Source organism: Bacteroides sp. 3_1_13, from assembly GCF_001185845.1.
GTDB lineage: Bacteria > Bacteroidota > Bacteroidia > Bacteroidales > Bacteroidaceae > Bacteroides > Bacteroides xylanisolvens.
Genome location: NZ_KQ236955.1, coordinates 2,149,413 through 2,207,083 on the forward strand (window position 1 = coordinate 2,149,413; position 57,671 = coordinate 2,207,083).

General features: G+C 42.6%; 44 protein-coding genes (1 of these 44 only partly in view). 16 read left to right on the top strand and 28 right to left on the bottom strand.

Features of this window, described 5'->3' with window-relative positions; genetic code table 11:
- Window positions 1-177 precede the first annotated feature (177 nt).
- Genes HMPREF9009_RS07715 through recJ form a run of 3 tightly spaced genes read right to left on the bottom strand, consistent with a single transcriptional unit; the run spans window position 178 to window position 4,795 of the window.
- Window positions 178-1,140, bottom strand: coding sequence for a tetratricopeptide repeat protein (locus HMPREF9009_RS07715; RefSeq protein WP_044133046.1), 963 nt, complete (start codon window positions 1,138-1,140; stop codon window positions 178-180).
- A 39-nt stretch (window positions 1,141-1,179) separates the two neighbouring features.
- Window positions 1,180-3,084 (bottom strand): RecQ family ATP-dependent DNA helicase, encoded by a 1,905-nt coding sequence (locus tag HMPREF9009_RS07720; RefSeq protein ID WP_049701825.1) that lies wholly within the window; start codon window positions 3,082-3,084, stop codon window positions 1,180-1,182.
- The gene (recJ, locus tag HMPREF9009_RS07725) at window positions 3,077-4,795 is read right to left on the bottom strand and encodes a single-stranded-DNA-specific exonuclease RecJ (RefSeq protein WP_009038996.1); all 1,719 of its coding nucleotides are present in this window, start codon (window positions 4,793-4,795) and stop codon (window positions 3,077-3,079) included. Before recJ ends, HMPREF9009_RS07720 begins: the two co-directional genes overlap by 8 nt.
- A gap of 200 nt (window positions 4,796-4,995) precedes the next feature.
- Between recJ and HMPREF9009_RS07730 the strand changes: the two genes are divergently transcribed.
- Complete coding sequence (locus HMPREF9009_RS07730; protein ID WP_049701826.1) at window positions 4,996-5,850, top strand: phosphodiester glycosidase family protein; 855 nt, start codon at window positions 4,996-4,998, stop codon at window positions 5,848-5,850.
- A gap of 637 nt (window positions 5,851-6,487) precedes the next feature.
- On the opposite strand, the gene HMPREF9009_RS07735 is transcribed toward HMPREF9009_RS07730, so the two are convergent.
- The 25 genes from HMPREF9009_RS07735 to HMPREF9009_RS07855 all read right to left on the bottom strand — a co-directional run bounded on the left by HMPREF9009_RS07735 (window position 6,488) and on the right by HMPREF9009_RS07855 (window position 32,095).
- Window positions 6,488-7,102, bottom strand: a complete 615-nt coding sequence (locus HMPREF9009_RS07735; RefSeq protein WP_049701827.1) for a hypothetical protein — start codon at window positions 7,100-7,102, stop codon at window positions 6,488-6,490.
- 57 nt (window positions 7,103-7,159) lie between these two features.
- Window positions 7,160-7,900, bottom strand: coding sequence for a hypothetical protein (locus tag HMPREF9009_RS07740; RefSeq protein WP_049701828.1), 741 nt, complete (start codon window positions 7,898-7,900; stop codon window positions 7,160-7,162).
- Between the two features lie 19 nt (window positions 7,901-7,919).
- Window positions 7,920-8,489 (bottom strand): hypothetical protein, encoded by a 570-nt coding sequence (locus HMPREF9009_RS07745; RefSeq protein WP_008020512.1) that lies wholly within the window; start codon window positions 8,487-8,489, stop codon window positions 7,920-7,922.
- Between the two features lie 57 nt (window positions 8,490-8,546).
- Window positions 8,547-9,842, bottom strand: coding sequence for a flexirubin biosynthesis putative acyl-CoA ligase FlxY (locus tag HMPREF9009_RS07750; RefSeq protein WP_008020513.1), 1,296 nt, complete (start codon window positions 9,840-9,842; stop codon window positions 8,547-8,549).
- The gene (locus HMPREF9009_RS07755) at window positions 9,826-11,562 is read right to left on the bottom strand and encodes a C45 family autoproteolytic acyltransferase/hydolase (protein ID WP_049701829.1); all 1,737 of its coding nucleotides are present in this window, start codon (window positions 11,560-11,562) and stop codon (window positions 9,826-9,828) included. Before HMPREF9009_RS07755 ends, HMPREF9009_RS07750 begins: the two co-directional genes overlap by 17 nt.
- Window positions 11,555-13,045 (bottom strand): phytoene desaturase family protein, encoded by a 1,491-nt coding sequence (locus tag HMPREF9009_RS07760; RefSeq protein WP_008641937.1) that lies wholly within the window; start codon window positions 13,043-13,045, stop codon window positions 11,555-11,557. The genes HMPREF9009_RS07755 and HMPREF9009_RS07760 overlap by 8 nt, the downstream gene beginning before the upstream one ends.
- Window positions 13,038-16,904 (bottom strand): 1-acyl-sn-glycerol-3-phosphate acyltransferase, encoded by a 3,867-nt coding sequence (locus HMPREF9009_RS07765; RefSeq protein ID WP_049701830.1) that lies wholly within the window; start codon window positions 16,902-16,904, stop codon window positions 13,038-13,040. The genes HMPREF9009_RS07760 and HMPREF9009_RS07765 overlap by 8 nt, the downstream gene beginning before the upstream one ends.
- Window positions 16,901-18,091, bottom strand: a complete 1,191-nt coding sequence (locus HMPREF9009_RS07770; protein WP_049701831.1) for a DUF2062 domain-containing protein — start codon at window positions 18,089-18,091, stop codon at window positions 16,901-16,903. The genes HMPREF9009_RS07765 and HMPREF9009_RS07770 overlap by 4 nt, the downstream gene beginning before the upstream one ends.
- Complete coding sequence (locus tag HMPREF9009_RS07775; RefSeq protein ID WP_008020518.1) at window positions 18,088-18,567, bottom strand: hotdog family protein; 480 nt, start codon at window positions 18,565-18,567, stop codon at window positions 18,088-18,090. Before HMPREF9009_RS07775 ends, HMPREF9009_RS07770 begins: the two co-directional genes overlap by 4 nt.
- A gap of 3 nt (window positions 18,568-18,570) precedes the next feature.
- On the bottom strand, window positions 18,571-19,131 hold the full coding sequence (locus tag HMPREF9009_RS07780; protein ID WP_008020519.1) for a flexirubin biosynthesis protein LolB2: 561 nt from the start codon (window positions 19,129-19,131) through the stop codon (window positions 18,571-18,573).
- Window positions 19,106-19,741, bottom strand: a complete 636-nt coding sequence (locus HMPREF9009_RS07785) for a flexirubin biosynthesis/transport protein LolA2 (RefSeq protein ID WP_008020520.1) — start codon at window positions 19,739-19,741, stop codon at window positions 19,106-19,108. The genes HMPREF9009_RS07780 and HMPREF9009_RS07785 overlap by 26 nt, the downstream gene beginning before the upstream one ends.
- An 11-nt stretch (window positions 19,742-19,752) precedes the next feature.
- Entirely contained in the window at window positions 19,753-20,433 is a 681-nt protein-coding gene (locus HMPREF9009_RS07790) for a polysaccharide deacetylase family protein (protein ID WP_008020521.1), read from the bottom strand.
- Window positions 20,430-21,455 carry a beta-ketoacyl synthase chain length factor gene (locus HMPREF9009_RS07795; RefSeq protein WP_049701832.1) on the bottom strand — a complete coding sequence of 342 codons (1,026 nt, stop codon included), beginning with the start codon at window positions 21,453-21,455 and terminating at the stop codon, window positions 20,430-20,432. Before HMPREF9009_RS07795 ends, HMPREF9009_RS07790 begins: the two co-directional genes overlap by 4 nt.
- A gap of 11 nt (window positions 21,456-21,466) precedes the next feature.
- On the bottom strand, window positions 21,467-22,774 hold the full coding sequence (locus HMPREF9009_RS07800; RefSeq protein WP_049701833.1) for a beta-ketoacyl-[acyl-carrier-protein] synthase family protein: 1,308 nt from the start codon (window positions 22,772-22,774) through the stop codon (window positions 21,467-21,469).
- A 3-nt stretch (window positions 22,775-22,777) separates the two neighbouring features.
- Entirely contained in the window at window positions 22,778-23,059 is a 282-nt protein-coding gene (locus HMPREF9009_RS07805) for a phosphopantetheine-binding protein (protein ID WP_008020527.1), read from the bottom strand.
- Window positions 23,052-24,878, bottom strand: a complete 1,827-nt coding sequence (locus HMPREF9009_RS07810) for a beta-ketoacyl-[acyl-carrier-protein] synthase family protein (RefSeq protein WP_049701834.1) — start codon at window positions 24,876-24,878, stop codon at window positions 23,052-23,054. The genes HMPREF9009_RS07805 and HMPREF9009_RS07810 overlap by 8 nt, the downstream gene beginning before the upstream one ends.
- Window positions 24,863-25,306: an acyl-CoA thioesterase gene (locus HMPREF9009_RS07815; RefSeq protein WP_008020530.1), complete on the bottom strand. Its 444-nt coding sequence runs from the start codon at window positions 25,304-25,306 to the stop codon at window positions 24,863-24,865. The genes HMPREF9009_RS07810 and HMPREF9009_RS07815 overlap by 16 nt, the downstream gene beginning before the upstream one ends.
- Window positions 25,303-25,737: a hotdog family protein gene (locus HMPREF9009_RS07820; protein WP_008641965.1), complete on the bottom strand. Its 435-nt coding sequence runs from the start codon at window positions 25,735-25,737 to the stop codon at window positions 25,303-25,305. Before HMPREF9009_RS07820 ends, HMPREF9009_RS07815 begins: the two co-directional genes overlap by 4 nt.
- Window positions 25,734-26,804, bottom strand: a complete 1,071-nt coding sequence (locus tag HMPREF9009_RS07825) for a FlxJ family methyltransferase (RefSeq protein WP_049701835.1) — start codon at window positions 26,802-26,804, stop codon at window positions 25,734-25,736. The genes HMPREF9009_RS07820 and HMPREF9009_RS07825 overlap by 4 nt, the downstream gene beginning before the upstream one ends.
- Complete coding sequence (locus HMPREF9009_RS07830) at window positions 26,791-27,726, bottom strand: LpxL/LpxP family acyltransferase (protein ID WP_049701836.1); 936 nt, start codon at window positions 27,724-27,726, stop codon at window positions 26,791-26,793. Before HMPREF9009_RS07830 ends, HMPREF9009_RS07825 begins: the two co-directional genes overlap by 14 nt.
- A gap of 2 nt (window positions 27,727-27,728) precedes the next feature.
- Window positions 27,729-27,980, bottom strand: coding sequence for an acyl carrier protein (locus tag HMPREF9009_RS07835; protein WP_004305450.1), 252 nt, complete (start codon window positions 27,978-27,980; stop codon window positions 27,729-27,731).
- 21 nt (window positions 27,981-28,001) lie between these two features.
- A complete protein-coding gene (locus tag HMPREF9009_RS07840) occupies window positions 28,002-29,225 on the bottom strand; it encodes a beta-ketoacyl-[acyl-carrier-protein] synthase family protein (protein WP_008020539.1) in 1,224 nt (407 codons plus the stop codon).
- Window positions 29,226-29,251: 26 nt separating this feature from the next.
- Window positions 29,252-29,980 carry a flexirubin biosynthesis SDR family reductase FlxB gene (gene fabG, locus HMPREF9009_RS07845; protein ID WP_008020540.1) on the bottom strand — a complete coding sequence of 243 codons (729 nt, stop codon included), beginning with the start codon at window positions 29,978-29,980 and terminating at the stop codon, window positions 29,252-29,254.
- A 1-nt stretch (window position 29,981) separates the two neighbouring features.
- On the bottom strand, window positions 29,982-31,505 hold the full coding sequence (gene hutH, locus HMPREF9009_RS07850; protein ID WP_008641972.1) for a flexirubin biosynthesis tyrosine ammonia-lyase FlxA: 1,524 nt from the start codon (window positions 31,503-31,505) through the stop codon (window positions 29,982-29,984).
- A 158-nt stretch (window positions 31,506-31,663) separates the two neighbouring features.
- Entirely contained in the window at window positions 31,664-32,095 is a 432-nt protein-coding gene (locus HMPREF9009_RS07855) for an acyl-CoA thioesterase (protein WP_004313074.1), read from the bottom strand.
- A gap of 314 nt (window positions 32,096-32,409) precedes the next feature.
- Here HMPREF9009_RS07855 and HMPREF9009_RS07860 point away from each other — a divergent pair, with 314 nt between their 5' ends.
- The 15 genes from HMPREF9009_RS07860 to HMPREF9009_RS07930 all read left to right on the top strand — a co-directional run.
- A complete protein-coding gene (locus tag HMPREF9009_RS07860; protein WP_004313073.1) occupies window positions 32,410-32,973 on the top strand; it encodes an L-threonylcarbamoyladenylate synthase in 564 nt (187 codons plus the stop codon).
- Window positions 32,974-34,767, top strand: a complete 1,794-nt coding sequence (locus HMPREF9009_RS07865) for a chloride channel protein (protein WP_004313072.1) — start codon at window positions 32,974-32,976, stop codon at window positions 34,765-34,767.
- 66 nt (window positions 34,768-34,833) lie between these two features.
- The gene (gene fmt / locus HMPREF9009_RS07870) at window positions 34,834-35,805 is read left to right on the top strand and encodes a methionyl-tRNA formyltransferase (RefSeq protein ID WP_049702297.1); all 972 of its coding nucleotides are present in this window, start codon (window positions 34,834-34,836) and stop codon (window positions 35,803-35,805) included.
- 67 nt (window positions 35,806-35,872) lie between these two features.
- On the top strand, window positions 35,873-36,523 hold the full coding sequence (gene rpe / locus HMPREF9009_RS07875) for a ribulose-phosphate 3-epimerase (protein ID WP_049701837.1): 651 nt from the start codon (window positions 35,873-35,875) through the stop codon (window positions 36,521-36,523).
- A gap of 76 nt (window positions 36,524-36,599) precedes the next feature.
- Window positions 36,600-36,842: a hypothetical protein gene (locus tag HMPREF9009_RS07880; RefSeq protein ID WP_008020549.1), complete on the top strand. Its 243-nt coding sequence runs from the start codon at window positions 36,600-36,602 to the stop codon at window positions 36,840-36,842.
- A gap of 119 nt (window positions 36,843-36,961) precedes the next feature.
- Window positions 36,962-39,109, top strand: coding sequence for a ComEC/Rec2 family competence protein (locus tag HMPREF9009_RS07885; protein WP_049701838.1), 2,148 nt, complete (start codon window positions 36,962-36,964; stop codon window positions 39,107-39,109).
- Between the two features lie 46 nt (window positions 39,110-39,155).
- The gene (locus HMPREF9009_RS07890) at window positions 39,156-40,193 is read left to right on the top strand and encodes a DHH family phosphoesterase (protein WP_049701839.1); all 1,038 of its coding nucleotides are present in this window, start codon (window positions 39,156-39,158) and stop codon (window positions 40,191-40,193) included.
- Between the two features lie 118 nt (window positions 40,194-40,311).
- Window positions 40,312-41,001 carry a DUF4827 domain-containing protein gene (locus tag HMPREF9009_RS07895; RefSeq protein ID WP_049701840.1) on the top strand — a complete coding sequence of 230 codons (690 nt, stop codon included), beginning with the start codon at window positions 40,312-40,314 and terminating at the stop codon, window positions 40,999-41,001.
- Window positions 41,002-41,038: 37 nt separating this feature from the next.
- The gene (glmM, locus tag HMPREF9009_RS07900; RefSeq protein ID WP_049701841.1) at window positions 41,039-42,427 is read left to right on the top strand and encodes a phosphoglucosamine mutase; all 1,389 of its coding nucleotides are present in this window, start codon (window positions 41,039-41,041) and stop codon (window positions 42,425-42,427) included.
- An 822-nt stretch (window positions 42,428-43,249) separates the two neighbouring features.
- A complete protein-coding gene (locus tag HMPREF9009_RS07905) occupies window positions 43,250-47,209 on the top strand; it encodes a helix-turn-helix domain-containing protein (protein ID WP_049702298.1) in 3,960 nt (1,319 codons plus the stop codon).
- Window positions 47,210-47,491: 282 nt separating this feature from the next.
- Window positions 47,492-50,629 carry a SusC/RagA family TonB-linked outer membrane protein gene (locus HMPREF9009_RS07910; protein WP_049701842.1) on the top strand — a complete coding sequence of 1,046 codons (3,138 nt, stop codon included), beginning with the start codon at window positions 47,492-47,494 and terminating at the stop codon, window positions 50,627-50,629.
- Window positions 50,630-50,656: 27 nt separating this feature from the next.
- Window positions 50,657-52,282, top strand: coding sequence for a RagB/SusD family nutrient uptake outer membrane protein (locus tag HMPREF9009_RS07915; protein WP_004305435.1), 1,626 nt, complete (start codon window positions 50,657-50,659; stop codon window positions 52,280-52,282).
- 305 nt (window positions 52,283-52,587) lie between these two features.
- The gene (locus HMPREF9009_RS07920; RefSeq protein WP_049701843.1) at window positions 52,588-54,873 is read left to right on the top strand and encodes a GH92 family glycosyl hydrolase; all 2,286 of its coding nucleotides are present in this window, start codon (window positions 52,588-52,590) and stop codon (window positions 54,871-54,873) included.
- Between the two features lie 6 nt (window positions 54,874-54,879).
- Entirely contained in the window at window positions 54,880-57,222 is a 2,343-nt protein-coding gene (locus HMPREF9009_RS07925) for a GH92 family glycosyl hydrolase (protein ID WP_049701844.1), read from the top strand.
- Window positions 57,223-57,235: 13 nt separating this feature from the next.
- Window positions 57,236-57,671, top strand: the 5' portion of a protein-coding gene (locus tag HMPREF9009_RS07930; RefSeq protein WP_008020566.1) for a basic secretory family protein. 359 nt of this gene lie beyond the right edge of the window; the window shows 436 of its 795 coding nt (coding positions 1-436); the start codon lies at window positions 57,236-57,238; the stop codon falls past the right edge of the window.

The following is a 57,671-nucleotide window of genomic DNA, read 5'->3' on the forward strand; positions in this document are numbered from 1 at the left end:
GTCCTGATAGTTTCTACGCTATATAATGGAAGGCTTTCAGCCTTATCAATGTTGATGTCAATCCGTCCTGATAGTTTCTACACTATATAATGGAAGACTTTCAGCTTATCAAGCTGATATCAATCCGTCGTTTCTGATAGTTCCTACACTATATAATGATAGGCTTTCGGTCTTATTTTAAAAGATTCCCGGCAGTGCCTCCGGTTTCGGTCCCAAGTTTTTGAATTCTCCATTCAGACCAGCTTCCTCCTTCGGATTCAGTTCCAAAGACTTCTTCATGTCCTCTACAGAACCATCCTTATCACCATTCAGCAATTTAGCACGTCCGCGTTCTTTGTAGGCCTCTGCAAAGTTCGGATTCAGTTCGATGGCTTCATCAAACAGTCCGATGGCTTCCGTCAGCTTCTTCTGATTGATATAAAGTTGTCCTAAATAAAGGTAAGCCTGTTCGTTGAACGGGTTTATTTCCGTCACCAGTTTGTAATCCTCTTCCGCTTCCTCGCCCTGACCGTTGGATTCTTTCACTTTTCCACGCAGGAGCATGGCAGTTTCTTCCTCCGGATTTTGAGCAAGTACGGCGTCTATATCCTCCATCATTTCTTTATACTGTTTCAGGTTCAGCAAAGCTTCTGCACGTAACAGGCGGGCTTCGATGAAATCGTCTTTCAAAGTGATCGCTTTGGTGAGATGGGCAATGGTCATTAGGTCGTCGTTTTGTCCCTTACGGGCTTTTCCTAGCAGATAATGAGCTACGGCATTTCCTTCCTCAATGGCAATTGCTTTATTGGCAGCCTCTTCCATGGCCTGATAATCTTCCTGGATAAAGCATACATTTGCCAGTGTCAGGAAAGTACTCGTGAGATGAGGTTCCATGGCAGCCATTTTTTCCAACAGTTCGCGGGCTTTTGCCGTTTCTCCCATCTGAATGTAGAGTTGGCTAAGATAGCCCATTGTTTCAAACTCTTCCTGAATGGCAAGAGCTTCTGTAAAACATTTTACTGCATAATCCGGACGTCCCATGCGTTGCGCACGTAAACCGTCGTATTTAAAAATCTCGAAATTTTTCTGATCGTTTTTCTGTTTTTCACTTTCCGGAGTTTCCGACTTACCGGAGAAGAAAGATTTAAAAAAGTTCGGCATGACTGTGTTATTTTTGAGTTACCTTGCAAAGGTAGTAACTTATTTTGAAATATGTATCATTCCGTCCTGCATCTTCCACTCACCTTCCTCCAATAAATATTGGATGACTTCACTGACTCTCTCTTTCTCCGCTTCTATTTTCTCGGCTATTTCTGCCGGCGTATGCGGTTTTTGGGCAAGTAATTCTGCTATTTTCTTTTTCAGTTCTTCAAGAGACTTCCCGGTCAGCGTATCTGTTGCACGGTGACTAAGGCAAACATCACATTGTCCGCAGTTATGCTCGTTTTTCTCTCCGAAGTAGCGGAGCAGCATCCGGCTTCGGCACACATTCTCCGAAATGACATATTCTTCCATCGCCTTGATGCGAGCTTCATACCGAGCTTTACGCTCTTCGTAGACAGCAGGGGGGATGTGCACAAAACGAAGTTCCTGCCGTTCGCGCGTATATATAATATAAGGAGTCTTTTTGTGCGGAATATAATCTACGATGCGACGTTTGGTAAGCGTGACCAATATGTTATAAATCTGTTCACGGGTCAGTCCGGTACGTACGGACAGGGTGGCTTCGCTGATATAGGCATAATCGGTAAACACTCCGGTGTAAGAACGGAGAATCATCTGTATCAGAGCTTCCGCTTCCGTTCCCATTTCCCGCAGTTTGTACAGTTCGTCCCGGCGAATCGTAAAAAGAATACGGGAAGCGTTGTCCTGTTCGTCCGTATATTCCAGATAACCGGCTTGAGTCAGTATCTTCAGCGCACTGTCTACCGGAACCGGGAAGTATTTGAACTTCCGGCAAAACTCTTCCAGGTTAAATTCACGTACACATTGGAAACCGTCGCCCATTGCCATCTGATAGTAATATTGCAGATGCTCGTACACATTGAGGATATATTCTTTATCGGGAAAAGTATCCACTATACGCCTGTGTAACGTCGTTTTGTCCGTTTTGGTATATAAGATTACGGCATACGCTTTCTCACCGTCTCTTCCTGCACGTCCGGCTTCCTGGAAGTAGGCTTCGAGAGAGTCGGGGAGGTCGAGATGCAATACGATACGCACATCAGGCTTATCGATCCCCATGCCAAAGGCATTGGTAGCTACCATCACGCGAACTTCTCCGCTTTGCCAGCGTTTTTGACGTAGGTCCTTTACGGCATTATCCAGTCCGGCGTGATAAAAGTCGGCGGTGATATCTTCATTTACCAGTAATTCGGTGATTTCTTTGGTCCGTCGTCTGTTGCGGACATAGATAATGGCGCTGCCCGGTACCTTTCGTAAGATATGTAACAGTTCTTGAGTCTTGTTATCTGTTTGCCGTACCATATACGCCAGGTTTTTCCGCTCGAAACTCATGCGGAAAACATTCTCTTCACGGAAATCCAAGCGAGCTTGAATATCTTTCACCACTTCCGGAGTGGCGGTGGCGGTAAGTGCCAGTACCGGAATTCCCGGTAACAGCGCCCGTATCTCGGCAATTTTCAGGTAAGCGGGGCGGAAGTCATATCCCCATTGTGAGATACAGTGACTTTCGTCAACCGTAATCATAGAGACTTTCATCGACCGCAGTTTGGTGCGGAATATGTCCGTGTCCAGACGTTCCGGAGAAATATAAAGGAATTTGTAATCACCGAAGATGCAGTTTTCAAGTGCAGTGAGAATTTCCTGCCGCGTCATGCCGGAATATACGGCAAGAGCTTTGATACCGCGTTTGCGGAGGTTCTGCACCTGGTCCTTCATCAGGGCGATGAGCGGAGTAATGACAATGCAAATCCCTTCCTGGGCGAGAGCAGGCACTTGAAAGGTGATGGACTTACCGCCTCCGGTAGGCATGAGCCCCAGTGTATCTTTGCCTTCGCCGATACTGGTGATGATCTCCTCCTGCAAGTCGCGGAAGGAGTCATATCCCCAATATTGTTTTAATATCTCCTGATACTTATTCAATCGGCTTTATATCCTCGATTTGAAGTTGAACTTCGCCACGCTTGTGCGTGTTTTCTTCAATGGTGTAACAGATGTCGAACGAACGTTTCGTTTTGATATAGCGCACGTGCGAACTCTGTCCGAACGCGATACCGTTCATTACATTATTCGATTTATTATCAACCAGTTCGAGCTTGATATGTTCCTGGTCGCGTCCCACTACTTTACTCGTTCCATAATCATAGACGTGATGAGTGCAGAAAATGGGTTTCGTGTTGTCGGGGCCGAAAGGATTAAACTTTTTCAGGTCGTTGAAGAACTTGGAAGAAATATCCCTGAAGTCGATTTCAGCATCAATTTCGATGACGGCACTGGTTTGTTCCGGCAGGATATGCCGTGAAACGTAGTCTTCGAACCGTTTGGTAAAAGCATCCACATTCTCCACTTTCATTGATAGTCCGGCGGCGTATGTATGTCCTCCGAAGTTCTCCAACAGGTCGCGGCAATGCTCGATTGCTTTATATACGTCGAAGCCGGAAACAGAACGTGCGGAACCTGTCGCCATGTCATCCGTTCGTGTCAATACCACGGCAGGGCGGTAATACACTTCCGTCAGACGGGAAGCTACGATGCCGATCACTCCTTTGTGCCATTCTTCGTTGTAGAGCACAATAGAGCGGCGGTCGGCTAATCCTTCCAGATTGGCAACGATGTTGTTTGCTTCCTCCGTCATACTCTTGTCGAGGTCTTTCCGGGTTTCGTTGTACTGGTTGATTTGTCCGGCTTTCTCAAGTGCCACCGAGAAGTCTTTTTCCGTCAGCAGGTCTACTGCTTCTTTTCCGTTCTGGATACGTCCCGACGCATTGATGCGCGGTCCGATTTTAAACACAATATCGCTGACAGTGATTTCTTTTTCAGAAAGTCCGCATACATCGATAATGGCCTTCATACCGATACTCGGGTTACTGTTCAGTTGTTTCAGACCGTGGTAGGCGAGAATACGGTTTTCACCCATAATCGGAACGATGTCCGATGCGATACTCACGGCTACGATGTCGAGCAACGGAATCAGATGATGGAATTCGATACCGTTACTAATGGCGAACGCCTGCATAAACTTGAAACCGACTCCACAACCGGAAAGGTGGGTGTACGGGTACGTGTTGTCCAGGCGTTTGGCGTTCAATATAGCTACGGCAGGCGGGAGAATATCATCCGGCACGTGATGGTCGCAAATGATAAAGTCAATCCCTTTTTCTTTGGCATACGTGATTTCCTCTACTGCTTTTATTCCGCAATCGAGTACAATAATCAGTCCCACACCGGTTTCAGCGGCGTAGTCCACTCCTTTTTTAGAAATGCCATACCCTTCGTTGTAGCGGTCGGGTATGTAGTAATCAAGGTTCGAATAGAACTGTTGAATAAACTTGTAGACCAATGCCACGGCAGTAGTACCGTCTACGTCATAATCTCCATAAATTAGAATACGTTCTTTCTTTCCCATCGCCCTGTTCAGACGTTCTACTGCAATATCCATATCCTTCATCAGGAACGGATCGTGCAGGTCGGGCAACTGCGGGCGGAAAAACTTCTTGGCATCTGCTGCCTTCGTAATTCCCCGCTGTACCAAAAGTTGTCCAAGAATCGGGCTAATCCCTAATTCCTGGGCCAATGTCTGGCTTGTCTCTGCCTGTTCGGGTGTAATGGGTCGATAATTCCATTTGTGATTCATTTTATATATTGTTTTTTCTTTTTCTGTTCTCAAGGGTTGGAAAGGCACTTCTTCCCAACAAGGGGTAAAAGTACGAAAAAAAGCGGAAGTGTATAGTAGATAAGACGAAAATATTTCAAGGCTGACTTTTTGGAGGCTGATTTCTTTTGCCTATCTTTGTAAAAAGTGCAAAGAATTAAATTTGTGAGATTTCTCTGTTTATGATAAAAAGAAACTTGTTAATCGCTATCCTGATTTTATGCTCTATCGGAATAATAAAAGGGCAAACTGTGTCGGATTCACTGGTGATCATGTCTGCCCGATGGAAAGTGGAAAGTCCTCAAAAAGGAATAATTCATAAGTATGCTTCTATCCCTCGATTATATCAGGGGACCCAGTCTGTTAGTCTGATAGAAATAGACCCCGGCGCAGGTTTGAAAGTCGATATTGCCGTTTCAGGTGAGATGAAAGAGACGAGTCGGATTGCTTCAGAATATCGTGGCATTGCAGCAATTAATGGTTCCTACTTTGATATGAAGCGGGGAAATTCGGTTTGTTTCCTGAAAGTGGGCAATCAGGTTGTTGACACAACCACTTTGAGCGAATGTAAACTGCGTGTCACAGGAGCTATGCATGTACATAAAGGGAAGATAAAGTTAATTCCCTGGAGCAGGCAGATAGAAAAAGAATACAAAGGGGAAACAGGTATAGTACTTGCTTCCGGTCCGCTGATGCTGAAAGACGGACAGATTTGCGATTGGAATTCATGTGGCACGAATTTTATCCGAACCAAGCATCCTCGTAGTGCTGTTGCCACCACTAAGGAGGGGAAAATATTGTTGATAACCGTAGACGGACGTTTCCCGGAGCAAGCCGAAGGAGTGAATATTCCGGAACTGGCACATTTGATTCGTATTTTAGGAGGTGAGGATGCGTTAAATTTGGATGGAGGCGGGTCTACTACCCTTTGGCTGTCCGGTGCATCGGATGATGGAGTCGTCAATTATCCTTGTGATAATGGGCGGTTTGACCATGCTGGGGAGCGTAAGGTGCCTAATATTCTTTATATTCATTAATACTACTCTTTAATGAGAGTATTTATTTAGCTCAATAACGGATGGGAGAGTGCTTCATCCAACTGTTTTACAGTTATGAGCATAATTGTGATATATTCCTTCCTCCATAAAGTTGAAAAAACATTGAAGTATCTGCCACCTGCAACAAAACGCGTATAATATATTAGTTTACAACTAGTTGTAGCGTTGCAGATACCTGTTGCAGATGCGTTGCAGATAGAGTATCTGCCACACTGTATAATCCATACATAAACCTATTTCCTATGAGTACGAAAGTTTATTAAATACATTAAACTCCAGTTTCCAGGCGGGGAACTGGAGTTTCCGGTATTAGAAATTGTAGTTTCCACGGTAGGAAACGAGCGTTTCCAAGGCAGGAAACGACAGTTCCTATGTATGGAAACTGCCGTTTCTCCGTATGGATACCAAAACTATCTTATAGCTTTACATATAGAAACCAAGCGGTTTTCTTTGGTTATATAACGCGTTGCAGATACTTTATCTGCAACGTATCTGCCGCAGGTATCTGCAACGCTACAACTATTTGTCAGCTAGCGTATTACGCGCTTTTTGTTGCAGGTGGCAGATACTTCTATGTTTTTTCAACTTTATAGTAGGCAAATGTGGTTCAAGCCAGTTAGTCTTTTATCTTGCGTAACTTCGCCTTTTTGATAAAGAACTTGGCTAATTCTCTTCCTGCTTTGGCATACGTTTCCTGAACGCGATACCCGGAAGTGAAATCGGTACCCCAAAAGTTGTTGGCAGAAGCATTACGGATTCTGATAGAGGCTACTTGCTCACCCGTTTCAATCTTCTTCACTTTGCAGCTTAGGTCGACAGATGCATTCTGACGCATGACACCCACATTCCAGCCCGGCTCGGTGAAGTCTGTATTGATTTCGATTCGATATTGAGCGCCTTCCGTACCTGCTGTGATACCAACTTCGCTCATATATTTATCGAAAAGTTCCAAGAACTTTGGCTCAAATCGTTCTTTACGGTCGCCATACCAGGCAGCTTTCCATTGATCTCCTTTGCCCTCTTCTTTTGCATTATATTCGGAGCTCTTTTTATCTACATATTCGCTTTCTGTCAGTTTTCCTACCAGCATTTCATCATAAGAGAAAGTGAATTGTATCACTTGTTGGTCCTTGATGAAGTCGATAGTTCCTGAAGTCATAACAATGCTTTGCGCAAATGAAAATGCAGTAATGCAGCTCAATAGTAGAAGTGTTGTGATAGTCTTTTTCATGGTTCGAATTTGATTTATTGTTTGTTTGTTGTTAAAAGGTACAGACAAACAGTAGATTTAGAATTCAAAACCGAATCTGACTCCTACTCCGTGTAACTCCCATGTATCATCCCAGCTGTCATGATAATAATGACCTCCATAACTGTAACTATAATCAGTTGTGGTGTCATAATCTTGGAAGTTGTACATCAAAGCTAAATTCAAGGCCTTTTTCCCTTTTAAAGAAAAACGTACTCCTACTCCTATCGAAGCATACGCTCCTTCTATGTCTCCTACAGCATATCCGGTTTTTACATCGGCAAAAGGCGTCACTCTTTTGTTGATGAAGTTAGCCCTGAAGTTAGCATAGATTGGCGCTGCAATAAGATCAGCATCCGTATAGTAGTTGAGAGCAACACCACCACCAACGAAGAAATAATTATTGAATTGATAACCGTGTGAGGTTGATAATTCAATTTTGGAGGCATTGTAGTCGCTGACATCACCGATGTATGCAAAGTCAACGAAACCTTTATAGCCTTTTAATGTATTTCTTGCAGCTTTGCGGTTGTTGGCCTCTTTGCGGTAATCTCTTGTGTACCGTTCTTCTTTAGTGATTTTCTCCACATCACTCATCTGACAGATGATGAGGCTGCCATCACTTGTTTTAATTTTTAAGGAAACATTGGGCACTTGCTCAATGATAACTCCTTTGATAATGCTGCCATTCTTTAAATACACTACTTCTGTGTAATTTTGTGCTGCGACATAAGTACTGATACTTAACAGTAAAGTCAGCAATAATAGTAGTTTTCTCATGTTTATATATATTATTGGTTTATAATTTCTTGAGTGCGCTATAAACAGAGCCTGCCCAGTAGTTGCGCAATCCGAAACCACGTGCTTTTCCATCTGTTATCCATTCTTCAATGATCTCCTTTGTTTCAGTATTGAAGAATACGACTTCATACGTGCCTCTGTTGTTTGATTTATCCAGGAACTGTGCGATAAATACCATACCTACGCCCGGCGTTTTCTGAATAGGTAATGCTTCGATAGCCGCTTTGATTTGTTCTTTACTAAGGCTATATTCTCTTTTGGTAGTCATCAGCTCGGCCACGTTGATGTTTTCGTTCACTTGATTGACTGCATCCAGTGAGATTTCCGTTACTTCTTTTTTCAACTGTTTTCCTACGTTATACTTTTTTGCTTCTGTGATGAACAGCTCATTGATACGTCTGAAAGCATCTTTGAATTGTATCGGTGATTCATCTGCACCGAAAACTTTAGCTTGGGAGTAGTCCACTCCATAGAACTTGATAGACTGGATGTCTTTCAATGCACTCTTGCCTTGTCCAAAACAGAACAGGCTCGTACTTAAGAATAAGAATAGAATAAGTTTCTTCATATACGTTAATGTTAAAGTGATATAGTTGGTTTACTAACTTCCAAAAGTAGAAAATAATTATCGTAAATCAATGAATTTTATCGTTTTTCGACTCATTGGAGGCATTTGAATTTTTGCGATGTATTCTGCCGACTCAAAATTAATGCTTGGAGCCACTCTTACTTTCGAACGAAACAGGTCTTTTATCTCCTTGGCAAAACCTTCGCTGCGGTTTTCACTTCCGATACGGATCAGAATTTCATCCGTCCCCAATTCGTTGGTGTAGACTTCAATGATGTAATTCTTTACCGAAGGGATATTGTCCAGAATGTCGAACAATGCAGGTGGATACAAAGTAGTCCCTTTGTATTTAATCATTTGCCCTTTTCGTCCGAGGATGGAACTAAGGCGAATCGTATTTCTTCCGCAGGCACAAGGTTCGGTATGATGGTAACAAATATCACCAGTCTTGAAGCGGAGCAGCGGCATACCTTCTACTCCAAGCGTCGTGATCGTCACTTCGCCTGCTTCTCCCTCTGCGACAGGACGATTGTTGTCATCCAAAAACTCTACGATGATAAGTTCCGGTTGCAAATGCCCGCCATGGAATTCGCTACATTCGGTAAAGGACGACTGCATTTCGGTGGAAGCATAGGTGGAATATAGCTGTAAGGCAGGCCATTTGTCATGTATCTTCTGTCCGAGCGTATTTAACTGAAACTCCTGATTGCGCAAAGCCTCACCGATACAGATACATTTCTGCATCGAGCACGCATTATGGTCGATATGATTCTTCTCGGCAAACTCTATCAGTTTGATAAGGAAAGAAGGAACGACCATTCCACAAGTCGGATGAATCCGGCGAATCGTGTCCCATTGCAGTTCGGGGATGCCGTTACCTACCCGGATCACTCCCATGCCGAGTTCGCGTGCTCCCATATAATAGGCAAGTCCGGCCATGAAGCGGCGGTCGATGGTAGTCATGAGTTGCAGAATATCCTTTTTACTGCATCCGGTGGTGGTGAAAGACAGGTACTCGTTGTAAGATAAACGGTCCAGGTCCTCGGAAGTGAGAACGAAAGTCACCGGATCTCCCAGTGTGCCGGAAGTTGTTACATAGTCGATGATTTGCTCCTTGTCTACACAGATGAAGTCGTCGTTATGAAGTTGCAAGTCTGTCTTGGTGGTGACAGGGATTTGTTGCAGGTCTTCAATCTTCTTTATCTGATTGATGTCAATGTGGTGTTCTTCGAACATTCGTTGGTAGAACTTGGAGTGTGCTTGCAGGTAGGTCAACGTTTGGGCTAACCGTTCTTCCTGATAGCATTTGATCTCTTCCGGTGAGCGGAACTGAATTTCAGGATTCTTTTCCATCTTTGGATTGTTTTTGAATTTTCTGTTGGATACGTTCTTTCTCTTGCAATTTGGGAATCGGTTTCTTTAATGCTTTTTGCCAGTATACGATGGCTTGTTGCGGTTGCTGCATAGCCTCGTAATAATTTCCCATCACTTCATATACATAATATAGAGAAGGATTGGAGGCTTCGTATGTTTTTAAAACATGCTCTTCTATCTTCTCCTTTTTTCTGATCTTCTTCAATAGGAGCGGAGTCAGCTTCTTATAGGTAAGAAGATGCTGGAACTCCGGTGTTTCGGCGAATTCATCTGCCGGAATGGTCAGGTTAGAACTGTATATTTCGTGTTGCAAGTTAATCGTGTCGTTAAATATCTTATTCAGGTCATAAGCTACATACTTTCCACATTGCCAGGGAGAGGTAGATACCCACATCAATCGTTTTTCCGGTTGGAAGATAACGGAATGATGAGCAATAAATTGATTGATAGCCATTTCGTTAGCCAGTCCCAAGTCCGCATCTTGCAAACCTTTGTGGTTGCGCAGGATAGAGGCGGCCTTGGAGGCGTCTATCGGCATATTTTCATTGATGAGTTCTTCCAGTCGTGCAAAACGGTATGGACTGTCCGAAGTACGGATATTTTCCATGTTTCGTTCATCCTTGCTGAATTCCTCCGATTGGTAATGATTGGTGCAGATGAGCCGGTTGGCTTCTTTTCCTTTAAAGAGCACTGTCTTCTCCGGGGATTTCTCAATGATAGCGGCTTTGCCATCTTTGGAAGAACCTATCAAGATGGATTCGGAGACGAATGTCTTCCGTTTCTGTGCGATGGCAAAAGCCTCATCAATCGTTGACGCATATTGCAGGATTTCTCTGGTCAGAATGGAAATAGGGGTGGCGGAACCTGTTGGAACAGCAGATTTGGCGGCATTGATCGTAACGGTCAGCCCGGTTTCGTTCATACCGGATAGTACGCCTATCATGCCAGGCCATCCTACGGACGCGAACTTATAACCTTGATCCGGTGTATAAAAAGCCACTTGTTTATTTTCTGCGAAGGCATCTCCCACATAGAAATCGAAGTTGCGTCCGATCAGTAGAGACGAATCTGCACTTTGAGTTCCCCAAGTGGCAAACGAACTGCATCCTACTAACATATAATCTTGCATGGCATGTCCCAGGTCGTGTGCCGAATGGTAATTCAGCTGACGTTCGTAAGGAGTGCCGATAAAGTCGTATTCATGGGTACACGATAGCGAGATTCCGTAGATCTCGTCGCGGTATTCTTCGAGGACGTTCTCACCCAAATGACGGTTGAATAAAACGATGAAGAACCGGAGAAACTTCAGATAACTGTCTGAAGGAACAATCTCACGAATCTGATCGACAAATACTTTCTCCTGATAATGAAGCAAATCGGAAGACAGTTTGCCGATGGCTTCTCCCCTTTGAAAGGCATCCCCTTTCACAAACAACTCCCACAATCCGCTTTCGCTGTGGCGCAGGAAGTTGCCGTCATAATATCGGAGATCGAGCGTATCGTTGTAGAGCACCTCTGCCGGAACCATGGTGGTAGTATCTGCATGAGACACTTTTGTCATGATGATACTGGATTCATGTTTCGGTGTCCGCATATCCGCTGAAAAGTAGAGATAACAGATTCCGGTTATCAATATCACAAGGAGCGATAAAAGAACGCAGCTCGTGTACTTGAATATCTTTTTGATTGTTTTATGCATTTCCTACTTTTTTAGCCAAGTATTCTTGTCCCACAAATTCCGCACAAGTGAGCATGGAAGTCAGCGTTACTCCCAGTGCGCCGTGCACATTCAGGTTTTGACCTGTGAGAAAGAGATTACCCAACCGGCTTCGTGTAGACACAAAACCGATTTGCGGACATTTATAATCTTTGATAATTCCGTATGCGGAACCGTCCACCGTTCCGGTATAGTCGCGATAGCTCAACGGAGTGGTGGTGTGAATCTCTTCTATGTTGTCGGAGAAATCAATGCCATGGCTCCGGATAAAGCGAAGCAGCTGTTTCGTCTTTTCCTGCTTGAAGGACCGGTAGCTTTCTCCCCGATGTTCGGGAGTAGTGTCTTTCCATGCAGAGAGTTCGTTCATATACATCGGTGTCAGAATCGAAATAACACTGGCGTATTGACTGTCTTCGGAAGAGGCTTGCATCGAAATCATGCAGTTGGTGGTCCGTCCCGGATAGAGCTGCTTGTCATACCACACTTTGTGATCTCCATGCAGATAGAGGTTACGGTTTTGGTACGGAGTGCTCTTCTTTTTCATTACCAGATAAAGCGTGAAGATGCCGTATGTGTTTTCGAGCGAACGGATGCGGGATATGTAGGCGTTCTTGATACTACGGTTTTTATCCAGTATCTCCAGGGTTCGTTGAGGGTGCATGTTGGAAATTACATAGTCGCTTTCCAACCGCTCTTCGCCGTTGATGATGACTCCCTGTACTTTTTCGTTTTCAACAATGATGCGGGTGGCTTCGCTGTTGTTAAGTACTGTCCCTCCATTCGCCCGGATCACGTTAATCAATTCCAGGCTGACTTGCATACTGCCGTCCACAAAACGATAAGCTCCTTCGATATAGGAATGGTTAATCATGGCATGTTCGTAGAAGGTGGAGACATCTTTCAAGCCTCCGTAGAGCAAGGCCGAGCCTGCCAGTACATTTTGTAAAGTAGGGTCCGGAGTAATATCCGCAATCAGTCCTGCGGCGGAGGTGCAGAAGTATTTCATTCCTTCCAGGGCAAGTGTGCCCTGTTTCAGATGGTCAACGCTAATCAAGTTACCAACAGTCTGAAGCTGTTCGGCATAACGTTTCAGGTTTTCTTTTTCGTGCGGGAAGGACCGGCAGATCGTTTCGATGAATTGCGGATACCCCATTGCATAATCGTATGTTTTTCCTTTATAGTAGATTGTATCGAAAGCCTCATCGTCCAAACGTTTCAGCTTTAGTTTGTCCATGATGCCGAAATAGCGGAAATACTGATTCATCACTTGACCTTCATCCAGACTTCCTACATAATGAATGCCTGTATCGAATAAGTGTCCTTTTCGCCGGTAGGTTTGAAAGCATCCGCCGAATTGCGTGTTTTTCTCTACGACGCATACATTGAATCCTTCTTTACTAAGAATCGCTCCACATTCCAGTCCGCCAAGGCCGCTTCCGATAATGATGATATCGTATTTACTCATGTTCGTTCGGTTTTCTGAATATATAAATAGTGTTCGAGGTATATTTGTCATTAGGAATGATTTCTACATTCATTCCGCAGGTGACTGCTATTTCCCGTAGTTGGGTTTCTGTGGTGAAATACAATTCTCCGGCAGTCCGGTTGAAATTGAATATACGGGTGGATAGTAATTCCGTGAACCGGGTCAGCCTGTGTTTGGACGTATTTGCCGAGTTTCCGTCGCGTATGATAATCATTCCCTGCGAACGCAGCCGGTCAGCGCATTTCAACAACAAAGTCCGTTGATGTTCATAGCTCATATAGTGAAGCATATCGTTCAGGATAAAGACATCGCTTTCCGGTAGCGGATATTCCAATGCGTTGCCGTGCCTGAACTGGAGATGTTCGTTGCGTAACCATCCGTGTTGTGCCAAAGCTATTTTATCCTCATCGTAATCAATTCCTAAAATATCCCGGTCTTCGGAAAGCATAGACAACATATAACAGAGCGGACCGAAGCCACAGCCGATGTCTGTAATTTGCCCTTGGGCGGGAATCAGACGGTTGAACAGCCGGTAGTTTCTTTCCATCTTCACCTTGATACGGATATACCATTCTACGACTGGTCCTTTGTAGATATAGTTTTGGATCAGTGCTTCGTAGAAAGCAGGATTGTCCGTCGTGTTCTTTTCCCGGCAGATACGGGCGTAACCCTCCTTCATATAGGCGGATATGCGTTTGGTGCGTTCCTGGTAGGTGGTTCCGAAAGAAAGGTCGTCGGCCGGTATACGGGGAAGTATTTCCGTGTAGATGATTCCTTTGCGGATATTGAAAGGCTGTGCCTTTGCAATGATTTTGTTGTTGCCGTAGAGGAGGATCGGAAGAATATCCAGTTGCAATGTTTCTGCCAGGTAGAAAGCTCCTTTGTGGAAACGCTTCATCTTTCCGTTGTAAGTGCGTGTACCTTCGGGGAAGATAGCGATGGAGTAGCCCTCTTTTACTTTTTTCCGCATCCGTTCCATATATTGTTCGTAGCCTTCGCCTATGTAATAGAAATCGACATAGCGGATGATTGCTCCGAAGAAAGGAGAATGCCATACCCAATGGTTGGTTACCATCAGGATTTTAGACGAAAGAGACAGCAATACCAGAATATCGATGAACGACTGGTGGTTGGCGATAATAATTGCCGGATGCTGGAAACGCTCGTTGGCCTTGTTGATATGTTCTTTTTTGACGGCAGTGGCTAACAACAGAATCCCTTTGCAGGTGATTTGTATCAGTCGGCATACCAAACGTTGTTTGCTGCTTTTCCGCACAGGCACCAAATAAAGGACAGCGATCAGTACACGGAGGAAGATACAACCGATAAAGAAAAGCAGGAAGAGCAATACGGTCCGTATCAGCCCGATAAGCGTATAAGGCGGCAATCCTTTGGAAGCGGGTCCTGCAATGAAGAACCGGAAAATGAGTGGCTGAATGGTATAGGCTACCAACACCACTGCTATCATGCCGAGAATGGAAATCAGTGAAATGGATTGCAAAGCCGGATGCTTGGCAAAAACAAGTGCTCCCATACCGACAACTGTGGTGAAAGCAGAGAAGAAGATGGCTGTTTTGTGAGAATTCAGTACCTTCTGACCTGTACGGTATTTGTTTTGTAGCCCGTCCATAATGAAGATACTGAAATCGTCTCCAATGCCAAAGATAAAGGTGGACAGGATAATGTTGATGATGTTGAACTCAATCCCCAAAATTCCCATCAATCCCAAGATGATTACCCAGCTGACCAGCATCGGGAGAAAACTCATCAAGGTAAGTTCGATACGTCCGTATGAGAACCATAATGCGAAGAATATCAGGAAAGAAGAGATATACAGAATCAGGTAAAAGTCGTCATTGATGGCAGATACCCATTTATTGGCAAAGTAGGAACGGTCGAAGATGACTACATCCTGGGTTTTGCTGAAGTTCTGATACACGGTTTCCTTATTCTGGTCGCTAATCCGTATCTGGCTGATAAGCATGGTGATGGAATCGGCAGAAGTTTGCCATTCGTTCAGTAGCTTGCCGGATAAATCGTCTTCTTGTGCGGTGTAGTGATATTCACCGAAAGGTTGGTTTAGCCATTGATAAAAGGGATCGAAGCTTCCCGGACGGAAACGGTATTCAGTGGCAGCTGTTTCCAGTTGTTTACGGATTTGCTGTTGTTTTTCATCTGTCCAGTAGTCTTTCCATCTTTTCAGGCGTAGCTGTTGCTCTTGTGGAGAAATCAGAAACTGTGAGGCGGAAGCATAATCTTTAATCAGTCCCTGATCCTTCAGTGTCGATAACTTCTGATTGGTTATTGCATAAGTTTCGGTAGCCTGATTCATGTCTTTGCCTACGCTGACAAAAAGCACTGTCTTTTCGTCGCTGTCGAAGAGCTGCATTAATTTCTCTTCCGATTGTTTGAGATGTTGAGGTTCATAATTGAGGCTCATCATGTCGTTGTTGAAGCCGACCTTTTGTGAGGTAAACAAACAGATAATTGTAATGAGGAGAATACCGCCTACCAACCATTTATTCTTTTCGTAAGAATATGCGTTTATTTTCTCGATGATGCGTAATACGCGTCCCTGTTTGACGTCTGCCTGTCCTTTCAGGAAATGAGGCAGGTAAATGAGGCAAAAAAGAGTAGTACCCACCAATGCCAGGGAAGCGAACAACCCGAAATCGCGTAACAGATCGGAACTGGTGAATATCAATCCCATAAATGCGCCGATAGTGGTGAAACTACCTACTGTAAGCGGATAGGCTATCTCTTTAATCAGTTGTTGCACGGTGGAAACATGGTTCTGATGTGCCAACATGTGGATGGAATAGCTTAGCGCAATACCCATCACTGCCGAACCGGCTCCCACGGCAATGGCCGAGATGCTTCCTTTGATAAAGAAAATCAGAAACAGGGCGAACAATCCTCCGAAGAGTACCGGAGTAATAATCAGTGGTATCGATCGCTTCCGTTTAAACACGAGTGAGATAAATACTATGATGATAAGCAGTGCCAGGGAAGAAGTCAGAATCGTGTCTTTCTTGATCTGACGGGCGTTGTAGACTCCTACGGAGGGACCGCCGAAATATTCGGCTCGAATGGTAGGAGATTCTCCCTGTACGTGTTGGAGTTCTTCTTCGAGTATTTTTATCAGTTCGTCATTCTTTCCGGTACTGCCTGTGCTGAATACCGGGGTAATGAACATAAGCAAGGTGGAACCGTCTTTGGAAAAGATATGTTCGTCATAAATCTCGTAGTTGGCTTCCAACTGGAAATCCTGCAGATGTTTCAGGGCTTCACTTCCCAGTCCGAGCGGGTCCCGGAGAATATAACTTCTTAATGCGATTCCGGCAGGAGAGAGGAGATTGGTATAGTTCTTCTGCATGATAGCTTGTATACCTTTCTCTGTCAATAGGGAATCGAATCGTTGATAATCCGTATCTGTCAGGAAAAGCGGGAGATGCTCGTAGACAAAGTCTGTGGCTCCTCCGATGAGGCTTTGGTCTACCTGTGCGAAAATTCCTTTAATCAGGGTTCCTCCGGCTTTTTCTGTCAGGGTTTGTTGCAGTCGTCCGGCAGCTTCTATCAGGGAATCAGGTTCTACCCGGTGACAGGTATCTGCCGAGGATAGCATAATGATAATCTTATCCTTGATTTTGAGATTGTCGAATACCTTGATTGTGTTTTGAGAATCTTTGGTGTCGGGGAAGAATTGTGTGATGTTCTCTTCGAACCTTACTTGCAGGGCAAAGAACCCCATCAACAGGACACAACTGATGAGTGACAAATAGAACAGAATCTTGTGCCTCTCAAAATAATCATATAGTCCGATAAAAAACTGGGTCATATCTTTTTTTTCCTACACGCCGTGAGCAGAATGAACGCGATGGTTCCTGCCAGTATGCTGCATACGGCTGCAAAGATAACACTTCCTATTAAATATTGCTCTATGACTGATTTTACATTTTCAAAAGAAAGTTCGTTTAAGTGCAGGTTTACGGGTTCTCCCAGTACTTTACAGCCGGTTACATAACTTCCGTACAGTAAAAATGGTATCATCGGAGGGATGCTGATGTTGGCTGCTACAATAGCTATGACTTTGTTTAATCGGAACAAATGCGCCAAAAACAACGTAATCAGCATTTGATATCCCCATGCCGGAACGATGCCCATAAATACGCCGAGCATGATGGCTGCCGTAATTCGCGGGTTAGATTCGGGGGAGTGGGTGATGTGGTTGGAGAAAAACTGCTTGCAATTCTTCCAGGTCAGTTTACGGAAAAAGTTTCGTGGTACGATCCAAAGGAAAGTGACGAGTACCAGTATCGTATTCAGAATACTGATACGGGTGAAATCACGGAACGGGCGGAAATGAGAAACCCGTTCTTCCTGTGGCGGATAATAAACGTGTACCGGAATATTTTTAACGGGAATGCCTCCCCATGCTGCAAAAACAAGTGCTTCCAGTTCGAACTCATATTTGGCAGTGTAATACCACTTGTCCACATTCATGCGTTGGATAGGGTAGAGGCGGTAGCCGGATTGCGTATCTTGTAGTTTGATACCGGTTTCGAGGGTGAACCAAAAGTTGGAAAACTTATTGGCAAAGGTATTCTTTCCCGGCATATTGTCCGAGGTCAGATTACGGGAGCCTACCAGTAACGTGTCCGGTTCCTTTTCTATGGCTTCAATCAATACGGGAATGTCCGAAGCGAAATGCTGTCCGTCGGAATCAATGGTGATGGCATATCGGAATCCTTGCTTCTTTGCGAAAGATAGTCCATGTTTCAAAGCTACCCCTTTTCCTTGATTGACAGGGTGGGTGATGATGTGAAGATTAGCTTCCTGATTCAGTATTTCAGGTGTTTCATCCGTTGAACCGTCATTGACAACAAGGATTTCCGGTGCATAAAAACGTACACTTGCTATGACTTCTGCCAGTGTCTTGCCATTGTTGTAACTCGGGATGATGACGATGATCCCTAATTGTTTCAACTTTTCGTGCCAATAGGCTGTACTTATTTGCTCCTTCATGCTTTTGGGGTAAGTGCAGCTTTTAGTTTAATGAAACATTCGTCTTTTATATTTTCTTCCTTTATAATGCTTTCTTTTCCTGTGTTCTCCTTTACAATTTCTTCTTTTGCAATATCCTCTTTCACAATGCTTTTATTTACAGTCTTTTCCTTTACAGTACCTTCCGCCTGTAACTGGAGTTTGCCTTCTTCTGTCTCTTTGAGACTCAGTACGATTGCTATCCGAGGCGTTTCTATAGGATTGATAGCCGAAAGAAATTTGCAGGAAGATACTTGTGTTATTTGCAACTTTTGCTGACGAATATTTTCTGCACATTCCTTGATAAGTTGCAATAGACAAACTCCGGGAACTACCGGATGTTCAGGAAAATGTCCCTGATAAACAGTGTGGTCAGGATTCAACTCTATCTGAATAGTCCAGGTGGTTGAATCCGATGACTCGGAGGAAAGGATAGTATAGAAGTTATCAAGTAGCATATATTAAATTTCTTTAGATAGTTTATCCAGACGGATCGTTAACCGTATCCACGGATGTTTGATTTTTATTTGTGCCGGATCACCCGGAGTGTCGTCGGTAATGTAGACCACTGATTTTCCAAAGCCTTTTCCACTGGTTCTTTTTTGGGTAGCATTGTCTTTGGTGGCTTTCACACGGACGTCTTTTCCATTTAAGAACAAACGCCTGAAATCCATCTCTAACAGTTTCAATACCTTTTCTTTTTTCATGGGTTCAATGCAGCTGTTGACATTAAATTGATCGTCATGCAGAGAAAAATCGAAAAGGCTTAACCCGAAGTAGGTAGACGCCACGATCCGGATTTCGTTATCAGGCATACGGCGTACTATCAGCATACCACTCATGTGATGTTTCATGAAATCCAGTTGGATATTGTATTTTTGTGATTCTTCCCCTTGTGTCAGTTCGATAACAGGAGGCACAGTACTGCCTTCCCCGCTTATTCGTGGAGAGCAGGACGTTTGAACCTGTATTCCCAAGAATAACAGAACCGTCAGGCTAACGAATCGCAAACTTCGTCTCATTCTTCAGAGAGTTGAACTTTTTATTATAGAATTCGTATTCTGTGTAGTTTGTAGCTGTTTCGGACAGACGGAGTTTGTGCACCGACATATCTTTCTTGTCCAAATAAATTTCGATACCGGCAATATAGGCTTGTACTGCTTTGTTAGTCGGCTTAATTTTAACCAAATAATATCGTGCGTCTTCAAAATATTCTAGCTGGTAGTTGGATGACATCTTAGACAGGTCGCCTATCATACACGCAGTTAGCATATCCTGCATCTGTGCCATCATTTTGTTCGAACTTAGGTTCATAATACTTTTCTTGCCATCCGATACGATTTTGAGCTTACTCCCGTTTATCACGATGAGATAATCCATTGGGCGGAAGTATTCCATACAGATTTTATTGCTCTTTTGGTAGTAGAACTTCCCTTTGGAAGTAACCTTTTCGTCGAATACATCGAGATATTTCACTTGGGTAAAATCGCTTTCGATGGACTTCACGGTTTGTGCCTCCTTTGCCAGGCGGTTTTCAAACTCGGTCTTTTGCACCATCTTTTTCATGCTCTGTGCATGGACGGTGGCGATAGACAAGAAGAAAAGCGATAAGTATAGTAATAAAGTTCTCATACATTTTTATTTTATGCCAATAGTTTGTCCGGACGGACAACGGTATATCCTTGTTCTTTTAGTAAATCCAGTATTTGTTTCACTAACTGGTCGCTGCCGGGCATCCGGTCGTGCAACAGAATGATGGCTCCCGGTTTAAGACGTTTCCGAATCCTGGCAAGTATTTTGTCCGGAGCTGACTGTTGCGTATCTAATGTACGGATGCTCCATCCTATTGAGGTGTATCCTAACTGTCGGACAGCTTTCGCAATCGTAGGATTAGTGACACCGAATGGCGGACGAAACAAAGTAACCGGCTGCGAAGTTACTCGTTCTAGTTCACACTGACAAGTTTGCAGGTCTTTTTTCATTTTAGAGAGTCCATATAGCGGAAATAAACCGGAATGGCTATATGAATGATTCCCAATTAGATGACCTTCTGTTACCATACTTTTCAATAAGGCTTCATTTCCTTTTATCTTGTGTCCGATACAGAAAAAACAGGCAGTTGCCTGATATTCTTTTAGTACCTTCAATACTTTGGGCGTTTGAATGGGATCGGGACCGTCGTCAAAAGTCAGGGCGACAACTTTTTCCGTAGTACGTTTTTTGCAAAACGATCGTAGATAAATTCCCGACTGAATGCTATAGGAAGCATAAACGAGAAAGGACAGTATCAAGAATAAACATAGAAGGAGGCAAACAATCATCATACGCTTTTCCGAATTAGAATCAATGAGTGATTGATGGAGTGGTGATGATTATAAATCAATATATTGGTAGGGGTAGTGCAGTTTATTGATGTCTTTACTGCTTTCCATACGGCATACGATGAGGCGGTAGGATATTCTCCACATTCGTCCTTAAAACTAAGATGAATACTTTCCGGGAAAAGGTTGGTTTCAAGCTCTTCATAGATTGAGTTAGTGATTTGCTCGTGGTAATCACCTTGAAGGGATTGTTTTTTGTTCTTTCCGGTAACTAACCATTGAATATCCTGACACTCTAATCCGTTTCGTTGTAAAAAACGAATAATTCGGGAACTGATTTCTTCTGTCGTATGTTGTCCCGTGAAAGTTTCAAGTCCTCGTATTTCTGCTAACGGATACTCTCCGGCTTCCCGGCTTAATAGGAAAAATTGAGCGCCTTCTCCGGCTTCTATTCCTTTCAGCAGTCCCAAGCGTTGCTGAATGATGTAACTGGTTTCTGTCATTTCGTCCATGGCTCCCACCAGTATATTCTCGCTTCCTTCTTCTATTTTCATCATGGCATCCAGCAAAGCGCTTTCAAAACTTAGTCCCCGGTGAACATAAGTCATGTTATAGGTGTGTATTTGATGAATTAAAGCTATTTGTGCACCAATTGTATTGAATGTCGACTGAATAAAAGGAGTAGGATTCAACATCCGCTCTTCATTATCTAACAGGTTGTTCAGGAACCTTTCCGTATCAACCAGGCAGCCCAGCCCTGTGGCTGTGATAATTCCCCCTATCTTCTCGGGAGATAGTTCGCCCATACATTCCAATCCGCAAGCTACTCCCATTTTCACAATACGGCTCATGCGTCTGCGCAAAGTTGCATTGGCAATAATATCTTTATAATCGGGTTCACAAGCCTGAAGAAAAGGACGGTTTGCTGCAACATCGGGCGAATCATTTACTTTCGGACTATTTTCTTGTGAATGATTTCCTTGTGGATGGATAGAAGCGATGCGTTGAATATAAACTGGCTGCATAGGCTCAAAACTTAAAGGTTCGTTCGTTTGGGAAAATTCGTTGCGGAAAAGAGGAGCGACGAGTCGTTTCCTCCGAAGCCGAAAGAATTGGATAATACATGGCGGATCGGCAATCCTTCCTGGAAAGACGTTTCCGGTATCAATCCTGTTTCTGATTTTACTCCTGTTTCTGACAACAGTTCTGTTTCCGGCATAGGCTCCGTGAAATTTAGATTCGGATAAATCATGCCTTTATCTATGGAAAGAACGGAATAAACAGCTTCAATTCCTTCGGAAGCTCCTAAAGTGTGTCCGATAAAAGCTTTTACTGAACTAAACGGTGGAACATGTTCTCCGAAGATTCTTCGCAATGCCATACCTTCCGATGCGTCATTACCGGGAGTACCTGTCCCATGTACGTTGATATAATCAATATCTTCAGGAGAAATGCCACTGGAAACGATGGCTTCGCTCATTGATAGAAAGGCGCCATCTCCTTCGGGAGAACTTCCTGTTTGATGATAAGCTTCATTTGTATTAGCATAACCGCTTAGTTCACAGTAAGGAACTCTTTGGAGTGAACTTTCTGATTGAAGCACTAAATAACCTGCGCCTTCTCCCAAATTTAATCCGGTACGCGAACGGTCAAAAGGACGACAATGTATTTTGTCCAAAATCATGAGAGAGTTGAACCCATTGAGCGTAAATCGGCAAAGTGCATCCGTACCTCCGACGATAACAGCATCCAGTTGTCCATGTTTAATCAGTCTCGCTCCCAACATAATAGCATTGGCTGCCGATGAACAGGCTGTACTGATGGTGGTTATAAAATCATTGATACCTAAATACGAAGCTATTAATTCTGTGCTGGCTCCACAGTCGTGTGAAATCACTTCCCGCAATCGTCCCTGTTTCGGGTTTTTCTTGAAAGATTCATAGAAACGCTCGCTTAAATCCATACCGCCGACAGAGGTGGCGGAAATAAAACCAATACGTAACGGTTGCTGGTCTTTTTGCGAGGTTACTGACTGATTCGGTAACTGATTTTTTTGCTGATTGGATGATATATGCAAGTTTAGTCCTGCATCTTCCATCGCTTCTTTGGCGGCTATCATGCCTAGCAATGCTGTGCGTGATACTGTACGCTGCGGAGGTAAAGATAATAGTTGTTTAAGTTCTTCATTGCTACGTTTCACTTCAGATACGGGTACATCGAGAGCAGTCGGGAAAAGAGTTACTTTTCCGATGCCATGCTTCCCTTGTTGTAGTGCCTCTATATTTTCGGAAACTCCGATGCCGATGCCCGAAACAACTCCCAATCCGGTGACGTAAATCTTCATAAGTTAAGCTTTCCGATTAGCAATGATGTAGTCAGTCAGTGTACATACCGAGTAGAAGATTTGTTTGCCTTCACTGGGATTCTCTATTTTAATGCCATATTCACGTTCCAAAATCAGGATGATTTCGAGTGCGTCAATGGAGTCAAGGCCAAGACCTTCGTCGCCAAACAGAGGGGCTTCATCGTCAATATCTTCCGGAGTGATTTCTTCAAGGTTCAACTCTTCGATTAGTTTACCTTTCACTTCGTCCATCAGTTCTCTTTTGGTTTGATCTAAATTATTCATAAATCGTTGATATATTATTAAGTTGTTTAAATTCTGCTTGATAATGTCCGTACAGTAGTTCGCACCAGCCTATGATGCATGTGCGTAACTTACCTTTCGCCATCACAATTCTTGCGTAATCCTCTAAGGAAGCAGTGTCGGATTGCTGACAGACAAAGAATGTATTTTCTCCCTGAATTTTGTGTCGTATACAGATTTCTCCCAATACTACATTGGGGAGAGTGTAGACAAACACGGCAGGACTGGCGGCTTTATCTCCTTCTTTATTGATGATAGCTTGATGTTTGCAGTCCGTATCTAAAGAGGAAGATGCATTGGCTAGAATGATTCCAATCTCTTTCGGCTGGTAGTTGGTATCTTTCAATAAATATCCGGCAGCTACATATCCCAGCTTACAAAGATTATCCATCTTGTAGAACTTCATATTGTTTTCTCCCAGATGCTTGTATGCTTCCCGGATAAACGGCGCAAAGTCAGTCTCCGAAGAATTGAATATAGCTGTTCCTTGGTTTTCTACCACTCCCGGTTTGATCGTGACTATATTGGCTGATTCCACGACAGCTTTGCAAAATGCCGGAGAATCGGTTTTCTGTTTCAAATGAGCATCTGGGAGAGATAATACCAGTGCGGCATTACAGCCTCCGAAACCGGAAGCGGTTTTGATACAACATTTCATCGGCATCGGCTGATGGGTACCATAAACGGTGATGGGCATGGGAACGCCCAGTGTCTCATATCCTAAAGTTCCGTAGTATATTCCTTCTTTCAGTTGCTCTATGCAGAGTATGGTTTCAATAATGCCTGAAGCTCCTAATGTATGCCCGAAATAAGGCTTAAGACTATTTACCGGAACTGCTGACAATCCTGCCAAATGTATGGCTTTGGATTCCATTTCGTCATTATAAACCGTAGCTGTTCCGTGTGCATTGATAAAGCTGATATCTTCGGGAAGTGCTCCGGCTTCTTCCATTGCCTGATTGATAGCCAGCGCCAGTCCGTCTCCTGTCCGGGAAGGACCGGATATATGGTTGGCATCATTGCTGATCGCTCCTCCGGATAGAATAATATGATTTGCGTTTCCTTGAGTTTCTAAAAGCACAGCTCCACAGGCTTCGCCTAGACTTAATCCGTCCCGTTGTATATCGTATGGCCGGCATCGGTGTGCGCTGACTGACCGGAAAGACAAGAAACCGCTGGTAATAAAATGAGAAAGAATATCCCCGCCGGCGACAATCACCCGTTTGTAACGCCCTGATTCTATCCATCTCTTGGCAACAACCAGTGCCGAGACTCCAGATATACAGGCGTTGGAGATAACTTCTACCTGATTGGCTGCCTCAAAAAAATGCCCGATTCGTTCTGCCATTTTCCAAAGAAAAGCCGGGCTGTCAACAGATAATTCCTGTAAAAAGGAAGGATTGTCAATTGTTGATTGTACAGAATCGCCTGGCTTGTCCGAATTAGTTCTTTTTTCTTGATTGCTCAATAAATCAATATTTCCCTTCGTGGTGGAGAGTAATAAAGCACAGTCCGACTCTTGCAGATTCACTCCCGATTGGGAAATCACTTCCTGAATAGTCAATATAAACAGTTGCTCTAGCCGGGTATAAGAGGAAATATCCAGCTCCTTTGCCCGCTTTTCCAACTCGACAGAATCAATCATCCCTGCCAGAATCTGACTGTCAGAAATCCGTCCGGCTTCTTGCATACGAATCCCGCTTCGGTAGTCATGGATTGCTTTCCTATTCTCCGAAATGCCGAAACCTAACGAACTAATCAGCGTATGGGCTGTGATGTATATATTTAAAGGATGTTCCATTTCTTTTTCCATTCCAGATAAAACGGAGGGTTGATAAGCTCCAGCTCTTTATTCAGGTTCAGGAACACTTGTATGGTGCTTCCGGTGGCCACTACACTCTGGTCGGTAGCCCGATAGATAACGTATTCGAATTTTATCTTGGCTGCCTCACAGGCAATATAGCGTGTTTCGATAATCGCTTCTTCACCAAAGGACAATGATTGCTTGAACTGACAGGTTAAATCTACGATGGGAACCATGTAGCCTTCCCGGTAAATGCTCATATAATCCAAACCATACTGTTTGCCGAAAGCTTCCCGTCCATCTTCAAAGTAGCGCACGTACTCGCCATGCCATACAATTTGCATGGAGTCAATTTCGCTGAACCGTACTCTGAAAGTAGTCCGGTTAGTCAAAGCTGCAATCTGTTGATTTGTTTTCCGTTTCATTCTTTTTTGATAAATATTTTCATCTTACATTCAGCAATCAGCTCTTCTTCCGTTTTCACTTGTGCCGAAATAAGCGTAATATCGAATACCTCTTGTACGACGGTAATCTCTGTAAATAATTTCATTCCGGCTTCCGGCAAATTGTAGATTTTAAGTTTGTCTACCGAACCGATAAAACCTAACGGAACTTTTTCACCCTGCCGGGTATAAATAAACCCGATACGTGCAGCCGCTGATTGTGCGATATGCTCAATAATTCCCGGCTCTTGCAGTCTGCCTGCCTCACAAAATAAATTGTCGGTAGTGACAGTCAGTCCGGAATATGAACGGTTTTCTTCAAATCCGAAGAAACTGTCCACCATAACGATTGGCGGACGCTGTGGAATCAGGTTGAGTATTCCTTCTCCTTGTATGACGGCTTCTCTGTTCATTTCAATCTGCATTGTACGATGCTGTGTCCCATTCCTAAATGGTCATGTATCTCTTCGATTTCCAATCCTGCTGCTTCGATGCATCGTTGCATATCGTCCGAATGATACATCTTGCTGTTTCCGTTTGCCATCGCTGTAAAATAGAGACTGATTTGTGTCAGGCAATAAGCGGCTGTGTCAAATTTCTGTCGGTTCCAGAAAGTCTCCATAATATACAGGCGGCTCTCTCGGTTCATAGAACGGGCTGCACGGGTCAATATGCTGGTAACTTCTTCTTCCGAGAAACAATCGAGGAACTGGCTCATCCAAATAGCATCGAACCCTGTCGGGAAAGGAACTTCCGGGTCGAGCAGATTGGCACCATGACCGTGGATACGTGTAGCTCCGGGCAGTTCTTTGGTTTGTTGACGCATCATCTCCAATTGTTGCGGAAGGTCCATGATGGTTACTTCCACTGTGTCGTCATAGCTTACGCATTTGGTCGCCCAACGGCCGGTATTGCCTCCCACATCCAATAAAGTCTTGGGATGACGGGCGAAGACAATTGCCAGTGCTTCATCGAACGAACAATCCGAGTAATAATGATCGAAACCGAACCAGCTCTTTTGTACCTGTGAAGGCAGACTTGACAACCCTTCATAGATAGTACTCCATTCACCGAATACTTTCAGTCCTTCAGGACGTCCGGTGGTAATGGCTTCTTCCAGATGAAACATTCCCTGATAGTTAACATCATGGTTGAAGTCCATATTAACACGTACCATTTTGTCATTGAGCAGAAACCAGCCGGCTTTCGCAAGGCAGTATCGCCCTTCACGCAACAATACGGTGCCGATAGTCAATGATGCCTCCAACAATACTTGTGCGCCATAAGAGGACAGCCCACAAGCTTTGCTGATTTCTTCTTGCGTCATACCTTTGCGCTCGTCGGCCAATAACTGGAAAATGCCGAATTTAAGCATAAGGCGTGATACCTGAAAAACAATAGGCCCAAATGCTATTTCTTGTGCCAAGCGTTGTGCCTCTACCGCTGTCAACGGTTCTTTGTCATATTTATTCTGTTGCATCTTTTTGTTTCTCTTTTAAATCCGGTGACTGCTTTCCGGCAGGTTCCCAGAATGGATAATAATTGAACCATTGTTCCGGATAGCGTTTTAGTATCTGTTCCAAAGCAACAGTATATTGTTCGAGCAGAGCCATCTCCGCTTTCTTTTCTTTTGTTTGTACTACCGGTTCCGCTATTATAAAATGAAAACGGTAAGTTCTTCCCGGTTCCCTCATTGCAAAGTAGAATACCACCGGAACTTTCATTCGCGAAGCCAGCAGGAAAGGACCGGCAGGGAAAGGAGCTTTCTGTCCCAGTAAAATTCCTGTCAGAAGTTTCTCTTTGTTCAGATAACGGTCACCCTGGAAACATACATATTCTTTTTGGTTGATCGCCTCGGTTATGCGGAAAACGTGTGTCAGGTTGTCTTCATTGACAGGGATAATCTTAAACTCCTTGTCCTGACCGTTTTTCTCCAGGATCTCTTTGATTCTACGATGTTCGGCATCGTACATCACGATATTGATTTTCTTTCCGTAATCATCAAAGAAAGGAACGCCTATTTCCCAGTTTCCCACATGGGCGCCAATCATAATCACTCCCTGTTCACTGTTCAGCAGTTGCAGAAACTCCGGATACCGCTCGAATTTGAACTGATATTGATTTACTTTTCCATTACCGATGGCTACCTTGTCAATCAGGATTTGTCCTAATCGGTAATAGTTGAGTAGTAACATCTTCAAAGAACGTATCCTATTGTATTTCAGAATGTGACGGGCATAAAACCAGGTGCTTTTGGTTGCTTTCGGAGCAAACGGTATGAAGTAGAGCACTACCAGGCTTAGAAAAAGATAAGCGGCAGTGATGCCCAGATACTTAATCAGGTAAATAAAGAATAAGTATCCGAACGTTCCTCCCCGGGTTTTGCCTTTCCACGTCGACATATTTACTTGGCTTCCTGCATACGGGTGATAACGAGATCGTAGAAGTCCTGGAAGGTTTTGATACCTGCAAAGTCTTGTCCGGTTACGTTGAAACCGAAATTCTTTTCTACCAGTACCACCATGTCGACCAAGTCCAGACTGTCCAGTTCAAGAGTTTCCATTAACGGCGCATCCGGCTGGATGACGTCGATGTCTACTTCAAACTCTTCTGCCAGAGTTGTTCTTATTTTCTCGATGATTTCTTCGTTTGTCATATATCTGTTTTCTTTAGTAATTTATTCTTTGATTTGGCGTATAATCAGGGTGGAATTGGTTCCTCCGAATCCAAACGAGTTGGAAAGGAACGTGTCAAATTCCAGATTTACCCGTTGGGTAGGTATATTCAACTGTGCGGAGGCCTCGTCCGGTTCCTCGAAATTGAGGTTGGGAGCGATGAAACCGTTGTTCATCATGAGGGTGGAGTAAATCACTTCACTGGCACCTGCCATCCACATTTCATGTCCGGTCATGGACTTCGTGGAAGTGACATACGGGTGATGTCCTTCAAATACTTCCGCAATGGCTTTCGCTTCGTTCAGGTCGCCTACCGGAGTGGAAGTGGCGTGTGCGTTGATATAACTGATTTGTTCGAGTGCAATACCCGCATCTTTGATGGCCATCTGAAGAGAACGTTTCGGACCGTCCACATTCGGTACGGAGATATGATCTCCATTGGAAGAGAAACCGTAACCGATAACTTCGGCCAAAATGGGAGCTCCCCTTTTTACTGCCGATTCATAGCTCTCTAATACCAGACTGGCGGCTCCTCCACTCGGAATCAGTCCGTCACGTCGTTTATCAAAAGGTTTGGAGGCTTTCTCGGGCTCTGCTTCCTGGGTGGAAAATGCGCTTAGCCCGTCGAAACTGCCGACCGCATAAGGATTTACTTCTTGTGCGCCACCGCAAAGAATACAATCCTGCAATCCTGATTTAATGAGCAGATACCCCATGCCAATAGCATGAGAACCACTTGCACAAGCTCCGGCAATGGTGAAGTTAACTCCTCTAAGCTTGAAGATAACCGACAGGTTCATTGTCACGGTAGAATTCATCGACTGGAAAATAGAACCGGAACCTACCAACGCTGTGTTTTTCTTTTCACGAATGATGTCCACTGCGTTGATAACAGGGGCGGCACTACTATCATTGCCATACAAGATACCCACTTCATTAGCTTCGAGAAAAGCCTCGTCAATACCGGCGTTACGGAAAGCCTCCAAAGTAGCGAGATAAGCATATTCTCCCTGTTCCGGCAGGCAGAGACGTTTACGACGATCTAATAGTTTCTTCAAGTCGGGACGTTCCAATATGCCTGTTAATGCAGAAAAATAGCCCAGCTCTTTCCGTACCGGATCTATGCCAATCCCCGATTTCCCATTGTATAGTGAGTCTTTTACTTCATCCAGGTTCTTGCCGATGCAAGAGTAAATCCCCATTCCCGTGATAACAACTCTTTTCATTATTTTGTCTATTCTATGCTTTTGTTTTAAGTATATAGTCCTCCGTTGATGGAAATCACCTCTCCTGTGATATAGGATGAGGCCGGAGATGCCAGAAAACCGACGAGATCGGCAACCTCTTCCGCAGTACCGAAACGTCCTGCAGGAATGTGTTTTTTCCATTCGTTCTCATCAATCCCTTCCGTCATATCCGTGCGGATAAATCCCGGAGCTACTGCGTTGACTGTTACCTTTTTCTTGGCGACTTCTTGTGCCAGTGCTTTGGTAGCGGCTATTACGCCACCTTTGGCTGCGGAATAGTTAGCTTGTCCGGGCATTCCCTGAATACCTGACAAGGATACGATATTGACAATACGTCCATAACGCTTGACCAGCATATTCTTCAATAAAGGCTGTGTCACATAAAAGAATCCGTTCAGACTGATATCGAGCACTTTGTTCCATTCTTCTCCTGTCATCCAGAGCATCAGGTTGTCTTTACGGATGCCCGCATTGTTGATCAGTACTTCGATGTATTCGTCAGGATGTTGTGACGCCCAGTTGTTCAAGGCAAGGGCAATAGCGGCAGGGTCTGTCACATCGAACTTCATGATTTCTCCGTTACTTCCTTTTTCCTGCACTAACTGCAACGTTTTTTCTGCTTCTGCGTCGTTACTCTGATAATTAATCAGTATAAAGTAGCCCATTTCCGCCAGTTTGCAACTGACAGCACGGCCGATACCTCGACTTCCTCCGGTTACTAATGCGTATTTCATTTTATTTATTTTCTTTTTTGAGATAGTCCATCATTCTTTCTATCTCTTTATATTTAGGTGTGTCATTGGTAAATACAGGGAAGAAGCTACGTATCTCTTCATACACCTGCCGGCTTTTGGGACTTAGACGATCCTGTATTTTCAGGTAGTCGATGGCTTGTGCCATTCCCATAAATTGAATAGCCATCACCTGATAAGAATTCTCTATGACTGTTTTTGCTAATAGAGCCGAGTTGGTTCCCATGCTGACAATATCCTGATTATCGTTGTTGTTAGGAATACTGTGCACATACATCGGATTCGACAATGTCTGACATTCGGCGGTAGTGGACGTTGCTGTGAATTGCGAAGCCTGCAAACCGTAGTTCAATCCAAGCACTCCCAAGTTTACAAAAGGAGGCAGGATGCCATTGATACGGTCGTGGAACAGATAATTGATCTGTCTTTCGCAAAGCATGGTCAGTTTGGTCACGGCGATTTTCAGTTTATCCATTTCGAAAGAGATGTAATCTCCGTGGAAGTTACCGCCATGATAAATATTTTGTGTGTCCGGATCGACAATAGGATTGTCGCAGGCGGAATTTATTTCGTTAATCAATACTTCTTCCGCATTCTTCAGCTCATCATAGATGGGACCGAGGATTTGCGGAACACATCGCAAAGAATAATAGGGCTGTACTTTGTGCTCGAAGATTTTTTCTTTGTGCACTTGGTTGTATAGTTCATTCTCTCTTTGAAGTACACATTTGCTGCCCGCTACCCATTCTCTCATCATAGCGGCTATCTCTTGTTGCCCTTTGTGATGCTTGGCCTCGTTTAATGCCTGTGCCATGAAATCATCATAAGAGGCGGCAATCTCATTCATCATGACAGAAGCGGCTACCGACCAACGGAGCAGCTTTTTGGCATAAATCAGATTGACGATACCGATTCCTGTCATCACAGAAGTACCGTTTGTGACGGATAATCCTTCGCGGATGCGCATTGAAAAAGGTTGCAGACCGTTTTCCTCAAGCACAGTAGCGGCATCACGCAATTTCCCCTGATAAAAAACTTCCCCTTCTCCTATTAATGTCAGGGCAATATGGGCCAGTTGCACGAGATCGCCGCTGGCACCTACACTTCCATGTTCGGGTATGAACGGATAAATTCCACGGTTGATAAATTCACAGAGAAGAGATACCAGCTCCATGTGTACTCCTGATTTCCCCTGTAGAAAAGTGTACAGGCGGGCAATCATAGCTGCTTTTACATAAAGTTCGGGAAGTGGTTTGCCGGCACCGGTGGAATGGCTTCGAATGATATTGTACTGAAGCTCGATCAGTGACTGATCTTCTATCCGGTATTGTGCCATTGGGCCGAACCCCGTATTGATACCATAAATAATCTTATCGCTGGAAAAAGATTGTAGGAAATCGAAGCTTTCCTCTACTTTTCGGATGCATTCTTTAGAGAGTTCCAGCTTCTCATTATCAAACAATACTTTATAAAGGGTATCTAAATTTATACTTTTGTCAGCTATCATTTTCTGTACTAGATATTTTATGCCTTATTAATTAAGGTACAAAAATAGGCAATTTCTGTTATATAGCGGACATGAATCAGAATAAAACTTTTTCCGGAGAATTGGTTTTGCTTGTTTTGTTTCTCATTCGTGAGGGGGCTTTTTCAAAAAAAAACTATCTATGCTTTTTGCAAGTCCCGTTCTTCATATTTGCAGATCGCCTCTATCCATTCTTCTGTCAGTGGCATGGATTCATGTCTTTCAAGATCGAAAGTAACCATAACAGACTTGCAGATACATTTTACTTCATTCGTTTCTGTGTCGATAACCCGCTGGATCAGGTGAAAGCTTTTGGTGCCTATCTTAGAAACAGCAGTCTGTACGGCGATATGATCGGATGCGAATATCTGTTTGACGAAATCCGCTTCGATGTGGACAACGACAATCCCGATCTTTTCCCAATCTACTCCGGGGCATACTGAAGCGAAGTATTCAGTCTTTCCTAAGTCGTAAAAGGAGAAGTAAACTGTGTTGTTGACGTGACCAAATTTGTCTACATCATTGAATCGCAATTGGATAGGTAATGTGTGATGAAATACGATTTCTTCCATTGTTTTCTCTTAAACGTTTTAAATTCGACACAAAAATAGCACTTTTGCTTTCTTGCTTGAAATTGAGGCAAAGATAGAGATTTCTAATGATTCTGCTTTCGGAGATAAGGAAGATTTTCGTTAATAATCGTTTAAAACGAAGTTTTGGGATGTTTGTCCTGTTAGGGAAACACGCTTGTAATAATGTAATAGTTAAATTATTGTCTGCTAATAGTTGATTTTAAAGGGTGATTTAAAAACGTCAGGATAGATTTCACTAAATGGAATAAATGTGTTATTTTTGCGTCTTGTTCTTAACGGAAATTAATCAAGAAATGATAGAAGATATTAAAAAAGCCTGTCAGGTGATGAATGAAGGAGGAGTGATCCTTTATCCCACTGATACCGTATGGGGTATAGGCTGTGACGCGACTAATGAGGAGGCTGTACGCCGGGTGTATGAGATTAAGAAACGTGCTGATAGCAAAGCTATGTTGGTGTTGGTGGACTCTCCGGTTAAAGTGGATTTTTATGTACAGGATGTACCTGATGTAGCATGGGATTTGATTGAAGTTGCCGACAAGCCGTTGACGATTATTTATTCCGGAGCACGAAATTTAGCACCTAATCTGCTGGCCGAAGATGGCAGTGTAGGGATTCGTGTGACGAATGAAGATTTTTCCAGAAGACTCTGTCAGCAGTTCCGTAAAGCAATTGTTTCTACTTCGGCTAATGTCAGCGGGCAGCCGGGTGCTGCTAATTTTAGTGAAATTAGTGATGAGATCAAATCGGCGGTAGATTATATAGTTGGCTTTCGCCAGGATGATATGAATAAGCCGAAACCCTCAAGTATTATTAAGTTGGAAAAAGGTGGAGTGATAAAGATAATTCGCGAATAAATGAAAGGAGAAAAACTTAGTTTATTGCAGCGTTGTATCAAATGGCGGGAAGCGAACATAAAGGAGAAGCAATTTATCCTGATATTAAGTTTCCTGGTCGGAATCTTCACTGCGTTTGCTGCGTTAATATTGAAATTCTTTATCCATCAGATACAGAATTTCCTGACTAATAATTTCAATGCAACAGAAGCTAACTACCTGTATTTGGTATATCCGGTAGTCGGTATTTTCCTTGCAGGTTGGTTTGTGCGTAATATTGTAAAGGATGACATCAGTCATGGGGTCACCAAGATTTTATATGCCATCTCCCGTAGGCAGGGACGTATCAAGCGACACAATATCTGGTCGTCTACTATCGCCAGTGCCATAACCATCGGATTTGGTGGATCGGTCGGAGCAGAGGCACCAATTGTACTGACAGGTTCGGCAATCGGTTCCAATCTCGGGAGCGTGTTTAAGATGGAGCATCGCACGTTGATGCTGCTCGTAGGTTGTGGTGCGGCAGGTGCCATTGCCGGTATTTTTAAAGCTCCGATTGCGGGACTGGTATTTACCTTGGAAGTGCTGATGATTGACTTAACCATGTCTTCTTTGCTTCCCCTGCTGATTTCTGCCGTGACAGCTGCAACTGTTTCGTACATAGTCACTGGTACGGAGGCTATGTTTAAGTTCCACCTCGATCAGGCATTCGAACTGGAGCGTATTCCTTTCGTTATCTTGCTGGGAATTTTTTGCGGACTGATTTCGTTGTACTTCACACGTGCCATGAATTCGGTAGAAGGTGTATTTGGCAAACTCAATAACCCTTACAAGAAACTGGCTTTTGGTGGTGTGATGTTGAGTGTATTGATTTTCCTTTTCCCGCCTCTTTATGGTGAAGGATATGATACGATTAATCTTTTATTGAATGGAACGTCTGCCGAAGAGTGGGATACGGTCATGAACAACTCTATGTTTTATGGCTATGGCAATTTGTTGCTGGTTTATCTGATGCTGATTATCTTATTGAAAGTATTTGCTTCCAGTGCAACAAACGGTGGCGGTGGTTGTGGTGGTATCTTTGCTCCTTCGCTTTATTTGGGATGTATTGCCGGTTTTGTTTTCTCTCATTTTAGCAATGACTTTGCTTTCTCCGCTTATTTGCCGGAGAAGAATTTCGCATTGATGGGAATGGCGGGAGTAATGAGTGGTGTCATGCATGCTCCATTGACAGGGGTGTTCCTGATAGCTGAACTGACAGGTGGATATGATTTATTTCTTCCGTTGATGATCGTATCTGTAAGTTCATATCTGACAATTATTGCTTTTGAACCTCATAGTATCTATTCGATGCGTTTGGCTAAGAAGGGACAATTGCTGACACATCACAAGGATAAAGCTGTGTTGACGCTGATGAAAATGGAAAACGTGGTGGAGAAAGATTTCGTTGTCGTACACCCGGAAATGGACTTGGGCGAACTGGTGAAAGCAATTGCAGCTTCTCATCGAAATGTCTTTCCGGTGACAGATAAGAAAACGGGTGAATTGTTGGGAATTGTATTGCTCGACGATATTCGCAACATCATGTTCCGGCAAGAACTTTATCATCGTTTCACTGTTAATAAATTGATGATATCTGCTCCTGCCAAAATCTTCGATACGGATGGAATGGAGCAGGTTATGCAAACATTTGACGATACGAAAGCCTGGAATCTTCCGGTTGTAGATGAGGAAGGTCGCTATCAGGGATTTGTCTCTAAATCAAAGATATTTAATTCGTATCGGCAAGTGCTGGTACATTTTTCTGAAGACTAACCGGCAAGGTGCCGGACCCAGGTTTCTATGCAGATAACAGGTTTCTATGTAGATTATAAGACAATTATGAAGAAAGAGGACTTAAGAATAGTATATATGGGGACTCCCGATTTTGCGGTAGAGGCCCTGCGTCAATTGGTAGAAGGCGGTTATAATGTAGTGGGTGTGATTACGATGCCCGATAAACCTGCCGGACGCGGACATAAGATTCAATATTCTCCTGTCAAACAATATGCGCTCGAACAGAATTTACCGTTGCTTCAACCGGAAAAGTTGAAAGATGAAGCTTTTGTGGAAGCGTTGCGTGAATGGAAAGCCGATTTGCAGATTGTAGTTGCTTTTCGTATGTTGCCGGAAGTGGTATGGAATATGCCGCGACTGGGTACATTTAATCTTCATGCTTCTTTACTTCCTCAATACCGTGGAGCTGCTCCTATCAACTGGGCGGTTATCAACGGTGATACGGAAACCGGGATTACGACTTTCTTTTTGAAGCATGAGATAGATACCGGAGAGGTCATTCAACAGGTACGTGTGCCTATTGCAGATACGGATAATGTAGAAGTGGTACATGATAAATTGATGATGTTGGGAGGAAAACTGGTTCTTGAAACAGTAGATGCTATACTGAATGGAACGGTCAAACCAATTCCTCAAGAAGAAATGGCAGTTGTCGGTGAACTCCGTCCTGCTCCGAAGATATTTAAAGAAACTTGCCGGATTGACTGGAACCAGCCGGTGAAGAAGATCTACGATTTTATCCGTGGACTATCACCTTACCCCGCTGCCTGGAGTGAACTGATTGCTTCCGAAAAAGCAGAAAGTGTGGTCGTGAAAATATTTGAAAGTGAGAAAGTTTATGAATCACATCAATTGGCTGCCGGAACAATCGTGACTGATGGCAAGAAATTTATGAAAGTAGCTGTACCGGATGGATTTGTATCTATTCTTTCTTTACAACTACCCGGTAAGAAACGACTGAAAACAGATGAGTTGCTTCGTGGTTATCACCTGGAAGATGGGTGTAAGATGAAGTGATCTGACAATAAGATAGAATAAAAACCGTCCCGAACACGAGACAATTAGAACCTAAAATAAAAGAATTATGAAACCGATTATCGCTCCTTCTATTCTTTCTGCCGATTTTGGATATTTGGCAAAGGATATTGAAATGGTAAACCGCAGTGAAGCGGAGTGGGTACATATTGATATTATGGACGGAGTATTTGTTCCGAATATTTCATTTGGCTTTCCGGTACTGAAATATGTAGCGAAGTTAAGTAAGAAGCCGTTGGATGTGCATTTGATGATTGTGAATCCGGAGAAATTCATTCCGGAAGTAAAAGCATTGGGTGCTCATACGATGAATGTGCATTATGAAGCTTGTCCACATCTGCATCGGGTGATTCAACAAATCAGAGAAGCCGGGATGCAGCCTGCTGTAACGATCAATCCTGCTACTCCTGTAGCTCTTCTGCAAGATATTATTCAGGACGTGTATATGGTGCTTATTATGAGCGTGAATCCAGGATTTGGTGGGCAGAAGTTTATCGAACATTCGGTAGAAAAAGTTCGTGAACTGCATGCCTTGATTGAACGGACAGGTTCGAAAGCCCTGATTGAAGTAGACGGTGGCGTGAACCTGGAAACAGGGGCCCGTTTGGTTGAGGCGGGAGCCGATGCGCTGGTGGCTGGAAATGCTGTCTTTGGTGCACAGGATCCGGAAGGAATGATTCGTCAGTTGCACGAATTGTAGTGGATGAATTATAAATATTGGTAAATTAGCTTAGATATAAAATATAAAAGTTACCTTTGTTGGAAAATAAACAAAAATGGGAACTTGGAGTCAACAGCAGGAGGTTAGAAAAGAAACCAAAGAAAGAGATAAGACTAGAAAAGAAAAATTGGCTGGTTATTTTTTTGATCTTTCGAAGCTTTCATTTGCTGGACTTGTGATTGGTATAATTATACCTCTATACGCCAACTTTTTGGATGAAAATAATTGGTATATAGCTGTAACGGGTATTGTTTTGACAACTTTGTCTGCATTATTAGCTAATAAAATATTAAAATGATATGGAAATGTTAGGTTTTGTTTTTACAGTAGGATGTGTGATTGTTGGAGGTATTTATCTGTGGACATTCACTAAGTCGGGAAAGAAGTGGCTGAAGAATCTGTGAAATAACTGCGACATTGTTTCTTTATAACCTCCATCGATATCCATTTATACGCCTGCTTATCCCCTGGATAGCAGGCATTTTTTGTGGAGATCATTTTTTTGACCGTTCATGGGCCCCCCTTTGTGGTATTCTCTTCTTTGGCTTTTTTGCTGCATTGTCTTTTGCTCTTTATTTTCTGAAGCGCTATTCGCTGCGATGGTGTTTTGGGATAGCTATCTCCGCTCTTTGTTTTACGGGAGGATGGCTTGGGATGACTGGACAATTGCAACAGGCTGTCTGCTCTTTTCCGAAAGAAGAAACTGTGTACCGGGTTTTGATAACGGATGCGCCTCAACCTAAAGAACATACTTACCTCTGTCAGGCATTATTAAAAGAACGTCGTGATACTGCGGGCATATATCCGATAGGACATACTGCGGTTCTTTATCTACAGCAAGATTCGTCTGCCTCCCGTTTGAAGAGTGGAGATGAACTGCTGATTTCTGCCCGCATTTCTCCTCCTCTCAACAATCGAAACTTTGATGAATTTGATTATGCCCGCTTCCTGATGCGGAAAGGTATTAGCGGAACAGGATATGTTGTATCCGGGAAATGGACTTTGTTATCCTCAAACAAACCACCATTATCTTCAGACGAACTACCCGGCTCTTTGCAACAGGGTGGGATGAGTAGACTTTATCTCAACAGTATAGCTAGTTATTATAGAGGAAAAATGCTCTCGTTCTATCGGGAACTCGGATTCGCTGACGATGAATTGGCTGTGCTTTCAGCACTAACCATAGGTGATAAGACGGAATTAAGTGATTCGGTTCGTGAAAGTTATTCTGTGGCCGGTGTGAGTCATATTCTTGCTTTATCCGGTTTGCATATCGGACTTTTATATACAATGCTTTTTTTCATTCTGAAACCTATTGCCCGAAGAGGAAATATAGGTAGATGTGTGCGTTCTGTTTTTCTTCTTGTCTTATTGTGGACCTTTGCTTTTTTTACAGGGCTTTCTCCGTCGGTAGTACGTTCGGTCAGTATGTTTTCGATTTTAGCTATGGCGGATATGGTTGGTCGTGAACCTTTATCTTTAAATACATTGGCGGTAGCTGCGTGGTTGATGTTATTCTGCAATCCTGCATGGCTGTTCGATGTTGGTTTTCAGCTCTCTTTCCTTGCTGTTGCTTCTATCTTGCTTATCCAAAAGCCGATCTACCATTTGATTACCGTGAAAAGTAGAATAGGAAAGTCTGTTTGGGGACTCATGAGCGTGTCTATTGCCGCACAAATAGGAACAGCTCCGCTTGTTCTGTTTTATTTCTCTCGATTCTCCGTGCATTTTCTATTGACGAATTTAGTTGTTATTCCTTTGATTACGATTATCTTATATGCTGCTGTCGTAATGCTTCTTCTGACTCCTTTCTCCTGGCTTCAGATAGGAGTGGCCGGAGGTGTTAAGAAGCTGTTGGAAGGACTTAATTTCTTTGTCCGATGGGTAGAACGGCTTCCTTACGCTTCTATAGATGGAATTTGGCTTTATCAGTCAGAAGTGCTAGGTATCTATATTGTCATCGCTCTGCTAACCTATTATTTCATGAATCGCCGATACCGGAATCTGCAAATCTGTCTTTTTTCTATCTTGTTGATGGGGACTTATCATGCAACGCTGTATTGGCTGGATCGTCCTCAAACGAGTTTAGTCTTTTACAATGTGCGTGGTTGTCCGGCAGTACATTGCATAAAAAGTGACGGGCAATCCTGGATAAACTATATGGATACTCTCTCCAATGAAAAACGTCTGAAACACATGACAGCTAACTATTGGAAGCGTCATCACCTTCTTCCTCCCCAAGAAATAACGGCTGATTGCCGGCACGCTGAACTTAACCGTCAACAGCAGATTATATCCTATCATGGTTGTCGTGTATGTGTCATAAACGATAACCGTTGGCGAAACAAATCTACCGTTTCTCCGTTATATATTCAGTATCTTTACTTATGCAAAGGATATGACGGTCATCTGGAAGAACTCGCCCAAGTCTTTTCTTTCTCTTACGTCATATTGGACGCGTCCCTCTCGGAATACCGCAAACACCTACTTGAAAGCGAATGCAAGAAATCCGGTCTGCGATTTATCTCTTTGTCCGACGAAGGTTCTGTCCGCTTTTTGCTCTAAGTACAAAGATTTATCGTACATTTGCACCTTGATAAAGTTTAAGAGTATGTTGACGAAAGTAATTGAACAAGCCAAAATAGACCATTTTACCAAATGGTTTGAACGAGCTGACAAAATAGTAATTGTATCCCATGTTTCTCCTGACGGCGACGCTATTGGTTCATCATTGGGATTATATCATTTCCTGGATTCACAGGAAAAAACAGTAAACGTAATTGTGCCGAATGCCTTTCCCGATTTCTTGCGATGGATGCCGGGCAGCAAGGATATTCTTTTGTATGACCGTTACAAAGATTTTGCCGATAAGTTGATAGCCGAAGCTGACGTAATCTGTTGTCTCGACTTCAATGCACTGAAGCGTATTGACGATATGGCAGACGCTGTGGCTGCATCTCCTGCGCGTAAAATCATGATCGATCATCACCTGTATCCCGAAGATTTCTGTAAGATTGTAATGTCCTATCCTAAGATTTCTTCTACTTCCGAATTGATATTCCGGCTGATTTGTCGTATGGGATATTTCAGTGATATCTCGAAGGAAGGTGCAGAATGTATCTACACAGGCATGATGACAGATACAGGAGGATTCACTTATAATTCGAATAACCGGGAAATTTATTTTATCATTAGCGAACTACTTTCCAAAGGAATCGATAAGGATGATATTTACCGTAAGGTGTACAATACCTATTCGGAGAGCCGTTTGCGTTTGATGGGCTATGTATTGTCGAACATGACTGTTTATCCGGATTGTAACTCGGCATTAATCACATTGACAAAAGCCGAGCAAAGTAAGTTCAACTATATAAAAGGTGATAGCGAAGGCTTCGTAAACATTCCCCTTTCCATCAAGAATGTTTGTTTCTCCTGCTTCTTGCGGGAAGATACAGAGAAGCCGATGATTAAAATCTCCCTTCGTTCGGTAGGAACCTTTCCATGTAATCAGTTAGCCGCTGAATTTTTCAACGGTGGCGGACATTTGAACGCTTCGGGCGGTGAGTTTTTCGGAACGATGGAAGAGGCAAAAGCGGTCTTTGAGAAAGCGCTTGAGAAGTATAAACCTTTGCTAACAGCGAAAAGCTAAAGATGGAAGGTTAAAAGTGAATATGGAAAGGTTAAAAGATACGAACTTTCAACTTCCCCCTTTCAACTTTTAATGATTTTGAGATACATTTGTGCGGAATATAGCTAAATAACAGATAATGAAGAAACTTGTATTTTTATTTCTCTCTTTGTTAACCGCCGGAAGTCTGTTCCAGGCATGCGACAATTCGAAGACTTATGCAGAAATGCTGGAAGACGAGAAAAATGCGGTGAATAAGTTCATCAAAGATAATGATATTCGTGTTATTTCACTGGAAGAGTTCGAACGAGACACTGTTACGGCTTCAAAAGAAGCTGGGGATGGATATGACGAATATGTTGCTTTTTCCAATGGCGTATATATGCAGATCGTAGATCGTGGCGGGAAAGATGAAGATAAAAGTGAATTTGAGAATGCGGTAGACACTTTTGCTAATAATAATGTCATTTGTACTCGTTATGTAGAAAAGGATATGATGACAGGAGAGGTTACTTGTTTCAATGTACCTTTAGAAGAATGGATGGATGTTCCTGATTATTATAAGTTTCCATTAACATTCCGTTATGTACAAAACGCGTCTACTGTTTATGGAATCGTTTTATCCGGTAGTTTGGAATATGATTTATTATGGGTTAATCAAGGTTATGGAACTGCAATTCCATCCGGATGGTTGATTGCCTTACCTTATTTGCGTAATAATGCCCATGTACGCCTGATTGTACCTTCTAAGATGGGGCATACAACTGCACAACAATATGTCAATCCTTATTTCTATGATATCTGGAAGTTTGAAAAAGCAAAAAGCTAAAGCACTAACATTAGATAAATCTTTTAGTTAAAAACCTATGACTCTAATCAAATCTATCTCTGGAATCCGCGGAACCATCGGCGGAGGAGCGGGAGAAGGACTGAACCCGCTTGACATTGTAAAATTCACCTCGGCTTATGCTACTTTAATTCGTAAGACCTGCAAAGCGAAGAGCAACAAGATTGTTGTGGGACGCGATGCCCGCATCTCGGGTGAAATGGTAAAAAACGTAGTAGTCGGCACATTAATGGGAATGGGCTGGGATGTAGTAGATATTGATCTTGCTTCTACTCCGACCACAGAACTTGCTGTAACTATGGAAGGCGCTTGTGGTGGCATCATCCTGACAGCTTCTCATAACCCGAAACAGTGGAACGCACTGAAGTTACTGAATGAACATGGCGAATTTCTGAATGCAGCTGAAGGCAACGAAGTGCTTCGTATTGCTGAAGCAGAAGAATTTGACTATGCCGACGTAGATCACTTGGGTTCTTACCGCAAAGACCTGACTTATAATCAGAAACATATCGACAGTGTATTGGCTCTCGACTTGGTGGATGTAGAAGCTATCAAGAAAGCCAATTTCCGTGTAGCTATTGACTGTGTAAACTCGGTAGGCGGTATCATTCTTCCCGAACTTCTTGAACGTTTAGGTGTGAAACATATAGAAAAACTCTATTGTGAACCTACCGGAAACTTCCAGCACAACCCCGAACCGCTTGAAAAGAACCTCGGTGACATCATGAACTTAATGAAAGGTGGAAAAGCCGATGTAGCTTTCGTTGTAGACCCCGATGTTGACCGTCTGGCAATGATCTGCGAGAATGGCGTAATGTACGGTGAAGAATATACGCTGGTTACTGTTGCCGACTATGTACTGAAACATACCCCCGGTAACACTGTTTCTAATTTAAGCTCTACCCGTGCTTTGCGTGATGTAACTCGCAAGTATGGAATGGAATACAGCGCTTCTGCCGTAGGCGAAGTAAATGTTGTAACGAAGATGAAAGCAACCAATGCCGTTATCGGCGGTGAGGGAAATGGTGGAGTAATTTATCCTGCCAGTCACTACGGACGTGATGCATTGGTAGGCATCGCATTATTCCTTAGCCATCTGGCTCACGAAGGAAAGAAGGTTAGCGAGCTCCGTGCTACTTATCCTCCTTACTTCATTGCTAAAAACCGTGTAGACCTGACTCCGGAAATCGATGTAGATGCTATCCTTGCCAAAGTGAAGGAAATCTATAAGAACGAAGAAATCAACGATATCGATGGTGTGAAAATTGACTTTGCTGACAAATGGGTGCATTTGCGCAAGAGTAATACAGAACCGATCATCCGTGTGTATAGTGAAGCTTCTACTATGGAAGCTGCCGAGGAAATCGGTCAGAAGATAATGGATGTGATTAATGAATTAGCAAAATAATATTCTGCAAAATAGGATTTTATTTATAACATTTGAGTCTCGTATATCATAAAGATAACTGAATAAGTTGTCTCACATGATATACGAGACTTTTTTATTAGGATGATATCCACTGAATGATGATAGTTACTCTTCTCCTTGAGTATTAACAATAAAGTTTCTTTTGATTAAGTCCAAACTTCCTTTCGTCTAATAGTAAACTTCTCTTTTGTTATTTACAAACTTAAAATGAAAGCTTCATTTTTATAAATGCAAGCTTTGTTTTTAAAAACGGAACCTTTGTTTTTATAAATGAAGATTGCATTTATAGATTGGAAGGGATGAAAAGCAACTTTACTGTTAATAAAAAGAAAGTTTGGACTTAATCAAGAGCAACTTTTCTATTAATAGATTACATGAGAAGTAAGCAGTGTTGAGAGAGAAGTAATCAACGAAGCTTACTTTACTGCGTCGTTAGCATAGATACACTACAAGAATATCAATTGGTATACAAAACTTTATAGGTCTTATATCAATGATAAACACATGGCTTAAATATACATATTGATAAACGTGCGATATGAAAATAAAACTGATTGCATTATTATTTATAATGATGAGATCATTGAAAAATGGAAGAGGCAGACTCTTAGATTGTGTGAACTTAGTAGTGAAGTAATTGTTGAAAAATAGAGGTACTTGATAAAATAGAGTTGCATTTTCCGTATAAAAACGTATCTTTGTGTAAAGAGAATCAAAGACATCGATTATTAATGGCTATTTTTTTTCGCACTGCGAAACAAAACATATAAGCGATTGCCTGATATTTAATAGATGATATTAATGATTAACACAATGAAAATGCGCTTGATTTTTCCTTTTGTTCTATTGATTTATTCATTGATCTGTCAGGCAGATGGCGGTAAAGATTCATATATCTTCCGGAAAGTAGATTATCAGCAAGGATTATCTAATAGCGCTGTGCTTTGTCTTTTTCAAGACAATACAGGGTTGATGTGGTTCGGTACTTACGATGGCGTCAATTGTTATGACGGCAGAAGCATGGAAGTTTTCCGTTCCGATTTTTCAGCTCCCAAGGCTTTGAGTAACAACGTAATCCATTCTATTCAGCAGGCGGATAATAATTGTTTGTGGATTTCTACTCATTTGGGGATTAATCGTCTTTCACAGGATTCACGGCAAGTTGTCGGATATTATGACTTTACAGATGATTATTATCTACATTCCAATTCTAAAGGAAACACATGGGTGGTGAGTCATGGTGGAATTTTCTACTATAATACATCTTATAAACGATTTGTACAGATTAAGAATCTGAAAGTACCCGTAGAGGATATGGATAAACGGGCGTTCGTCACGGATGATGGTGTTTTGTGGATTTTCACTCAACAAACAGGGGAGCTGTTACAGGTTTCGCAGGATGCTTTTGATTGTGACACATTATCAATTCATTCAACTGTTTCATCTACTAATTTTCATGCGAAACCTATTGAAGATGTCTTTTATCAGAATGGTGTTCTTTGTTTTATCGATAGTGAGCATGATCTTTATGTTTATGATATTTCCCGACAATCTAAAATTTATATTCGTAACCTTTCTTCATTAGTGCAGAAGAATGGAACTATTGCAGGAATAGCCCTTTTCTATGAAGATATTATTATTGGTTTTCGAACGAATGGGTTAGTCCGTCTCCGTACTTCACAAAAATATAAAGAAGAAGTGGTCGACCGGAATGTACGTATATATAGTATTTATCGAGATCCTCATCAGAATGTCCTATGGGTTGCTTCAGACGGACAAGGAACGATTATGTATGCTAAGAAATATTCTATTGCCACCAATTTGATGCTCAATCAACTGTCATCTAACTTAAGCAGGCAGGTACGTTCTGTTATGACAGACAATAGTGGTGGGCTATGGTTCGGGACGAAGGGTGATGGACTGTTGCATATACCGGATTATCGTGAGAATGAAGAGGCTTCTACCGTTACAGTTTACTCTCCTGAAGGTAAGCAAAATGTTGTGTCTTATATACGATGGAATAAAGAATTTCCTGTTTATAAATTGGTTCAAAGCCGTTATATGGATGGCTTTTGGATAGGATCTGGAGATCCGGGACTATTTTACTATTCTTTTGAAGACAAAGCTTTGCATTCTGTGGAGAATCTGCCGGCACAACCCACCGAGATACATGGCATTTATGAGGAAAATGATAGTGTACTTTATGTGGTGACAGCCGGTTCCGGTTTTCATAAATTAATACTTGAGAAGCAGGCAGGTACCATTCGTTTCAAGTCGCAGAAAAGTTATCATTTTTTTCACGGTCAGCGAGAAATTACGATGTTCTATCCAATGTTGCCCGAAGGGGATTCTATTTTGTGGCTTGGCAGTCGGGAGAAAGGACTCGTACGGTTTGATAAGCGGACTGAAGAATATAAAGTGATTTCTTTGAAAGAAATACTTCATAAGTCGGTAGACGATGTGCTCAGCCTGTATCGGACCAAAGAAGGGTTGTTATATGTAGGGACAACATCAGGGTTGGTATGTCTGAATTCTAATGGAAAACAGATGAAAGCTACCTATATCGGACGGGAGCAAGGTTTGCTCAATGATATGATTCATGGTGTACTTGAAGATGAGAACGGACTCTTATGGCTTGGTACGAATCGGGGGCTGATTAAATATAATCCGATAAATGGCTCATCACATGCCTACTTTTACAGTGCAGGTGTTCAAATCGGTGAGTTTAGTGATGATGCTTATTACATGTGTCCATATACACAGGAGCTTTTTTTTGGTGGGATTGACGGGTTGCTTTATCTGGATAAAGAGGTGCAGGCTGCTCCGGAATTTTATCCGGATATTTTGTTACGTAAGTTGACTGTTGGACATACGCAAGTGGTTCAGGGGGATGGAGATTACTATACAGACGATGGTAAGGCATTACAGTTGAAGGGGACGGAGGTTTCATTTGCACTTTCTTTTGTTGTTCCGGATTTTTTATCAGGAGAAGATATAGAATATTCTTACCAGTTGGAAGGATATGATAAGGATTGGACCTCTTTTAGTAGTATTAATGAAGCCTTATATACAGGAGTGCCGGCAGGTGATTATATCTTTAAGGTACGCTATAAGAGGGATGTATTTGATACGGAATATCGGCATTTTTCTATTCCGGTATATATCCTTTCTCCCTGGTATCGATCAGTGGCGGCTTATTTGGTTTATTTGATCATTTTCTTGTTGCTGTTAGGGTACGTGATATATTTACTACGTAAAAACTACCTTCAGGAACGGATGATGAAAACACTGATGGGGACAGAAAGTTGCCGGAAATCCGAGACTGTATATACAAACCGTAGGATGCTTGAAGATTTTACTCTTATTTATAATTATTGTGACCAATTGCGTGCAGAGAATCTTTCTTATGAGCAATGTCTTGAGAAAGTGTCACTGATACGCGAAACTGTGATGAACGCACTTCTTAATCCTGACGCTCTGTTTTTGGAAGAACTTAAACAATTCTTTCCGGATCGGTTTATTGTTTCTGCACGTATGAGTATACAGGGAGTTTCTCAAGAGGTGTTGCGTACGTTGGAAGAACAAGGGATTGATCATTCTTCTATATCGTCAATGATTCCGGAACACTTAACATTTCCAGTTTACAAGAATGCATTATATAGTATTCTTTATTGCTGTTATCTCCGGATTACTGAAATGAAAGGTACTCATGGCGTAATAGTAGAAATGTCAGAACAGGATGGTAAGATGCAGCTACATTTTTCTTCTAAAGATGCTACTGCGAAAGCGTTGTATGAATATCTTTCAGATAAAGCTTCTTCGGTGACGGAGAAAGATTCCGATCATGTGTTTGCTGTGCATTTACTTTTAGGTTTTGTACGGTCGGCTTTGGAACGTATTCATGCCGTTCTTCGTTATGATAATGATGAGAGTGGTAGTCGGTTGACGATTATCTTTGAACCGGCGGTCTTGACAGTGGCAGGTGAACAAGGGAAGAAAACTGTGCTTTTGTTGGAAGACAGAGATGAAATGACTTGGTTGATTAGTAATTTCCTGGCTGATGAATATGTGGTTCATCAAGTAAAGAGTGTGCAGCTTGCTTTTGACGAAATTCGTCGGTCGGCTCCGGCTCTATTATTAGTGGATATGACAATGTATGCCAATGCTGAAAGTACTTTTATGGAGTATGTTAGCCGGAATCGTACTCTGCTTTCAAAGACAGCTTTTATTCCATTGTTAACCTGGAAAGTTGGTTCGGCCATTCAGCGGGAACTGATCTTGTGGTCTGATTCTTATATTGTACTTCCTTATGATATATTATTCTTGCGGGAAGTTGTCCATAATGCTATTTATGGAAAGCGGGAAGCGAAGCAGATATATATGGAGGAACTGGGAGATTTGGCGGGACAGATTGTCTGTACAACTACCGAACAAGCTGATTTTATTCGTAAATTGTTAAAGGTGATTGAAGAAAACCTGGACAAGGAAGAACTGGGCTCAACGTTGATCGCTGATCGTATGGCAATGAGTTCCCGTCAGTTCTATCGTAAATTCAAGGAAATTTCCAATACTGCTCCCGGTGATTTAATAAAGAGTTACCGTATGGAAAAGGCAGCCCGTCTGTTACTTGATGAAGAACTTTCTATTCAAGATGTTATTATGGAGGTCGGTATTTCCAGCCGGTCTTATTTTTATAAAGAGTTTACCCGTCGGTTCGGGATGACACCGAAAGATTATCGGGAACAGCGAAAGGTATGCTGATTGTCAGGCTAAATTCTTTCGTATAGGTGATTAGTTGGGAAACATTATTATTTATTTGTTTGTCACAACCTTGTGCTCTAAATCCCTTTTGTTGATTTTATTATGTTGATTATTAGTACGTTAATCTGTGCTCTAATTTACCATTCTGTGCTTTAAATATGTGTCTTTATTTTGCCGTTTTTTTGGCAAGGTAGAGCATTGGACTTTTATTCGAATAGCCTTTATTTGCAACAATCTTTTTAAAGGGAATTAACCTTATTACTAATCAAATTTAAAGGAATTATGAATGAAAAACTAAAGTATCTTACCTTATTTGTAATAGGTATGATGTTGAGTTTGGGCATGAATGCTCAATCTGTAAAATCAATCTCCGGTACGGTAACCGATGATCAGGGAGAGGCGGTTATCAGTGGTACGGTGAAAGTTAAAAACGGTAGTACAGGAACAATCACTGACATTAACGGTAAATACACTCTCTCTGTTCCTTCCAATGCCACCTTGGTGTTTTCGTATATTGGTTATATCACACAAGAATTTAAAGTCTCGGAATTAAAGAGTAATGTTCTGAACGTAGTTCTGCAATCGGATACGAAAGCACTGGACGAAGTAGTCGTTGTAGGTTATGGTACCATGCGCAAATCAGACTTGACGGGTTCCATTTCCACAGCCAAAGGTAAAGACATGCTGAAAGCACAATCATTCAATGCGCTTGACGGATTGAAGGGTAAAGTGGCCGGTGTGAATATCTTCTCTAATACCGGTCAGCCGGGTGGAGAATCACGTGTCATCATTCGTGGTATTTCTACTATCAACGCATCGGCATCACCGCTGTACGTAGTCGATGGAGTGGTGATGTCAAACTTCGAATTGCTTAATCCGAATGATATCGAATCTATCGAAGTATTGAAAGATGCTTCCTCTGCTGCCATCTATGGTGCCCGTGGTGCGAATGGTGTTATCATGGTGACTACCAAGCGCGGTAATGCAGGAAAAGGAGTCCATGTTTCCTATGATGGTTCATTGTCTATCGGTAAGATGGCTAGAAAAATAGATGTAATGGATGCTAACGAATGGATGTCTACCTTCAAGCAGGGATTGGAAAATGCCAACGAATTTCAAGGCAAGAACTTCACAACTGATCTGTCACAGATATTCACAGACGAACGTTTGTTCAATGCAGACGGTTCTCCGAAATATAATACCAACTGGCAGGATGAAGCATCCCGCACTGCCATCTCTCATAACCATCAGATCAGTATCCAACGTACAGGAGAAGGATCTTCTATCGGAGCATTCATCAATTATACCGATCAACAGGGTATTTTGTTGAATTCTTACTTCAAACGTATCAATGCAAAATTGGCGTATGATGACAAACCGACTGATTGGTTGTCTACTTCCGTTAATTTATTAGTAAATCATACTTGGGGTAATAGAACTTCTGATAACCCTTACGGACAAGGCGCATTGCGTACAATGATCGAACAGTTGCCTTTCTTACCGGTTAAGCTGGATGGTGAATATACGCAGACGAACATTATTAATACAAGCTCTATTCTCAATAATCAGACTGATCCTAATAGCGGAAAACAAGGATTCAGCCCGGAAGGTGTAGGTAATCCCGTTGAGTTGCTCGAACGGATGCAGGCTATGCAATATCGTACGCAGATTTTTGGTAATGCTGCTTTGACTTTCCATCTCATGAAAGGATTGGATTTGAAGACCCAGTTCGGTATCGACTACCACAATAATCGTGATGCTAACTATACGCCGTTCACTCCGCGTCCGATGATTAATCAAAGTTCCGAGGGAGCAGCTTCTGCAAATAACTCCAACTCTTTGTATTGGCAGGAAGAAACCTATTTGACTTATGTGAAAGATATAAACAAACATCACATTAATGCAATGGCGGGTATGTCTTGGCAAGAGTATAATTATACCAAATTCGAAGCTTCCGACAGTAAGTATATTGATGACTTCTACGGATATTATAATTTAGGTTCCGGAACGAATCGTCCTTCTGTTGGCAGTGATTACGACAAGTGGGCAATGAATTCTTATTTCTTGCGTCTAGCGTATTCTTATGACAACAAGTATATGGCTACCGTAACCGGTCGTTATGATGGCTCTTCCAAATTCGGACAGAACAATAAATATGCATTTTTTCCGTCAGTAGGTTTGGGCTGGATGATTTCTAATGAAGACTTCTTGAAAGACAACTCATTGATTAGCAAACTAAAATTGCATACTTCTTACGGTGTGACAGGTAACTCGGAAATCGGTACTTATAAGTCATTGGCCACGGTAAGCCAGTCAAATACGATTATTGGTGATGCTTTGCACGTTGTGTCTTATCTGGATAATATGCCTAATCCTGACTTGAAATGGGAAAAGACTGGACAGTGGGACTTAGGATTCGAGTTGGGTTTATTCAATAACAGACTGAATTTCGATATTTCCTATTATTATAAATATACTTCAGATTTGTTGCTCGACCGTCCGGTTCCTGAATCAACAGGCTACTCTTCCATTATGGATAATATTGGAGCCGTTTCCAATCGTGGTTTAGATATTCTGGTTACAGCATATCCTATTCAGACACATGATTTCCAGTGGACTTCCACTCTTAATTTAGGTTTCAACAAAAACCGTGTAGAGAAGTTGGATGAAAGTGCATCTGTTGATCCTGTCACCGGTAAGCGTCAGATTACGACCGACGGTTTTGTGGGTTACGATATGTTGATCCGTGAAGGTGAAGAGCTTTCTTCTTTCTATGGTTATAAGCGCGCCGGTATCTACGATGGTATTCCGTCTAACTGGGATCCGGAGACAATGAACATACCTTCCACTATCGGTGAAAAGGTAACTTATAAGAAACGCGAAATTATTGGTAACGGATTGCCTGACTGGATGGGCTCATTTATCAATACCTTCAATTATAAAGGTTTCGATTTGACTTTAGACTTCCAGTTTACATGGGGGGTAGACGTGATGCAAGAATATTATCACTCTACTGTAGCCCGTTTCCTGACTAACGGTATAGACCGTCTTTATAAGGAAGCATGGCATCCAACTCTCAATCCGTCGGGTAAAGAACAGGCAATTCGTCTGAATAACTTTGGTCAGGGAGCTAATAACCAGGCAGATGATGACTGGGTTTGCAATGGTTCTTATTTGCGTTGTAACATGATTCAGCTCGGATATACCTTCAATCCAACACTGATTAAGAAGATCGGTCTGTCTTCATTGCGTTTGTATGCGAATGTGAATAACGCGTTCCTGATTACTTCTAAGGACTATAACGGATACGATCCGGATAACTCATCTCGTTTAGGTGACAACAAATGGGGGGCTAACCGCCAATTCTTCACCTATCCGCGTCCGAGAACGTTTACGTTCGGTCTTAATGTAGCATTTTAATTCACCGTTATAAAAACTATAAGAATTATGAAACTATTAAAAGTATATATATCTGCATTTTGTATGTGTTCACTTTCTGTGTTGTTGAATTCATGCGACGATTTCCTGAAAGAAGAACCATTGGATATGAAGTCATCTGACCAATTCTGGAAGACGAAAGCTGATGCGGAGTCAGGTGTGAACGCATTGTATTTTGGTGGTGTACCTTATTTACACAACACTGATGTAGGCGGTGGCTGGACTCCTAAAGCGACAATGTGGGGTGGTATTGTGTCCGGATTGTACGTTGATAAGCGTAAGGATAGAACATTTACTACGGCATCCGAAGGGTGTAACTTCAATATTGAATCTTTTGATGATATTGCAATGAAATACTGGCATGAGTTTTATAAAGGTATTTCACGTGCCAACTTTGTTATTGCCAATATTCCGACAATGACCGGGGTGCTGGATGAAGCTACTATTAATAATTATGTGGCTCAAGGTAAATTCTTCCGTGCATACGGATATTTTTGGCTGGTCAAAGAATTTGGTGGTGTTCCTTATATTTCAGAACCTTACACATCTACAGAAGGTATGTACAAAGAACGTCTTTCTGCTGAAGAGGTTTATAAGAAAATTGAAGCCGACTTGCTGGATATTGTCAACGGGGATGCATTGCCGAATAAAACGTTCTATGAAAATGGCTGTTATGTTACTAGGGCAATGGCGCAGACTTTGCTGGCACAAGTTTATTTACAATGGGCTGGTGCACCGTTAAACGGGGGGGCAGACTATTATGGAAAAGCTGCACAGATGGCATTAAAAGTGATTAATGATAGTCCTCACGGACTTATTCATCCGAATGGAACGACTGATGATTTGAACTCTGCGTATAATGTGATTAAGACAACGAAAGAATCTGCTGAAATCATTTATGCTAAAGAATATAATTATAGTGATTATAGTGTAGGTAACTCTTATGCTTGTCGTTCTATTGGTACAGATGCTTTTCAGTGGGGAGTGTTCCATCCGGGAGGAGACGTGCTGTATAATGCATACCTTCCCTGTGATATGTTGCTTAACAGCTATGCCTCTAATGATATTCGAGGACATGAGAAACAGTTCTTCTTTAAGCAATATACCGATGCTGAAGGAAATACTCATACTTTGAATAATGCAGGCAACTGGGCATGGTTTGATGAAAATGCTTTGATTAGCGGCCACGACGGTGATTATAATATGCCGGTATTCCGTTTTGCGGAAGTCTTGCTGATTGCGGCCGAAGGTCTGGCACGTACAAATCATGAAGATAATGCTGTCGGTGGAGCTAAATATTATCTCAATCAAGTGCGTAAACGTGCTGGATTGGCAGATGAGACGGCTACAGGAAACGATTTAATACAATCGATTTTGACTGAACGTTTGCATGAGTTACCGTTGGAATTTAAGATTTGGGATGACATTCGTCGTACTCGTTTGTATCCGGAAGCATCTACCGAATCAGGAAAATTGAAATGGACTGCTCTTGCATCGGCTCAAATTCAAAACAAGCCCGATGGAAGCACAAGAGCCGGTGCCATTCCTGAATATGCTTTGTTATGGCCTATCCCGTTAGATGAAATTCAGGCTAATCCTGCGTTGGAAGGACATCAGAACCCAGGGTGGAATTAATTAGGTAATAATAAATATTTGTTTCTGATAGAATTGGAGAGAGGGTAAAGGTAAATTATCCTCTCTCTATTGCTTAAACAGTTAGTCCTCCGGTTGTACTCTCGTGGTATGCACATAAATATTACATCCTGATTCTCACTTATTTAACTTGTACTCTCGTTGACGCTCGTATCCTTTGGTTGACCATATGCTATTTTTTTCTTATTTTGGCGTATCAGAGGACTGATAATTGCAGAAAGATGCTTTAATTTGTAACGTAAATAAAAAAGACTTGATAATTTAATTAATAGCTTAATTCGTAGACCATGAATAAAAAGAAACTACTATCTATCGCAATAGCCCTGCTATTGGGAGCTTCCTCTACCTTTGCGCAAAAGCAACCGGTAGACTATGTGAATCCTTTAATGGGAACTGATTCGAAAATATCACTATCTAATGGGAATACATATCCTGCCATCGCGTTGCCTTGGGGAATGAACTTCTGGATGCCACAAACCGGAAAGATGGGTGACGGTTGGGCTTACACTTATGCATCCGACAAAATCAGAGGTTTCAAGCAAACCCATCAGCCTAGTCCGTGGATCAATGACTACGGTCAGTTCTCAATCATGCCGATGACTAAACAGTTGAAGATCGATCAGGACAGTCGTGCTTCCTGGTTCTCTCATAAGGCAGAGAAAGCCACTCCTTATTATTATAGTGTTTATTTGTCAGAGTATGACATGACAACTGAAATAGCTCCGACGGAACGTTGCGCATATTTCCGTTTCACTTTCCCTGAAACCTCCGATGCCTATGTGGTGGTAGATGCTTTCGACCGCGGTTCGTATGTGAAGGTGATTCCCGAAGAAAATAAAATAGTTGGTTATACGACACGCAATAGTGGCGGTGTTCCTCAAAACTTTAAAAATTACTTTGTGATAGAGTTCGACAAGCCTTTTACTTTCAATAAAGTATGGGCAGACTATCATTTGGTTGAAACACATCTCGAACTACAATCCAATCACGTGGGTGCTGCTATCGGATTTTCGACGAAAAAAGGAGAACAAGTGCATGCAAAAGTGGCATCCTCATTCATCAGCCCCGAACAGGCGGAACTGAACTTGAAGGAAATTGGTAATAAGACTTTTGAACAGACAAAAGAGGCCGGTCGTAAGGCATGGAACAATGTCTTGGGGCGTATCAAGGTTGAAGACAGCGATGAGAACCGTATGCGTACGTTCTACTCTTGCTTGTATCGTTCGGTGTTGTTTCCCCGTATGTTTTACGAGGTAAACGGTAAGGGAGAAACTGTGCATTACAGCCCCTATAATGGTGAAATCCGTTCGGGATATATGTTTACCGACACTGGATTCTGGGATACTTTCCGTTGCTTGTTTCCATTTGTTAATTTGATATATCCTTCAATGGGTGAGAAGATGCAGGAAGGCCTGTTGAATACCTATCTTGAAAGTGGATTCTTTCCAGAATGGGCAAGCCCGGGCCATCGTGGTTGTATGGTTGGGAACAATTCAGCTTCTGTAGTGGCGGATGCCTTCATGAAGAATGTAACCAAAGCGGATGCAGAAAAAATGTACGAAGGCCTACTGAAAGGGGCCAATAGCGTACATCCGAAAGTTTCTACTACCGGACGCCGTGGATATGAATATTATAACAAACTGGGCTATGTGCCATACGATGTGAAAATTAATGAGAATGCGGCACGCACATTGGAATATGCATACGATGACTGGTGCATTTACCGTATGGGTGAAAAATTAGGCCGTCCGGCAGAAGAACTGGATGTTTATAAGAAAAGGAGTCAGAACTACCGTAATCTGTTCGATCCGGAAACTAAGTTGATGCGGGGAAAGAATTCTGACGGAACTTTCCAGACTCCTTTCAACCCTTTTAAATGGGGAGATGCCTTTACGGAAGGAAATAGTTGGCATTATACATGGTCGGTATTCCACGATGTACAAGGACTGGTTGATCTGATGGGCGGCAAGAAGATGTTTGTCAGTATGCTTGATTCTGTGTTCAATCTTCCTCCTGTATTTGATGATAGCTATTATGGAGGAGTGATTCACGAGATTCGTGAAATGGAAATTGCTAACATGGGTAACTATGCACATGGCAACCAACCTATCCAGCACATGATCTACTTGTATAACTATGCCGGCGAACCGTGGAAAGCCCAATATTGGTTGCGTGAGACGATGAACCGCCTCTATCTTCCTACTCCGGACGGTTATTGTGGAGATGAAGATAATGGACAGACTTCGGCTTGGTATGTATTTACTGCATTGGGTTTCTATCCGGTATGTCCGGGCAGCAATGAATATGTAATGGGAGCTCCTTACTTCAAGAAAGCAACGATTACACTGGAGAACGGCAAGAAACTGGAAATCTCCGCCCCGAAGAATAACGATGATAATCGTTATATTCGTTCATTGAATTATAATGGCAAGAATTATACAAAGAATTATCTGAACCATTTCGATCTGTTGAAAGGCGGTCGTCTGGTGTTTGATATGGATAACAAACCGAATAAGGGAAGAGGTATCAACGAATCAGACTTCCCGTATTCATTCTCTCGTGACGCAAAGTAAGCTGATATGAATAATTTGAGAAAGAAAGTATTGATGATGACTATGGCGGCAGCAACTTTGTCCGCCATAGCCCAACAGCCGGTAGACTATGTGAATCCGATTATCGGGACCAATGGGATGGGGCACACTTTTCCCGGTGCTTGCACTCCTTTCGGATGGGTACAGTTGAGTCCGGACACAGACACAATTCCGCATAATGTAAATGGAGCTTATCAGAAAAATGCCTACGAGTATTGTGCCGGTTACCAATATAGGGACAAGACCATTGTTGGCTTCAGTCACACTCATCTTAGTGGTACGGGACATTCTGACTTGGGAGACATCTTGTTGATGCCTGCTGTTGGCGATGTGAAGTTAAATCCCGGTCGGGCGGATTATCCGGAAGAGGGATACCGTTCACGTTTTGACCATGCTACAGAAAAAGCTGTTCCCGGATATTATGAAGTGATACTGGACGATTATGGCATTAAGGCCCAACTGACAGCAACACAACGGACGGGTATACATAAATATACCTTCCCGAAAGGAAAAGATGGTCATTTGATTTTGGATCTGGTGCATGGTATTTATAATTATGACGGCAAAGTTCTATGGGCCAATTTGAGAGTCGAAAACGATACTCTGTTGACCGGATATCGTATCACCAATGGATGGGCGCGTACGAATTATACCTATTTTGCTATCTCTTTGTCACAGCCGATTAAAGACTACGGATATAAGGATAAGGAAAAAGTATTGTACAATGGCTTTTGGCGTCGTTTTAAGTTGGAAAAGAACTTCCCCGAAATCACAGGTCGAAAAATCGTGGCTTACTTTAACTTCGATACCGCTAACAATTCGGAACTGGTTGTAAAAGTGGCATTGTCGGCAGTCAGTACGGAAGGGGCCATTAAGAATCTGCATGCCGAGGCTTCCGGAAAGAGTTTCGAACAGTTGGCGGAAGCTGCTCGTACAGATTGGAATAGTGAACTGAAGCATTTCGAGATCGAAGGTACGCCCGATCAGAAAGCAATGTTCTATACTTCTCTTTACCACACCATGATTAATCCGTCTGTGTATATGGATGTAGACGGTTCCTATCGTGGGCTGGATCATAACATACACCGGGCGGAAGGATTCACCAACTATACTATATTTTCCCTTTGGGATACCTATCGTGCGGAACATCCTTTCCTGAATCTGGTGAAACCGGGACGCAATGCGGATATGGTGGAATCCATGATTAAACATGAGCAACAAAGCGTGCACGGAATGTTGCCGATATGGAGTCTGATGGGAAATGAAAACTGGTGTATGAGCGGTTATCATGCTGTGTCTGTACTGGCGGATGCAATAACCAAAGGCGTCTTTTCGAATGTGGATGAGGCATTGGCGGCAATGGTCAGTACATCCACCGTTCCGTATTATGAAGGTATAGCTGATTATATGAAGCTGGGATATATTCCGCTTGACAAAAGTGGTACAGCAGCTTCTTCTACTTTGGAGTATGCATACGACGATTGGACTATCTATCAGACAGCTTTGAAGGCAGGTAACAAGGAAATAGCGGAGACTTACCGAAAGCGTGCCCTCAATTATCGTACTATCTATGATACAAGTATTGGTTTTGCACGTCCCCGTTATAGTGACGGTTCTTTCAAGAAAGAGTTTGATGTATTGCAAACCTATGGTGAAGGTTTTATTGAAGGCAATTCATGGAATTTCTCTTTTCATGTGCCACACGATGTATTTGGCATGATCGACTTGATGGGAGGAGAAGGGACGTTCGTGCAGAAATTGGATGAACTGTTCTCCATGCATCTGCCGGAGAAGTACTATGAGCATAATGAGGATATTACTGAAGAATGTTTGGTCGGCGGATATGTGCATGGTAATGAACCGAGCCACCATGTTCCTTATCTATATGCGTGGACTTCCCAGCCGTGGAAATCACAGTACTGGCTGCGTGAGATTCTGAATAAGATGTATAAGAATGATATTAACGGATTGGGTGGAAATGATGATTGCGGACAGATGTCAGCATGGTACCTTTTCTCCGTGATGGGCTTCTATCCGGTTTGTCCTGGTACAGACCAGTATGTATTGGGAGCGCCCTACCTGCCTTATCTGAAGATGACGCTTCCTAATGGAAAGACATTGGAGATCAAAGCGCCGGGTGTCAGCGACAAGAAACGTTACGTGCAGTCGCTGAAATTGAACGGTAAGGTATACGACAAGATGTACATTACACATGAAGACATTTTGAAAGGAGGCGTGCTTGAATTCAAGATGGGGGCGTCACCTAACAAACGTCGCGGATTATCACCGGAGGATAAACCTTATTCATTAACTAACGGAATCAACGAATAATCAATAAAGGAGTATGAAAAAGATACATTTAATCTATGCAGCCTGCCTGCTGGTAGGTATGGGGGCTTGTGCTGCAAGTGTGCAAAAACAGGTGAAGGATAATTCTGATGTATGGAAAGAGTACAATACAGGTGCTGTATTGTTTGAGGATAAAGCACCGGAAACGCTGGGATCGGACATTTACCACCGGATCATTCCCGATGCTGAATCGTATATCAAGGAACAGGCACGTACTGTATTAGCTACTCTTTACAATTCTCCGGAAGATAGTATTCCCGCAGTGCACAAGATACATTATACTTTGGAAGATATCAACGGTATTTCTGCTAAAGGCGGTGGCAATGGTGATGTGACGATTTTCTACAGTACACGTCATATTGAAAAATCTTTTGCAGCGAATGATACGGCAAAGTTGTTTTTCGAAACGCGCGGGGTGCTCTTGCATGAAC

Coding starts and splice junctions, on each gene's coding strand:
- HMPREF9009_RS07715 (WP_044133046.1), bottom strand. CDS start 1,140: ATGCCGAACTTTTTTAAATCTTTCTTCTCCGGTAAGTCGGAAACTCCG.
- recJ (WP_009038996.1), bottom strand. CDS start 4,795: ATGAATCACAAATGGAATTATCGACCCATTACACCCGAACAGGCAGAG.
- HMPREF9009_RS07730 (WP_049701826.1), top strand. CDS start 4,996: ATGATAAAAAGAAACTTGTTAATCGCTATCCTGATTTTATGCTCTATC.
- HMPREF9009_RS07735 (WP_049701827.1), bottom strand. CDS start 7,102: ATGAAAAAGACTATCACAACACTTCTACTATTGAGCTGCATTACTGCA.
- HMPREF9009_RS07740 (WP_049701828.1), bottom strand. CDS start 7,900: ATGAGAAAACTACTATTATTGCTGACTTTACTGTTAAGTATCAGTACT.
- HMPREF9009_RS07745 (WP_008020512.1), bottom strand. CDS start 8,489: ATGAAGAAACTTATTCTATTCTTATTCTTAAGTACGAGCCTGTTCTGT.
- HMPREF9009_RS07750 (WP_008020513.1), bottom strand. CDS start 9,842: ATGGAAAAGAATCCTGAAATTCAGTTCCGCTCACCGGAAGAGATCAAA.
- HMPREF9009_RS07755 (WP_049701829.1), bottom strand. CDS start 11,562: ATGCATAAAACAATCAAAAAGATATTCAAGTACACGAGCTGCGTTCTT.
- HMPREF9009_RS07760 (WP_008641937.1), bottom strand. CDS start 13,045: ATGAGTAAATACGATATCATCATTATCGGAAGCGGCCTTGGCGGACTG.
- HMPREF9009_RS07765 (WP_049701830.1), bottom strand. CDS start 16,904: ATGACCCAGTTTTTTATCGGACTATATGATTATTTTGAGAGGCACAAG.
- HMPREF9009_RS07770 (WP_049701831.1), bottom strand. CDS start 18,091: ATGAAGGAGCAAATAAGTACAGCCTATTGGCACGAAAAGTTGAAACAA.
- HMPREF9009_RS07775 (WP_008020518.1), bottom strand. CDS start 18,567: ATGCTACTTGATAACTTCTATACTATCCTTTCCTCCGAGTCATCGGAT.
- HMPREF9009_RS07780 (WP_008020519.1), bottom strand. CDS start 19,131: ATGAGACGAAGTTTGCGATTCGTTAGCCTGACGGTTCTGTTATTCTTG.
- HMPREF9009_RS07785 (WP_008020520.1), bottom strand. CDS start 19,741: ATGAGAACTTTATTACTATACTTATCGCTTTTCTTCTTGTCTATCGCC.
- HMPREF9009_RS07790 (WP_008020521.1), bottom strand. CDS start 20,433: ATGATGATTGTTTGCCTCCTTCTATGTTTATTCTTGATACTGTCCTTT.
- HMPREF9009_RS07795 (WP_049701832.1), bottom strand. CDS start 21,455: ATGCAGCCAGTTTATATTCAACGCATCGCTTCTATCCATCCACAAGGA.
- HMPREF9009_RS07800 (WP_049701833.1), bottom strand. CDS start 22,774: ATGAAGATTTACGTCACCGGATTGGGAGTTGTTTCGGGCATCGGCATC.
- HMPREF9009_RS07805 (WP_008020527.1), bottom strand. CDS start 23,059: ATGAATAATTTAGATCAAACCAAAAGAGAACTGATGGACGAAGTGAAA.
- HMPREF9009_RS07810 (WP_049701834.1), bottom strand. CDS start 24,878: ATGGAACATCCTTTAAATATATACATCACAGCCCATACGCTGATTAGT.
- HMPREF9009_RS07815 (WP_008020530.1), bottom strand. CDS start 25,306: ATGAAACGGAAAACAAATCAACAGATTGCAGCTTTGACTAACCGGACT.
- HMPREF9009_RS07820 (WP_008641965.1), bottom strand. CDS start 25,737: ATGAACAGAGAAGCCGTCATACAAGGAGAAGGAATACTCAACCTGATT.
- HMPREF9009_RS07825 (WP_049701835.1), bottom strand. CDS start 26,804: ATGCAACAGAATAAATATGACAAAGAACCGTTGACAGCGGTAGAGGCA.
- HMPREF9009_RS07830 (WP_049701836.1), bottom strand. CDS start 27,726: ATGTCGACGTGGAAAGGCAAAACCCGGGGAGGAACGTTCGGATACTTA.
- HMPREF9009_RS07835 (WP_004305450.1), bottom strand. CDS start 27,980: ATGACAAACGAAGAAATCATCGAGAAAATAAGAACAACTCTGGCAGAA.
- HMPREF9009_RS07840 (WP_008020539.1), bottom strand. CDS start 29,225: ATGAAAAGAGTTGTTATCACGGGAATGGGGATTTACTCTTGCATCGGC.
- fabG (WP_008020540.1), bottom strand. CDS start 29,980: ATGAAATACGCATTAGTAACCGGAGGAAGTCGAGGTATCGGCCGTGCT.
- hutH (WP_008641972.1), bottom strand. CDS start 31,505: ATGATAGCTGACAAAAGTATAAATTTAGATACCCTTTATAAAGTATTG.
- HMPREF9009_RS07855 (WP_004313074.1), bottom strand. CDS start 32,095: ATGGAAGAAATCGTATTTCATCACACATTACCTATCCAATTGCGATTC.
- HMPREF9009_RS07860 (WP_004313073.1), top strand. CDS start 32,410: ATGATAGAAGATATTAAAAAAGCCTGTCAGGTGATGAATGAAGGAGGA.
- HMPREF9009_RS07865 (WP_004313072.1), top strand. CDS start 32,974: ATGAAAGGAGAAAAACTTAGTTTATTGCAGCGTTGTATCAAATGGCGG.
- fmt (WP_049702297.1), top strand. CDS start 34,834: ATGAAGAAAGAGGACTTAAGAATAGTATATATGGGGACTCCCGATTTT.
- rpe (WP_049701837.1), top strand. CDS start 35,873: ATGAAACCGATTATCGCTCCTTCTATTCTTTCTGCCGATTTTGGATAT.
- HMPREF9009_RS07880 (WP_008020549.1), top strand. CDS start 36,600: ATGGGAACTTGGAGTCAACAGCAGGAGGTTAGAAAAGAAACCAAAGAA.
- HMPREF9009_RS07890 (WP_049701839.1), top strand. CDS start 39,156: ATGTTGACGAAAGTAATTGAACAAGCCAAAATAGACCATTTTACCAAA.
- HMPREF9009_RS07895 (WP_049701840.1), top strand. CDS start 40,312: ATGAAGAAACTTGTATTTTTATTTCTCTCTTTGTTAACCGCCGGAAGT.
- glmM (WP_049701841.1), top strand. CDS start 41,039: ATGACTCTAATCAAATCTATCTCTGGAATCCGCGGAACCATCGGCGGA.
- HMPREF9009_RS07905 (WP_049702298.1), top strand. CDS start 43,250: ATGATTAACACAATGAAAATGCGCTTGATTTTTCCTTTTGTTCTATTG.
- HMPREF9009_RS07910 (WP_049701842.1), top strand. CDS start 47,492: ATGAATGAAAAACTAAAGTATCTTACCTTATTTGTAATAGGTATGATG.
- HMPREF9009_RS07915 (WP_004305435.1), top strand. CDS start 50,657: ATGAAACTATTAAAAGTATATATATCTGCATTTTGTATGTGTTCACTT.
- HMPREF9009_RS07920 (WP_049701843.1), top strand. CDS start 52,588: ATGAATAAAAAGAAACTACTATCTATCGCAATAGCCCTGCTATTGGGA.
- HMPREF9009_RS07925 (WP_049701844.1), top strand. CDS start 54,880: ATGAATAATTTGAGAAAGAAAGTATTGATGATGACTATGGCGGCAGCA.